This window comes from Pseudoruegeria sp. HB172150 (assembly GCF_013184805.1).
Classification (GTDB): Bacteria; Pseudomonadota; Alphaproteobacteria; order Rhodobacterales; family Rhodobacteraceae; genus Psychromarinibacter.
In genome coordinates this window covers 2,206,416-2,263,234 of the sequence record NZ_JAATNG010000001.1, presented here as the reverse complement: position 1 = coordinate 2,263,234, position 56,819 = coordinate 2,206,416, and the positions used below count along the sequence as shown (strand labels likewise).

The window sequence follows — 56,819 nt, the reverse complement described above, 5'->3', positions numbered from 1 at the left end:
CGGTGATTATTTCCGCTGGCGAAATCCATGTCGGCAGACTGACGCCGAACCCTTTGGAACTCGCGGATAAGTTTTGCCCACACCCTCAGCACAACTATTATCCTCCCTCATGCATATGGTTATTGCGATTCTGGTTATTCTGATTGTTGGTGCGGCCCTTTGGGTTCGAATTGCCCCGAGCGATCCCGATGATTGGCATGTCGACCCGCTGACAGCCGAGGATCCAGGCATCGGCGGTGTCCTGCGGCTGCCGGGATCCGACGCAAAGACCTACCCTGCGTCCCCCACAGCGCTGTTGACGGCCTTCGACCGTGTCGTCCTGTCTCAACCACGGACCGAGCGGTTGTCCGGCAGCGTACGGGAGGGAATGATCACATATGTCACACGGACCAAATGGATGGGTTTTCCGGATTACGTGACCATCAAGGCGGTCCCGAATGAAGACGGCACGCAGCTTGCGGCATATTCCCGCCTTCGCTTCGGACGCGGCGACATGGGCGTGAACGAAAAGCGCTTAGACAGGTGGATGAAGCTGCTTCAGGCGCAGATAGAGTGACGCCCCGGGACAGCCGTCCTGCATCTTGCGCCACATTGCCAGGTTGTTGTTCGCGGCCATCTCGCATCGCGCCATCCAAGTCTGGCAGCTTGCGGTGACGCAGATCACTTCGCCCAGTTCGACACGCTCGCCGTGGCCGTCGGTGCAATAGTACTCGATGCCCTTGTCCGGATAGAGGCCCACGGCCTGTTTCGGCGCAACGGACTCCAGGCCCTGAGCCAAAGCCCCGGCAGGACAGACAACCGCGAGAAGCAGCAAGTACCTCATTCGAAGCATTATAGGCGTGCTCCCGCCCTCTGTCAGCCTTGACCGCGTCGCGCGCATTGGGCAATTGGGCCGGCATGGTTCCGCTAGAGAAACTCGCACAGATCACGGAACGCTTCGAATACGTCGAAGCGAGGATGTCCGCCGGCTCCGGGGACATCGCCGCTTTGGGGCGCGAATATGCCGAGCTGAAGCCGATCGTTGATGAGATCGCCGAGTACCGCCAGCTGCTGGATGACATCTCCGAAGCCGAGGAAATGCTGGCCGACCCAGAAATGCGCGCGCTGGCCGAAGATGAACTGCCGACCCTCAAGGCCCGGTTGCCCGAAGTCGAGCAGTCGCTGCGTGTCGCACTTCTGCCAAAGGACTCCGCCGACGAACGTCCGGCAATACTGGAAATCCGCCCGGGCACCGGTGGCGAGGAGGCTGCGCTTTTCGCCGGCGACCTTCTGCGTATGTACCAGCGCTATGCCGAAGAAAAGGGCTGGCGCTTCGAGATCATCGAGGAGCAGGCGACCGAGCTCGGCGGCATCAAGGAAGTTGTTGCGAACATCCAGGGGCAGGGGGTCTTTGCCCGCCTGAAGTATGAATCCGGAGTCCACCGGGTGCAGCGCGTACCCACCACTGAATCCGGTGGCCGCATCCACACATCCGCCGCGACCGTGGCCGTGCTGCCCGAAGCCCAGGACGTTGACATCAAGATCGATCCGAACGAGCTGCGCGTTGACACCATGCGGTCCTCCGGCGCAGGGGGACAGCATGTCAACACGACTGATTCCGCGGTACGGATCACCCACATCCCCAGCGGCATAGTCGTTACCAGCTCGGAAAAATCCCAGCACCGTAATCGGGAGATCGCGATGAACGTGTTGCGTGCCCGTCTCTATGACCTCGAACGTCAACGCATCGATAGCGAACGCGCGTCCGACCGCAAATCCCAGGTCGGCTCCGGCGACCGCTCCGAGCGCATCCGGACCTACAATTTTCCGCAGGGCCGCATGACGGACCATCGCATCGGTCTGACGCTCTACAAGCTGGATCAGGTGATGCAGGGCGATCTCGATGAAACCATCGATGCGCTGATCGCCGATGACCAGGCGGCCAAGCTCGCCGAAATGGAGGCATGACCGGCGCAGAGGCACTGGCCCGCGTGATCCCGGCCCTGCGCGCAGCCGGCGTGGTCGGACCGGAGCGAGACGCCCGGACGCTGCTGGCACATGCAATTGGAGTGGACCGGTCCCGTCTGATGCTTCATCTGCAGGAGCTTCTCTCGAAAGACACGGAGATGGCGTTTCTTCGTATGATCGCAGACCGCGAAGCGCGGCATCCAGTTTCTCACATCGTCGGCGGTCGCCTGTTTCACGATCGCTGGTTTCATGTCACACCCGACGTTCTCGATCCGCGCCCGGAAACGGAAACCCTCGTCCAATTGGCCCTCGAAAGACCGTTCGCCAGTCTGCTCGACCTTGGTACGGGGAGCGGTGCCATAGCCGTGACCCTGCTGGCCGAGCGTCCCGAAACGACAGGGGCCGCCACCGACCTGTCGGCCGTCGCACTGGAAGTTGCATCGCAAAATGCCCGCCGCCATGGCGTCGCCGACCGTTTGCAGCTTGCGCAATCGGACTGGTACGACGCAATTACCAGCCGCTTCGACCTGATCGTCTCCAACCCGCCGTACATCGCAGTTGATGAGATGCCGGCTCTTGCGCCCGAGGTTCGTGACCACGAACCGAGGATTGCGCTGACCGACGAGGCCGACGGCCTGACCGCATATCGCGCCATCGCCGCCGGCGCAAAGGAACATCTTGCTCCGGGAGGGCGCCTCCTTGTTGAGATCGGGCCAATGCAGGGATCCGCCGTTTCCGAGATTTTCTCGGCCGCGGGTCTTGACGCAATTGTTGTTCATCCCGATCTAGATGGCAGGGACCGGGTCGTCTCCGCTTCACGCAGAAGGGACGCGGTCACATAATCGCTGAAATCCGCGCACATTTACCGGATTTTTCGACTTTTAGCTTGTCATAAGAGAAATCCCGTGCTTACTCGGGTGGCAAGCGGGCGTTGGGAACATAAATGCTCCCCCTCGCCGAATAGCCCAAAATCGTCCGGCTCAAGGATTAACTCGATCCGCGCAAGACGCGGGATACGTCGGACAAAGCCAGAAAACAGGCTGGAAAAAAAGATAACATGAGATCGTCCAAGTCACGTTCGCGCAACAAGCAGCGCAACCGGTCCGTCGGCAATATCGTCAACCGGGTCTTCGACTCGTCAGGCCCCGAGGGAAAGGTTCGCGGCACGCCGCAGCAAATCATTGACAAGTACAATCAACTCGCCCGCGATGCACAACTTTCCGGCGACCGCGTAGCGACGGAAAACTTCCAGCAACATGCCGAACATTACACGCGCATGTTGGCCGAGGCGCAGAAAGAACAAGATCAGCGCCGCGAGCAGCAGGAACAGCAGCAACGCGACCGTCAGCAGCAGAAATCCGATCAGCGTCCCGACCAGTCCGGCAAGGACCGGGACGATCCGCAGGCCGCCGAACAGCCGCAGCCCCAACAGCATGAAGAGGCGAAACAGCAGAACGGCAACGGTCAGAAGACGCGGAACGATCGAAACGAAGCGCCCGGCGACGTCATCGATTTCGGGTCCGAGGACGACGATAGCGGTCTCGTCGAAACGCCGGAAAGCAAGCCTCAGCGCAAGCCCCGTAGCCGCAAGCCCAAGGCGAAGACAGAGAACGGTGGCGACGCACCGGACGAAAAGGCATCCGATGCGGCTGCGGCCGAGTGACGGCTAGAGCGGCGCGATATCGCGCCACCCGTGCAGCAGGTACTTGTCGGGCCAGGTAAACCGGAACGCATTGCCACCCCCGCCGCCTGGCTGGTCCATCTCACGCGAGATCGGGACAGCCATCAAATGGCAGAGCAGCAACGCGCCGACCCCGCCGTGGGAAACGATAGCGAGATTACCCGTCGCATTGTCGCAGATATCGCTCACGGCGGTGACGATCCGCGTCTGCGCGTCTCGAGCTGTCTCCCACCCGTGAAAACTGAGGTCCGGTTCGGCAAAGAACGCGTCCGCCGCGCGTTCGAATTCGACCTTCGGCATGTAGCCCGTTGCCGACCGGTCGTTTTCGCCCAGCCGCGCATCTTCAGTCACAGGCACGCCTAGCGCGTCGGACAGGATGGCGGCCCCGTCGCGCGCTTTCCTCTCTCTGCTGCACCAGATGGCAGAGAACGCCGTGCCCCGCAGCTCTGCCGCATGGGCCCGATGCCTCGCTTTTCCGCGCTCGTTCAGGCCCCAATCCGGTACCGGCACGGCTGCGTCTATCGCCACGTCGGCATGCGTGATGAACAGGATCTCCGTGCTCACGTCTCCATCTCCCGCGCCAGGGCGCAGAACCGTTCCAGGTCGATCTGCTCGGCCCGATCTGTCGGCGCGATGTTGGCGGCGATCAGTCGGTCCTCGATATCCGGCGCCAACCCTTTCAGAGATGCGCGCAGCATCTTGCGCCGCTGATTGAACGCCGCTGCTGTGATCCGCTGCAGAACATCGGGATCTGCAGGATATCGCGGTGTGGGCAGGGCAGTAAGGTGTACGACGGCAGAGCGGATCTTCGGCGGAGGTGTGAATGCCTCCGGCGGCAGTTCCATCGCGATCCGTGTATCGCAGCGCCATTGTGCCAGCACCGCAAGCCGGCCGTAGGCCTTCGATCCGGGCTGCGCCACGATACGTTGCGCCACCTCCTTCTGGAACATCAGCGTCAGGCTCTCCCAGAACGGCGGCCATTCGGGCGGCGTCAGCCATCGCACCAGCAATTCGGTTCCGACATTGTAGGGCAGGTTCGCGGCCACCCGGATCGGCGGTGTCAAATGGGCGAGCGGGTCGACCTTCAGTGCGTCACCCTCGATTACTTCCAACCGACCGGGGTAAGCCTCCGAGATTTCCGCCAGCGCCGGAAGACAGCGCGCGTCCTTCTCCAACGCCAGCACCTTGCGCGCGCCTTCGGCCAGCAACCCGCGGGTCAGTCCACCGGGCCCGGGCCCGACCTCAAGCACGTCGCAGTTCGAAAGGTCTCCGGCGACCCGGGCAATCTTCGCCGTCAGATTCAGATCCAGAAGGAAGTTCTGTCCCAGAGATTTCTTGGCCCGCAGATCGTGATCCGCGATCACCTGGCGCAGCGGCGGCAGGCTGTCGATGGCGCTCATCTGAACCGGTCCCGGCGCCCAGCATCGCGGCACAGAATTCCGGCAGATGTATATCCGTCAGGAACCAGCCTGGATCCGGCTCTCCCTTCTTCTGGCCGGAAACAACCCCGCCGGAGGCACAAATCTTTCATGGCGAAACGCCGCGCGCCCGCGCCATCCGGTGGGCAAGCCGCAGCGCTTCGATAAGGCTTGATGGGTTCGCCAGCCCCTTGCCTGCGATGTCGAAAGCGGTGCCGTGATCCGGGGATGTGCGGATGAATGGCAACCCCAGCGTCACGTTGACGCCGCGGTCGAAATCCAGCGTCTTGATCGGGATCAGCGCCTGATCGTGATACATGCAGACCGCCGCATCATATCGGGCGCGGGCGGCGGCATGGAACATCGTGTCGGCGGGCAGGGGGCCGAATACCAGCATCTGCTCGTCGTGAAGCTTCTGGACGACCGGCTCGATCAGGTCCGCATCCTCGTGCCCCATCGCACCGCCTTCGCCCGCGTGGGGATTCAGCCCTGCCACCGCAATGCGAGGCTCGGGAATTCCGAAGTCGCGAACCAGACCGGCATGGGTGATCCGCAGCGTCTCTTCCAGCAGGTTCGCCGTCAGCACGGCAGGTACATCTGAAAGCGGGATGTGGATTGTCGTCGGTACGACCCTAAGCGCATCCGAGGCAAGCATCATCACCACCCGGTCCACACCCGCCAGCGCCGCAAGATACTCGGTATGACCCGGATAGGCGAACCCCGCGCCGTCGATCAGGGCCTTCTTGTGTATCGGACAGGTACAGACGGCAGAGGCCGCGCCCGAACGCGCCAGGTCGACGGCCCGGGCAATCACATCGATCACGGCTTGCGCATGCGCCGGCTGCGCTTGTCCTGGCTCGGCGGGGCCCGCGAAATCATGCCGCAAAACGGGTAGGGCTTGGCCGAAGACCGCAGCTGCATCGTCCGGCGCATCGATCTCAACAGCCGGAGATCCGGCCGGAAGATGCGATGGATCACCTATCCAGAAAAATGCACCGTCTTCACCGCGCAACGTTTCCCAGGCCGCCACCGCAATTTCGGGGCCAATACCGCCCGGTTCGCCCACCGTCAGGGCGACGGGCGCGGTCATGGGTAGACGATGTAGGCGTCCGCCTTCAGCTCGGACAGATAGCCTTCGGCATAGGATGCCAGGCGCTGGTTCAGCAATTGCTGGCGGGTTTGATTGCGGTCGAGATCCAGGTTCAGTTCCGCAGTCCGCCCGCACAACATCAGGAATACCAGTGTCTGGTCCTGCGCGGTTGTAAGAGCCGTCGACACCTCGTTCTCGTCGAGCTTGGCCAGCTCAAGGGCGATGTCGCCCGGGATCTGCTCCACCGGCAGAGTCTCACGCAGAAGCCGTTCCTCGGGGAGTCCCTTGGCAATTCCGTAGAGATCGTCGCAGGTGTCGATTTCGTTCCGGATCCGGCGCGCCTCGGAAAGTGCTTTTCCGGTCCGACCGCCGGGAATGAAGAAACGTGCGAACTCGATCGCCGCAGTTTCCTCTTGCGGCGCGCCTGTTTCCTCAAGCGCGCGGAGCTGGAAGAAAGCGATCGCGTTGGGCACCTGGATCGGTCCGAGGACCTGACCGGGCGCCAGCGCAAGGATCTGCGGCCGCAGTTCCGGCGGCAGCCGCGACAAGGGTATCCAGTTCTGGCGCCCGCCACTGTCGCGGGACGGGGCGGCGGAGTAGCGGCGCGCAGCCTCGGCGAATGCGGGCAGCGTTTCGATCCGGCTGATCTCGGCGGCCCGCTGCTGTGCTGCGGCGGCTGCCTCTGGCGTGTTGGTGGGCAGGAAGATCTCCGAGAGCAGGACTCTGACGCCCCCGGTGCGGCCGCCCGAGCTTGAGGCGATGGCAATTGCGCGGTCGACTTCTGCATCGGTCACCTGCGCCTGCGGGCCAAATTTCGCCCGCACGACCTGGCGCCACAGAACACCGGCTTCGACAAAGGCACGAACGGTTTCCGGCGAGATGCCTTCGCTGCTGATCGCCTGCAGGAATTGTTCCGGTTCCAGGTTGGCCCGGCTGGCGAATTCCACCAAACCTTCCTCAATTGCCTCTTCCGGAGCCTGGATTCCCAGCGCTGCGGCGGCATCCTGCTGCAAACGTTCCTCAATCAGCTTTTCGATCGCCAGTTCGGTGGAGTCGCCAGGTGCGCTCAACACCTCGTAGAACCGCGCCCGCTGATTGACCTCGTATTGTGTCACCACCCGGTCGTTGACCTTCACCACCGGCGCAAACATGTTGCCCTGGGCGGCAGCAGGTGTCAGCCCGACGGCAGCCACCATGGCTGCGAGACATATCGCGGTCAGTAGGCGGGTGATCGGCATGGGCTGTTCTTCCGTCTGCTCTGTCTGTCGGTGGACCTTGTACGCGCACCGTTCGGCGGTGCCTAGCCCCTCACATTGTGCAACTTCGTGCGTAGGCCCGGCCGTCGCTTCCGAAACCGTTCAGCGCAACCGTCAGTCCCACATCCGTCGTCGGCTCTACATTAGTCGAGGACGTGAAGCTTCGCGAGAGGGAAAGATCGATACTGACGCACTCGTTGTTGTATTCAAGGCCCAGTCCCGCCTCCGCTGCGCTGCCGGAGATCAAGTCGTAGCGCCAACTCGCCTTGCCCGTCCAGTGCCGGTCGAACCGGTAAGCCATGTCCAGCTCCCACTCCGAGATATCTTCGGTCCGGCCAACGCTCGGTGCTGCGACGGACCAGATATAGCTGGCGCCCGCAGTCAGCCTTTGACCGAGGTAGCTCAAACGTGTCTCGGACTTGGTGAAGTCAAAGCCGTTGTCGAAGAGTGACCGGTTGCTCAGGCTCAGCCGCTCGGCAATTTCGACACGTCCGGCGACCAGCCAGTCAGAGACGGTTCCGTCCAGCCCGGAGGACGTCGAGAACAGGTCCGGGTCGGTTGCGCGGAATATCTTGCCGACGGACACGGCATATTCCTGGCCCGACGGGGTGTAATGCGTCCAGGCTAGGCCAACGGCGGTGCGCAGCCCGGTCTCCCGCACGTCCCGGCCGGGAAACCGGCTCAGTGCCAGTAAGTTGCCCTCGTCGAACTCCACCAGCGTGCTGTCTTCGTTGGGGACCGTGTCGTCGCCGTAGCTTTCGGACCAGGCGACCTGCACCATGGGTTCCAGCACATCGCGTCCGCCATTTGCTGCAGTTCGTGCCAATGGCCAGCGCAGCTCCATCGCCGCCGTCGGTGTGACGCGGACCAGCTCCGTGTCGAGGTTCGGGTCCTGCCCGACAATGTAAAAATCGCCGGCGATTTCGCCTTCGACCCGCGCTATCATGCCGTTGCGCAGCAGCCAGTTGCGGTACCAGCCAAGCTCGGCCGTGCTTCTGAATACGTCCCGGGCAAGGCATTCCGCAGCCTCGACCGTCACACAGCTCGCCGCCAGTGCGGCGTCAACCTCGTCGGCTTCGCGCTCATACCCCATGATGTCGAACAGCACGCGCGCCTCGCCCCCCCAAACATCCGGCATGCGCAGGTCATAGCTGCCGCGAACCAGGTTGGTGGCCAGCGTGTCTTCAATCGGAATCTCGTTGTCGCGAAGGGTTCGCAACGATGACAGCCGCAGGCTGACATACTCGTTTCGCCGTGTCCGTGTCAGTTCGAGTTCGTTCGTCAGCCGGTCATCGTCTGAGAAGTCATAGGTATCCAGGTAGCCGGGATCCGAGACCAGCTGAACGCCCAGGTTCAGCGTGAAATCACCAGGCAGGTAGAACTCACCTCGTCCGAACAAATAGGCGCGAGTCTCGTCCGGCACGATATCGTCGCGCGACAGTGCGCCCTCGAACTCCACGCGGCCAAAGCGAAACGCCTGCCGGTAGCGCCCTTCGAGCGTAGTCGTATTCTGTGCGAGATACGGGGTCAAAAGAATGTCGGCGTGGTCGCCGATGGTTTTGAAGTAGGGCAGGCGTACACCAAAACCGAGCGCTGAGTTTTGCCGAAGCGTCGGATACAGGAAACCCGAGGCGCGGCGCAGCGTCGGATCGGGAAGACGCAACCGCGGCGTCCACAGGATCGGCAGGCCCGCCACCTCGAACCGCGCATTCTCGAAATAAAGCTGGCGCTCCTGCTGATCGTGGATCACCCGCTCCGCACGGATCTGCCACAGGGGCGTCGGACTGCCGGCACAGACCTTGCAGGAAGACGCGACGGTTTTGTGCAATTGCGTGTAGCGCCCGCCGACCCGCTGGATCTCTGCCGCCGCCACCTGCATCTGTTCTTCGATCACCACCCGCGCGCTTTGCATGATGCCATTGCGCAGATCACCCGACAGCTCGCCGTAACGAGCCGTAAAGATCTGCCCGGTGGCATCAATCAGAGTGATCGGCCCGAAAAGCTGCAGCTCGTCTCTCGCCTGATCGTAGATCAGCTCTTCCGCCAGCAGCCGCTGACCGTCGTAGAAGATCTCCACATGCCCGCTGGCGCGCACCTTGTCGCGCCCGTCGAAACTGACGCTGTCGGCGACCAGCGTTGCAAGCCGGTCTTCCTGTGCAAGCGCAGGGCCGGCCAGCAGAAACAAGCCAGCCAGACAACAGCGAAGCAGGTGCCCCCACCCATTTCGCATCAGCCGTCCTCCAGGTTCAGGAGGATGCCCAGCGACAGGATCACCGCCGCAACCGGCACGGTCCAGGCAGCCAGTGCCACTGGCAATTGCCCGTTGTCGCCGAGGATCTGCGCGAAGTTCCGAAGAAAATAGACCGCAAACCCCAGCCCGAGCGCCAGCATCACCATCAGGCCCGTTCGCCCGAACCGGGTGTGCCGCATGGTAAAGCCCGCCGCCACCAGCACCATCGCCGCCATCGTCACCGGCAGTGCCAGTTCGGTCTGCAGCCATACGCGATGACTGCGTGCGGAAAAGCCGGCCTGTTCCAGCTGTTGGATGAAGCCCGGCAGGTCCCAGATCGGCACCGAAGCGGGTGTCCCAAAGCTGTCCTGGATCTGCTGTTCCGTCAGGGTAGAGGGGATTTCGAGCTCGGCATGCGTGGTCGCGTCGCGTTCGGGGTTATCGCTGTCACTCAGGTCCCAGACCTTCGCATCGCGGATCTGCCAAGATCCGCTGGTCAGTTCTGCCGAAGCCGCTTCTATCCGCTGGCGCGGTGCGCCGTCCGGTTCGAAGGCGATGAATGTAACGTCATATAGCTCGGTACCTTCCAGGTTGGCGCCGGCAGCATGGATCACAGTCTGCCCCTCCGGTCCGCCCTGTCGCAACCACAACCCTTCGCGGCTGACCGACAACACCGAAGCGCCATTGCCTTTCAGTCGGCCGGCCAGGATCTCATATTGCTTCGAGGTGGCCGCTACGATCGGGTTCAGGACGGCCACGGACACCACGCCGATCAGCATCGCCACCAGCACTGGCGAGATCAGGCTTTGCATCGCGGACCGGCCAGAGGCGCGGGTGATCACCATTTCCGAGGTGCGCGCCAGCGTCAGAAACAGAGTCAGTGTCGCCAGCACCATGATCAGCGGCAATATCGCGTACAGGCCCTGCGGTACGTTCAGCAGTGTCAGCTTCAGTATCTGCAGGAACCCGACCTCTCCCGTTTCGAACTTGCGAATCTGCTCCACCATGTCGAGCAGAACGAACAGCGCAAAGAATATCCCGAAGACACCGAGGAACGCTGTTAGAAACCGGCGCGCGAAATACATGTGCAGGATCATGCGCCCGCCTCCTGTCCGCGTCGGCGGCGGAACAGGTTCGGCCGGTCTGCGACCCACAACAGCGCCAGCACCACCACAAGGCCAAGCACACAGGCGCCATAGGCAGCGAACCACATCGACGGATCGTTGCGCGCCACGTCAGCGAAAGCGTTATCAAAGCTCTTTACGACCGCAATCGCCACCAGCGCCCCGAAGATCTGCCGCCAGCGTCCGAAGCGCGAGAAATTACCGATCAGCATCGCGGAAAAGCCGACCAGCGGCGCAAGCACCGCCAGCAGCGCCTGCGTGATCCGTCCGTGCCCTTCATACATCATCCGCGCCGCAGATTCCCCGGTTTCCTCCATCCCGGCCGCGGTCGGCCAAAGCAGTTCCGGAGTCGTCATCTCCTTCACGCTGCGGCCGCCAGGCTCAAACGCATCGATCAGGCCAGAGATGTCATAGGCGAAGTCATCGAAACTCGTGGTCGAAAGCCGCTGGCTTTCGATCTGCAGCCTCTGCGCCATGCCATCGAACATCACCAGCTGCGGCCCGCCGTCGCTGCGGACCAGCAAAGCCTGCCGCGCCGTGTAGGTCACCCGCTCGTCCGGATTGCGCGCGTCCGACAGGAACACGTCGCGCAGGTCACCCTGCGGCGTGATCTCACGGATATAGAAGGTCACACCACTCGCCGGATGCAGGAACTGGCCCTCGGTCAGCAGCCGGGCAGAGATGTTCTCGGCAATCTCTCCCTGTCTCTGGTTCAGCCGGATGATCGACTGCGGCACCAGGTAATGTGTCAGCACCGACATCATCGCGCCGACGATCAGCCCGAAGATCAGCACGGGCCGCACCATCCGGTAAGGCGAAAACCCGGTGGCCTGAACCACGACAAGCTCGCTTTCGGCGGTCAGGCGGTTGGCGACATAGACCGAAGCGGCAAAGCCCGCGATCGGCAAGACCAGCCGGATCACGTTGGGCAGGGAAAGGGCCGTGAATTCGAAGAACACGCTGGCCGCCTGGCCGTTCGCGATCAGCTGATCGAACAGCACCACCGCCCGGTTGATCCAGTAGATCAGCACCAGAACAAGGGCGAAGAACCCGAACAGCATCATCAGCTGAGACAGGATATATCTGTCGAATCGTGCCACGTTCCGCCGGTCTGCCGCCCGTTTTGAGGCAGGTTATCGTATCGGGCAGGAGGGGCAAACTGATAACTGGCAAATCTGGTTGCCCGGCGATAGGTAGATACAAACACTGGATGGAGCGACCGCGCTATGACCTCACCCGTATCCCTTGAAATCGCCGAAATCGACCTCGACGCCATCGCCGGCTTCGAAGGCCGCGTCGTGCTGATCTGCGAGCCTGACGGCAAGCTTTCGCAGCCCGCGCGCCGCGTGAACCGGCTGACGAAAGGGGCACTCGAGCGGTTCCTGGGGTCCGAACGGTTCAGCAACATGAAGGAAGGCGATGTCATCGACATTGCCTATCCGACGGGGATGGCCGCGCTGTCATTGCAGGTGATCAAGCTATCGCGCCGCGCGCCAAAGAGCGTCGCGCGAAAGGCTGGCGGAACGATTGGAAAGTGGAAGTACAACAAGGACCTTCTGGTCATTGCCGGTGCCCTGAAGGAGGTCGAGGACCTCCTCCTGGGTCTCGTCCTCCGCGTCTATGCCTTCACCGCCCACTTGACCGCCGAGGAGAAAACCGAGGGCGCCGTCACCGCCATGGTGTCGAAGCCTGACGATGTCTCGCCCGACGCGATTCTCGCGCTGGCCGAAGGTGTGTTCTTCACCCGCGACCTCGTGAACGAGCCGTCCAATATCCTGACGACCACCGAATTCGCCAATCGCCTGCAGGGCCTGAGCGACCTTGGTGTCGAGGTCGAGGTGCTGGAGGAAGCCGACCTTGAAAAGCTCGGCATGCGCACACTTCTGGCCGTGGGGCAGGGCAGCGCAAGCCCGTCCAAGGTCGTCGTGATGCAGTGGAAGGGTGGCGGTAAAGAGGCGCCCTTCGCTCTGGTCGGCAAGGGCGTTGTCTTCGACACCGGCGGCATCAGCCTGAAACCCGCCGCCGGCATGGAAGACATGACCATGGACATGGGCGGCGCCGGAACGGTTTCCGGCGTGATGAAGACGCTGGCCCTGCGAAAGGCAAAGGCAAATGTCGTCGGGCTCGTCGGCCTGGTCGAGAACATGCCCGACGGCAAGGCGCAGCGCCCCGGCGATGTGGTGAAATCCATGAAGGGCGACACGGTTGAAGTGATCAACACCGACGCCGAAGGCCGCCTCGTCCTCTGCGACGTGCTCTGGTACGCGCAGGAGCGGTTCAAGCCCGTCGGCATGATCAACCTCGCCACCCTGACGGGCGCGATCATCATCGGCCTCGGCCACGAGATGGCGGGCGTCTTCTCCAACAACGACGAGCTGGCCGATGCCTTTTTGACGGCCGCGAAGACCGAGGGCGAGGGCGCCTGGCGCATGCCCTTGGGCGAAGGCTACGACAAGCTTCTCAAGTCCAGCGTCGCCGACATGAAGAACGTCGGCGGCCGCCCCGCCGGCTCGATCACCGCCGCGCAGTTCCTCAAGCGCTTCGTCAAGGACGACGTTCCCTGGATCCATCTCGACATCGCCGGCGTCGCCAGCCTCAAATCACCCACCGATCTTGCGCCCAAAGGCGCCACCGGCTGGGGTGTGCTGGCGCTGAACCGGCTGATAGTGGATGGCTATGAAGCATAAACGTTGTCGCGTAATCGCTTAATCCAAAGGAAAAAATGGGCGCCGCGTATTTCTACCACCTGACTCGCGCACCGCTTGAGGCGACCTTGCCGATGCTTCTTGGCAAGGCACGCCAGGCGGGCTGGCGCGTGGCGGTCCGCGGCACCTCCAAAGACCGCATGACGTGGCTCGACGATAAGTTGTGGCTCGGACCGGAAGAGCAGTTCCTGCCCCACGGCCTTGCCGGCGGAGAGTTCGACGCCGATCAGCCGGTTTTGCTGACAACGGCACCGGAAAACCCGAACAACGCTCAATGCCTGATGACGATCGACGGCGCCGGAGTTGCCCCCGAGGAAGTCAACTCGGCCGAAAGAGTTTGCATCCTCTTCGACGGTAACGACCCGAGCGCGGTGGAAACGGCCCGTGGCCAATGGCGTGAACTCACCCAGGCAGGCTGCGCCGCGCAATACTGGAGCCAGGAAAGCGGTAACTGGGCAAAAATGGCGGAGAGCAACTAGCATGTTCGTGCAAAAGTTGGCCAGCGTTTGCACCATTGAAACGATTCGACAGTGTGAATGGTCGCCGGGTTGAAGCAGAGGCCGGCGTCGCGCCAAGATCGTCTTCGGTGCGCTAGATTACGGTGTTTGGGGTGCCTTCACGACTTTGTGGGTAAAAGATTTTGATTTGCCTCCTTGTGCGCTCGTATTGATGATTTCGATACTAAGGTCGCCTTCCGTTTTGATATCTTCGGCGGCAAGAGTGGTGGTTATCACATTCGTTTCCTTGTCAAAACTGGAAGGACGGATCTTTTCGTTAACCCTGACTTCACTGGATTCCGTGAAGCCAGTTCCCATTATTCTAATTGTCGGGTCATTGGTGCCGGCCAAAGTTTCAGGCGGTTCAATTGATCTTATTTCCGGTGCCTCTTCTTTGAGCTTGTCGGCGCGTTTGGCATTCTCGTCCGACCGGAACAGCGTTTCGAACAGGTCATTGAGTTTGTCAGCAGCTTGTTTTGAGAACATGCCCGCCATTGCCGCGATAGCGGCAAGCCCGAATGGACCGGTCGGCATATCCGCAGTATTCTCGACTTCTGTGAGCGGATTGTCCAAGCCGCTGCGAACAAGAAGATAGAATATCAAGGCCAAGCCCATGCCGATCGGTAGGCGAAGGAAGTACCACCAGCCCCAACTTGATTGAAACGTCCGGTTGCCGACAAACGATGAGAATGAAGTCGCCACGTAAACCGCACTGCCGATTCCGCCCGCGAGTAAAATTATTAGCATTGTCCGCGGTTCTGTTGGCAACTCATCGCAGATCTTGCAGGGCCAAAACGTTCCCCAATTCATTGCGAGTCGAACAACCTGGTGTTCTGCGTTGCCTGACTCTTCACCCGCCGCGCCGTTCGTTGTTGGTGTAGGAGCGGCGGCATTAGTAGGCCCGATCGAATTGTTCGTTGAACCGGTCCTATCATCGACGACATCGGAGTCTTCGAGAGTAGACACGCCTTGAGCCACTTGGTGTACTGCAATTTCCGGGGCAGCGCCGCTTGTCAGTGTGGCTAACTCGTAGACCGGCCAGAGTCTGATTAACAATGCAAACGCCAGAAAAGAGAGAATCAAAAGAAGAGCGCCAATGAAAAACCTTAACATGAACAGATCCTCAATGATTTCTTGAAATCAAAATCCTTTTTTATTCACGTCGATAATAAAGTATTTTCCTGCAGATACTACAAAAACATTCGCTGCAATGCTTTGCGCGACCACTGATAAATCGGCGGCATTTAATTTCAGTAGGTTAGAATATTATTTTCAGCCAGCCCGCCGCCGACCGCCACGACGTCCGCCACGCCCGCCGGAGGCAGCAGCCGCTTCCCGGCTCGCGTCGGCGAACGGCGTCCCGGCCTCCACCGCGTCCAGCACCCGGGAAAACTTGATCCACTCACCGCCGTTCGGGTCGTTGTTCATCAGGAAATTCGCCGCGCGGATCGCTTCCATCTCGACCGACCGCACCGGGTTCATGATGGCAGAAGTCATGCCGGCGCAGATCGCCATCGGCAGGAAGGCCGCGTTGATCCCGTGCCGGTGCGGCAGCCCGAAGGAGATGTTCGACGCCCCGCAGGTCGTGTTGACCCCCAACTCGTCGCGCAGCTTCCGCACCAGCGTGAACACCTGGTGCCCCGCCGTGGCCATCGCGCCGATCGGCATTACCAGCGGATCCACCACGATATCATGCGCCGGAATGCCATAATCCGCGGCCCGCTCAACGATCTTCTTCGCCACGGCGAAGCGCACCTCGGGATCTTCCGAGATCCCGGTATCGTCGTTCGAGATCGCCACCACCGGCACGTTGTATTTCTTGACCAGCGGCAGAACCAGTTCCAGCCGCTCTTCCTCACCGGTCACCGAGTTCAGCAGGGGCCGGCCTTCGGCCATCGCCAGCCCGTTCTCCAGAGCTCCCGGCACCGACGAGTCGATGCACAGCGGCACATCCACCAGCGACTGTACCTTCTCGACAAGCTGCTTCATCAGCATCGGCTCGACGAAGTTGTTGTCGGCGTAGCGGGGATCCTCCGCCATCTTGTTGGTGAAGACGGCGCCGGAGTTCACGTCCAGCACCATCGCGCCACAGGCCACCTGCTCCAGCGCGTCCCGTTCCACGGTCGAAAAGTCGCCCGCCTCCAGTTCGGCGGCCAGCTTCTTGCGGCCAGTGGGGTTGATGCGCTCGCCGATCACGCAGAAGGGCTCGTCGAACCCGATGGTAACGGTCTTGGACTTGGACTCGACGGTGGTGCGGGTCATGCAAGGGCTCCTGTTGGGGCGTCGAGCAATGGCTCGAGGGCCGGATCGTTGAAATCTTTGATCGTCATCCGCGCGCCGGCAGCACGCAGCGCCTCGTCTGTCAGGGCGGACCTAACGCCGACCGTGTAGGCACCCGCCGCCGCGGCGGACCGTACCCCGGACGGGCTGTCTTCGAAGGCGATGCACTGCTCGGACATCACACCAAGCTGCCGCATCGCTTCCGCGTAAGGGTAGGGGTCCGGCTTGCCCCTCGGGCATTCCTCTCCGATCACCAGAACCTCGAAGTGCCGGCGAAGCCCGATAGCTTCCAGCATCGCCTCGGCATTCGGGCGCATCGCATTCGTGACCACGGCCTTCTTCCAGCCCTCGGCCTCTGCGCGTTCCAGCAGCGACGCCACGCCGGGCGTCGCCGGGTAGGGGCGGGGCAGGCGGCGGCGAAACTCGGCTTCCTTCTCATCTGAAAGGCTCTGAGGATCCGTCACCTCCGGCAGAAACTCCCGGAAAACGTCCGCGTTCAGCCGTCCATGCACATGCGCATGGTAAAAACCCTCCTCCATGACCCGGCCATGACCTTCCCAAAGTTCACGGAAGACCACCTCGTGGATCGGGTCGCTGTCCAGCATCGTCCCGTCCAGATCGAAGAGGAGGGCTGGCGCCATCAGTTGACGGCCCGCAGCGGCGCGTCCGCGCCCAGCAGCACGTTGGCGTAGTCGGCGCAGGTCTTGATTCCGCCCAGCGGAAAGAAATGCACCTGCTCGATGCCAAACTCCGGATTGGCCGCCTTATGCGCCGCCAGTTCCGCCAGCACATCGTTCGGCTCGTAGGGTAGCACCAGCTTGGTCACATCCGCCGCCCGCTTCTGCAGCACCTTCAGCGACGGGCCGACACCGCATGCAATGGCGAACTTGATCATCGTCTGCAGCTTCGCCGGTCCGGCGATGCCGATGTGGACCGGCAGCGAAATTCCCTCCGCCTGCAGCCGTTCCACCCACGCGATGATCGGCTGCGCCTCAAAGGCGAACTGGGTCGCCAGCGCCATCTTCGCGTCTGTGCGCTCGGAAAACGCCTGCTTCCAGCGCAGGGCATCCAGAACGTTCCGGTCCGACCCATCCGGATCGATGTCCTTGTTCCCTTCGGGGTGCCCGGCCACGTGCAACCGCTCGAACCCGGCCTTGTCGAACAGCCCCGTTTCCAGCAGCTGCATCGAAGAGTGGAAATCGCCCACCGGCTGCGCCACGCCACCGGCCAGCATCAGCGCCTGCTTCACGCCGGCCTCGCCCTGGTAGCGTGCGATCCAGTCGGCGAGCGTCGCCTCGTCCTTGATGATCCGCGCCGGGAAATGCGGCATCACCGGGAAACCGTCCTCGGCCAGCCGTTTCGCCGTCGCGACCATGTCCTCGATGGGCGTCCCCTCGATATGCGCGATGTAGACGCGGGTGCCTTTCGGCAGCAGCGACTTGAAATCCTCGACCTTGGATGCCGTGCGCGGCATCACCTCGATGGAATAGCCGGACAGAAACGCCTGCAGGTCCGCCGATCCTGCCTGACCGCCCTTTGCGGGCTTACGGAAATTCAGCAAAGCCATTGCGGCCCTCCATAGCTCCTGCGGGCTCATGCCCATCCGTCGTTGTCGATCAGCGCCTTCAGCCGCGCCGCATCGTATTCCGCATCGAGCCGCGCGATCTCGGAAGCCGCGACATCCGCGTCGGCCCCCTCCACCTCATACGGCTCGCCCTTGCGCCATTCTGCCAGATAAGCGTCGGTATCCCGCGCCCCGGCCTTCATGGCAGCCCGGTCGATCGCCTGTTCGAACCGCTCCGGCAGCACCGCCTTTGCTCCGCGCCGACCCTTGCCGGCGATGACCTGGGCAGGGATATCCCGCCAGTAGACGATGGTGATCTGCGCCATGTGCGATTCCCACGAACTTTCGCCGCTTCTACGCGCGGCGGCGCGCGAAACGGTGCTGTTTTTCGACAACCTATGTGCGTCTTGCGACGGATGCTCCTGAGGTAGCATTTTAACCGTTTCGCGGCAAAGCCCGGCAACACGTCTTGGTTTTCATGATTAACATGAGCAGGAGATATGCCTTCCCCTTGCGCGGTGGAACGACGCACCCTAAGCTTGTCGGTAACCTTGAGTTGGAGGGCGGAGTTATGACGCCCAAGCGTCCCGGAGGCGGGGGCGCGCTCCCGGGACCGATCCCGGTCGAGCCCATAGGCCCCGCACGTCCGGACCCGGCAGAGCTGTATGCCGCGCTGGATCTGGGCACGAATAGTTGTCGTATGTTGATTGCCCAGCCAAAGGGCAACCAGTTTCACGTTGTCGACAGCTTTTCGAAATCGGTGCAGCTCGGTGCCGGGCTGGAACGGTCCGGCAGGCTGGGCCGTGCTTCGATGGCGCGTACCGTGCAGGCGCTGCGCATCTGTAAACGAAAGCTCATGAAGCACGAGGTCCGGCGCATGCGCCTCGTCGCGACAGAAGCCTGCCGGCGCGCCACCAATGCCGGCGAGTTCATGCAATACATCCGGCAGGAAACCGGCCTTACGCTCGAAATCATCGAACCCGAGGAAGAGGCGCGCCTCGCAGTCGTCTCCTGCGCGCCGCTGGTCTCGACCAAGACGGATCAGTTGCTTGTTGTCGACATCGGCGGCGGCTCGACGGAACTGGTCTGGATCGACCTCACGTCTGTTCGGCAGATCGACCGTCCCAAGGCGATCATGCGCCTTCATACCGGCTTCAAGCCAACGGATAGCCCATTTCCCCACGCGAAGGTGGTCGACTGGATCTCTGTGCCTCTGGGCGTCGCCACCCTGCGCGACCAGTTCCACGACGTCGATGACGATGCGGCCCGCTACGCATTGATGAGCTGGTACTTCGAAGAGAATCTCGTCGAGTTCACGCCCTATGAACTGAACCAGCAGAAAGAGGGTTTCCAGATCGTCGGCACCTCCGGCACCGTCACCACGGTGGCGGCGTCGCACCTCGGGCTGAAGCGGTACGACCGCAACAAGGTCGACGGTCTGCGTATGACCTCCGAACAAATCGACAAGGTCATCCGTGAATACCTTGCGCTCGGCCCCGTCGGTCGCCGCAACGACCCGCGCATCGGCCGCGACCGCCACACGCTGATCATGTCCGGCGCAGCCATCCTGCAGGCATTGCTTCGCGTCTGGCCGACCGACCGCCTGTCGGTCGCCGATCGTGGCCTGCGCGAAGGGCTGCTCTACGCCCAGATGTCGGCAGACGGCGTGCTGGAAAGCGGTCCGTACTGAGCAGTCAGACGCGGTTTCCCTCCGCGTCGAGCACGATCTCCCCGTCCTCTTTCGTCAGCGGCCCCTCGGGCATCGCTTCCAGCAGATCGAACACCGCTTCGCTCGGTCGGCACAACCGTACCCCTTTGGGTGTGCAGACGATGGGCCGGTTCACCAGAATCGGATGTGCCACCATCGCTTCCAGCAGCGTTTCGTCCGAAACCGACGGATCGGTCAGCCCCATTTCCTCGGCCGGTGTCTTGCTGACCCGCAACGCATCGCGTGGTGTCAGATCTGCCGCCGCGAACAGCCCCAGCAATTGCGGCCGGGTCCATCCCGTCTTCAGATACTCTATCACGACCGGGTCCGCCCCGGCGGCCTCCAGGAAAGCCAGCACGTTGCGCGAAGTGCCGCAATCCGGGTTATGGTGGATCACACAGGCCATCGGGTCCTCCTGGGGCAGATTCGGCGCGTGCCGGCAAGCTGCCAGAGCGCCGCGTGCAGGGCAAAACCTTTCCGGTGTGCTTGACCCCGCGCGCTGCAAAGACGATCTGTGCCGGCAGGAGAAAGCGCATGACAAAGAAAACGAGCGGACGCGGACAGCGGGACCTGCGGGTAAAGGTCAAGACGGCAAGGGGGCGCAAACTGTCTTCTACCCGCTGGCTGGAACGCCAGCTCAACGACCCGTATGTCAAACGTGCGCAGGCCGAGGGCTATCGCGGACGCGCCGCCTTCAAGATCCTCGAACTGGACGACAGGTATCGCTTCCTCGTTCCCGGCGCCCGCGTCGTCGACCTTGGCTGCGCGCCCGGCGGCTGGTGCCAGGTGGCCGTGAAACGCGTCAACGCACTGGGCGAGAAGCAGGGCAAGGCGGTGGGCACCGTCCTCGGCATCGACCTGCAGGAGGTCGAACCGATTTCCGGCGCAGAACTTTACCAGCTCGACTTTCTTGACGATGGAGCCGACGAAAAGGTCAAGGACTGGCTTGGCGGCAACGCCGACGTGGTCATGTCCGACATGGCCGCGGCGTCCTCGGGTCACAAACAAACCGACCACCTGCGCATCATTGCACTCTGCGAAGCGGCGGCGGAGTTCGCCTTCGATGTGCTGGACGAGGGCGGCACCTTTGTCGCCAAGGTCCTGGCAGGCGGGGCGGAGGGCAGTCTTCAGACCCTTCTGAAACAGCGTTTCGACAAGGTCGCGAACGTCAAGCCACCAGCCAGCCGATCCGACTCTTCGGAAAAATTCGTCGTCGCCACCGGATTCCGGGGGTGACGGATCGTTTTCTTTGACGGAAAACGAAGCGGATTATTTTGAAGGGTCGGGGCGGTGGCCGCATTGCCCCCGGACCAGGCACGAGGGGAGTTTCCATGACCGAACTGACTTGCTTCAAGACATATGACATTCGCGGCCAGGTGGGCGAGAACCTGGACGAAGATATCGCCTATCGTATTGGCCGCGCATTTGCGCGGGTCATGAAACCCGGCAAGGCGGTGACCGGCCGGGACATCCGGGACAGCTCGCCCCGATTGCAGGCGGCCCTTTCGCGCGGGCTGGCCGATGAGGGCGTCGATGTGCTGGACATCGGCCTCTGCGGCACGGAAGAGGTCTATTTCGCCACCGATCATTACGGGGCTGGTGGCGGCCTGATGGTGACGGCCAGCCACAATCCCATCGGTGACAACGGCGTGAAACTGATCGGTCCGGGCGCCACGCCGATTTCCCGCGAAAGCGGATTGCAGGCGATGCACGACATGGCCGCCGCCAATGAGTTCGGCGACCCCGTGGCCCGGCCCGGCACCATCACGCCGTCCGATCCCCGCGCCGCCTATGTCCAACGTGTCCTGTCCTTCGTCGAAACCGACAAGCTCGGCACCTTCAACATCCTCGTCAACGCCGGCAACGGCGCGGCCGGCCCGACCTTTGACGCCATCGAACAGGCGCTCACGGAAAAATGCGGCTCCCTCACCTTCATGAAGCTGCACCACACGCCCGACGGCACCTTCCCGAACGGCATCCCCAACCCGCTCCTCCCGGAAAACCGCCCCATGACCGGTGATGCGGTCAAGGCCGCCAGGGCCGGCCTCGGTGTCGCCTGGGACGGCGATTTCGACCGCTGCTTCCTGTTCGACGAGAACGGCGATTTCATCGACGGCGAATACATCGTCGGCCTCCTTGCCGCCGCCATTCTCGCCCAGTCGCCCGGTGAGAAGATCGTCCACGACCCCCGGGTCATGTGGAACACGCAGCGCGTCGTGAAGGAAGCGGGCGGCGAGGCCGTGGTCTCGAAAACCGGCCACGCCCTGATCAAGGCGACCATGCGCGAGGTCGACGCGGCCTATGGCGGCGAGATGTCGGCGCATCACTATTTCCGCGACTTCATGTACTGCGACAGCGGCATGATCCCTTGGCTTCTGGTGCTGGCGCATATGTCGGACACCGGCAAGAAGCTCTCGGAACTGGTGGAAGAGATGCGCGCGCGTCACCCGTCCTCGGGCGAGATCAACTTTCGCCTCTCCGATCCGGAATCCGCCGTTGCGACAGTGGAAGACACCTTCGCGCAAGGCGGCGAGATTGACCGCCTCGACGGGCTGTCCGTTGCATACAAGGACTGGCGGTTTAACCTCCGGAAGTCGAATACCGAACCCGTCGTCCGGCTCAATGTCGAAACGCTCGGAGATGCGGCGCTTTTGCGCGAAAAGACCGACGCGATAAGCAAAAAACTCTCAAAATATAACTGATTAGCAAGAATTTCGTGACAATTCCTTCGTAGCCGGAGTTTCCGGTTGCGGGGATTGGCACTCTCATTATCGTGAGCATGCATGCTATTAAGCATGCATGCTTGCAAGTGCTCATGCAGCTTTGTTCATACCGGCGAGCCGTTCGTGGTCCCCGCGCGCGCCGGTTTTTGTCGTGTCGCTGGGGGCGGCGCACCGGGGACCGGGCAGAGGGAAACGGAGAATTAGATGACTTACCTCAAGACATTGGTCGCGGCGTTCATGTTGACGGTGACGCTGCCCGCACTGGCCGGCGCGGACACGCTGCTCTGGACCATCGGCAGCAACTACGACCGGACAATCAGCCTGGAATTCTACAGCCAGGACCGCAACCATGTGTGGCCGGGCAACGATCAGGTCTACGTCATGGACGCCTATCAGGGCCGGTCCACGTTCAACCTGTCGTGCAATTACGACGAACTGATCTGCTACGGCGCGTGGGAGCGGAACAATTCCAGCACCTATTGGGGCGTCGGGCCGAATGATGGCTACAACTGCGAAAACTGCTGCGCGCGATGCGGCCGCGGCAATGTCGAGGCGTTCGATCTGGTAAGATAGCCGGATCCCGGTCTGCAGGATGTAACGCCCGGCCAGTCGGCCGGGCGTTTTGCGTTGAGCCTAACCCAGCACGGAAAAACTGGATTCCTCGTTGATCGGGCGCTTGCGCGAATAGAACCCGGCGTCGATCTCGTGACCGATATAGGGCAGGGTGAACGTCATCGGTGCCGTGTCGTGGTCGTTGCCGTCCTCACAGTAAGCGACCAGCGCCGCCATCAGCTTGCCCGCGATCGGGGCGTTCTTGTACTGGTTCCCGCTGGTCCCGCAGGCCATGTAATATCCGCCCAGCGAGGACTTGTCGTAGATCGGAATCCAGTCGGTCGAGGCGTCGTAAAGGTCCACCACACCTCGCATCCGGCTAGGAATCCCCAGCGACGGCACCCGCTGCGCATACCGCATCGCCTGCGTGGTCCACTGATCCGTGAAGTTATGGTCGTACTCGGTGTCGCTCTCGGTCCAGTAATGCGGGTCGCATTCCGGATCTTCCGAGCCGATCAGGATGTGGTTGCCGTGCTCCGGCCGGCAATAGCAGGCGATATCGCTGTCCGACACGATGGTGCCGTCATGCTCGAAGTCGAAGCCTTCCGGCGACGGCACATGCACGACCTCCTGCCGCAATGGCCGCGTCGCAATGGTCATCTCGCCGGTCACCCCGGCCATCTCGTTGACAAAGCAGGATCCCGGCCCGGCAACGTTGATCACCACCGGCGCGTGGATCTCCTCGCCATCCGCCAGCTTCACGCCCTTCACTCGGCCGCCATCCTTCAGGATTTCGACCACCTCGACACCCATCCGCGTCTCCGCCCCGTGCAGCTTTGCCGCCGCCATCAGGTTCTGCGCCGACAGCGCCGGATCGGTCACGTAACCGGCGTTCGGCCAGTACACCCCACCGCGCAGCTGCTTGCCGTTCGGCTGCCCGAAGTCCGGGTCATCCTTGGCCTTGGGCGGCGCGTAACTGTCCAAGGAATAGACCGGCAGCCGCTTGTTCACTTCTTCCGGTCCCCATTCCTCGAACGGGATGTTCAGCGCCGCGGAATTCTTGATGTGCTTCGACAGGTAATCGTTGCCCTCGGTCTTCATCACCAGACACCCGGTCTCCCGGAACGGCGCCAGATTGTCGCCGTCGGGCAGTCCCAGATACTCTGCCCAGTCGCGCCAGTAGTGATAGCCTTCCCAGGCGAACGCGGTTCCGTCGAACGTCGAATAGTGCATCCGGATAATCGCGCAGGAACCCGCGGTCGAACCGTGCCCCGCCTGCTGGTTCCGGTCCAGCGAAAGGGTCTTCCATCCGGCCTTGGCCAGTTCGAATGCAGTGGCCGCGCCGATGACTCCGGTGCCGATGATGATTGCGTCGGGAGTGCTCATTCATGTCCTCTTTGGCATTTGAACGGGACGGTGTCCCAGCTTCTTTAGGGGGTCAAGCGGATGATCTGGCGGACACGGCGCCGAAGGCGGCCCGCTGGCAGCGGCGGGGTGGGATGGAAATTCAGCTGTTTCCCGACTGCGCGGCAGGAACGGCCAAAAAAACCAACGCCCGGCCACGGCTGCAGGTTCCGGCCCGTGGGTTGCGTTCGGTGCCAATCCGCCCAAATCCGCGTGGATCCGGCGATATCCTGCGGCATTCGACGTTTTCTTGGTGCGCAGCGGAACCGGACGTGGCCCCCGCGCGTCTGCTTTTCCAAGCGGCCGCCTGAGGCTGCAACCTTCTGAATGGGAGACAAGATATGCTGCGTATTCTGACCGTTACCGCCTTGACCGCTTCGCTGGCCGCTGTGCCTGTCGCGACCTTTGCGATGCCCGATGTCGAAGCCGTCAAGGTCGAGGTCGATCTCGACGAGATCGGCAATGCCGAAGCCGGCGCTCACTGGACCAACATCGCCGAAGACCTGGAGAACGCGATCGTCGCCAAGCTGGTCGGCAACTTCGTTTCCGAGGACGAAGAGGCGCTCCGCATCTCGGTCGACATCGACGAAGTCGTTCTGGCCAGCACTCTCGAGTCGCTCACCGGCATCGCCGACAGCCAGCTCGCCGGCCGCGTGAAGATCAGCCACGAGTCCAACAACTCGGCCTACGAGGCGTACGATCTGACCGTTAACTACGACAACGCTCAACAGTACTTCGTCGTCGGGACGGACGTCGCGGTTATCACCGTGGCCGACCGCGACTTCTACGATGCGCTGATCGAAGCCTTTGCGGATCGAGTCGTCGCCAATCTGGAAGACTGACACGATCCCAAACCCCGGCGCCCATGCGAAGCCGACATCGCGATGGGCGTCGGGGTACTTTATCGGCGATTCCGTCTGCCGGTGGGCCATTGCAAAAGCGTTTGCGGTCAACCCCGCATCGCCTTTCCGTCCGGATCGTAGGGCGACGCTGAAAGCACCCGCGCCGGACGTTCGCGGCCAACGACGTGGACTGACAATTCCGTTCCCGCGGCCCCGCTGTCCACATCCAGCAGCGCCAGCGCGATGGATTTCCCGATATAGTGGCCATACCCGCCCGATGTGACGAACCCCACGACGGTCCCATCGCGCCAGACGGGTTCATAGCCGCTGGCATCCGCGTCCTCCGCATCGATCTCAAGCGTCACGATCTTCCGCGCCGGCCCGTTGCCGTCGCGCTCGGCAACAGCCCCGTCACGGCCGATGAAATCGGCCTTGTCCCAGTCGATCCAGCGGTCCATCCCGGTCATCCCCGGGGTCCGGTCCTGCGTGAACTCCCGGCTCCAGATGCCAAAGCTCTTTTCCAGCCGCAGAGAGCCCAGGGCATTGTACCCGATCTCCTTCAGCCCGCTTTGCGCACCCGCCTCCAGCAGGGCCCGCCGCAGCCCGATATGCTCCGACGCGCGGCAGTTGATCTCGTAGCCCAGCTCCCCCGTCACCGACAGCCGCCCGACCTTCGCCCGCACCAGCCCGACATCCAGCGACGCGCAGCCCATGAAGGGCAGGGTGACATCGCCGTTGGTCAGCCGGTTCAGCACCTCGGTCGATTTCGGCCCGTTGAGAGAGAACCCGACCCAGTCGTCCGAGATGTCCCGCACCATCACGCCGTCGCCATAACGCGCGTTGAACCAGCGCATGTGCCACGCCCGCAGATAGTAGGACCCCATGATCCACCAGGTGCCGTCGCCCCAGTTGAACACGGTCAGGTCGCCCATCAGCCGCCCCGAATGCGACAGCATCGGCGCCAGCCGGGCGCGGCCCGGCTTCGGCAGCTTGCCCGCCATCACCCGGTCCAGCCACGCTTCGGCGTTCGGACCGGTGACCTCGTAGCGTGAGAAGCCCGAGATATCGAGCAGCCCCACCGCCTCGCGCACCGCGCGGCACTCGGCGCCGACGATGTCATGCGCGTTCGACCGGCGCAGCGACGGCGTTTCCTCGAACCCTTCCGGCGCGAAGTACAGCGGCGTCTCCAGCCCCCAGCTGATACCCCAGCGCGCCCCGGCCGCCTTCATCTCGGAATGCGCAGGCGCCATCTTCAGCGGCCGCCCCGCGGGCAGCTGCTCGTTCGGATAGGTCATCACGAAACGGCGGGAATAGAACTGCCCCGTGGTCTGCCGGATGTATTCCTTGTTCGACGCGAACGCGCCGTAGCGTGCGATATCCATCGACCAGGCGTCCGCCTCGGTCTCGCCGTGGATCATCCATTCGGCCAGCGTCTTGCCGACGCCGCCGCCCTGCAGGAAGCCCGCCATCACGCCGCAGGCCAGCCAGTAGTTCGGCACGCCGTCCACTGGCCCGACCAGCGGGTTGCCGTCGGGCGAGAAGGTGAAGGCGCCGTGCACCCAGTCCTTCACGCCGACGGTCTGCAGGGCAGGGAACCGCTCGAACGCGCAGGTCAGCTCGTGCTCGATCCGGTCCGGATCCTCCTGCAACAGCTCGATGCCGTAATTCCACGGCGCCCCGTCCATCATCCAGTGGGCGTGGTTGACCTCGTAGATGCCGATCAGCATCCCCTTCTGGTACTGCCGCGAATAAAAGAACCCTTCCGGGTCCACGCACATCGGGATCTCGCCCGCGCGGTCCGCCAGTTCCGGGATCGTGTCGGTATGCAGGTAGTGGTGCGACAGCGGCGATACCGGCAGCTCCAGCCCCGCCATGCGCCCGCACTGCTTCGCCCACAGACCGCCCGCATTCACCACATGCTCGGCCCGCACAGTACCCTTCTCGGTCACCACGTCCCAGCCGTCGCCTTTCCAGTGCAGCTCCAGCACGCGGTTGTGCTCGATCACCTCGGCGCCGCGCATCCGGCCGCATTTGGCATAGGCATGCACCACGCCCGTCGTGTCGACATAACCCTCGCGCTCCGCCCACATGCCGCCCAGCACGCCGTCCATGTTCATCAGCGGATGGATCTTGGTGATCTCGTCCGGCGTCATCAGATGCGTGTCGTCGATGCCGATGGACTGGTACACCCGATGCGCCGACTGCAGCCATTCCCAGCGCACCGGAGACGATGCGATGGTCACGCCGCCGGTCATGTGCAGCCCGATATCCTGCCCCGACTCCTTTTCGATCTCGGACAGCAGGTCGATCGTATAGGCCTGCAGCGCCGCCATGTTCGGGTCGGCGTTCAGCGCGTGGATGCCGCCCGCGGCATGCCACGAGGACCCCGCCGTCAGCACCGACCGCTCGATCAGCGCGATGTCGGTCCAGCCGAATTTCGCCAGGTGATAGAGCACCGAGGCCCCGACGACCCCGCCGCCAATGACCACGACCCGGTATTGCGATTTCATGAAGAGGCTCCCCGTTGCGGCGCGTTTTGCGCAGACGCTACCCGAGGATTTGCGAACCCGAGTGCCCGGAAACGACATCCCTTGTCTGGAATGAACAAGCCCGGCGCCACGTCAGGCGCCGGAACGCCGGTCAGTAATCGCGCTCGAAATAGATCCCGATCCCGGTATCGCCTTCCGAATTGGCCATGCCGCGCGCCGTGACGCTGTTGGTGATGTTCAGGTTCAGGTTGATCTCGGTCTCGCCGTCCGAATTCACCTCGACGCTGGTATAGAGGTTGTCCGAAAGGTACTTCCCGGCGCGGACACCGGCCGATCCGTCCTCCGACGTCACGATTTCCAGATCGTCCAGCCCCGAATTCTGCCGCAGCCGCTCGACGATACCAGTGCCGCCCGCGCCCGACAGTGTGCGCACCGCCGAAGCCAGCTGCAGCGCCTGCAGGGCCGAGATATCGGTGACACTCTGCCCGAACAGCAGATGCGCAAGGATCTCTTCCTCGGGAAGTTCGGGTGAAGAGGTCACCGTCAGTTCCGGATTGTCCGCAAAGCCCTCGATGACGATTTCCACTGTGATATCGCCAGAGGTCGTCGTGGCCACCATGCGGATATACGGGTTGAAGTCACCCTGCAGCCGGATCGAGCCTTCGGTCAGGTCGATCCGCTCGCTCAGAACGTCCAGCCGCCCGCGGATCAGCTCGAACCCGCCCTGCGTGACCGGCGCCGTCGTCGTACCGGTGACGCGCAGAGAACCGCCCATTTCCGCATCCAGCCCGCGCCCGCGAATGAAGATCCGCGACGGCGCGTCGATGCGCACGTCCAGCCCGTAGCCGACGGTCCCCTTGCGGCTGGAATCCGTCTCAAGCATGCCGGCGCGTTTCCGTGTCAGGCGCACATCGGCGGGCTCATAAAGGTGCACCAGCGATGGCAGCGACCCGCCCGAGCTTCCGAACCCGTCGGGGATGCGAACCTCCACGGGCCCAAGCGTCAGGTTCCCCGCGATCATCGCGCCGCCCGTCAGAGGCCCGGTCACGGTCAGCCCGCCGCTGACCGTGGTTTCGTAAAGCCCCGGATCGACGAGACCCAGGTTGAACAGGTCGACGCTCAGATCGCCGTTGAACGGCGCCGTCATTCCGACCGAACCGGTCACCCGCAGCCTCCCGCCTTCCGCGCTGCTCGCGTCGACGGACAGCTGCACCTGTCCGCTGTTCAGGTTCGCCGTGGCATTGATCCCGGTCAGCCGCACATTGGCCACCGGCACCGTCAGGCTTGCATTCGACGTGCTCGCCGTGCCGGACACCGAATTCAGCGCCAGCGGTCCGTTCAGCGACAGATTGTAATCCAGACGCCCGCTCACAAGGTTCGGAGAGATGAAACGGTTCACCAGTTCTAGCGGCCCGGCGCCCACGGCGTTCAGGTTGGCGCTCTGGAAGTCCGGCGCGGCGGTGCCCGTCACGCGAGAGGTGATACCGCCCGGTCCGGTGGCGGATACGTCCACTGTCCAGTCGCCGCCCGTGGACCTGGCGCTGCCCTGAGCGGTCACAGGTCCGCTGATACCCGGCGCGAACAGCCCCAGGTCGTTCAGGCGCGCTTCGAACGTCAGCGTCCCGCCGCGGCTGCCGTAGTTTCCGTCAAAGCTCGCGCTCAACTGCGGCGTCTGAACCCGCGCACGCTGGACATTGACGGTACCGTCCTCGCTCCGGCTTACAGCGATGTCCACCGTGCTGTCGCCGCGCAACAGGGCGTCCACATCCGGGATGCCGATGCTCAAGCTGCGTGCGGTGCCGCTGACCTCGGCGCTTCCGGTCAGGGTAGAGGCGTTGCCGCTTGCGGTGATCGACAGGTCCGCCCCGCCACCCAGCGTCCGGCCCGCAAGGCCGGAATAGGGGTCAAGCGACGCGACTGCGAAATCCAGATCCGCCGAAAAGTCTGTCGGCTTCCAGTCCGGCAGCGACACCGTGCCCGACAGCGTCGCATCCAGCTCTCCCGGTCCGGTCAGCGATGTGTCGACGGTCCAGTCGTCTCCCGTCGCCTGCGCGGTCCCGCGTGCCGTGACCGGCCCGTTGAGATTGGGTGCCACCAGCCCAAGATCCGACATTGCCACGTCAAATGTCAGATCGCTGGCCTCTGGCGTATAGCTGCCGCTGACATCGGCGCGCAGCTGTGGCGTCTCAGCCCGCCCGCGATCGACAGTTATCGACCCGTCCGCCGCGCGCGCGACTGAGATGTCCAAAGTTCCGTCCCCCGCCAACAGGGCATCGGCAATCTCGACATCGACGATCAGATCGCTGGTCGTTCCGCTCACTTCCGCGCGCCCAGTGAGATCTGGCACGTTGCCGCTGGCACGAATCGACAGATCCGCGCCGCCACCCAGCGTGCGGCCCGCCAGCTCGGAATAGGGGGCCAGAGACGCGACGGCGATATCCAGATCGCCGGAAAAATCAGTGGGCTTCCAATCGGGTAGCGACACGTTGCCCGACAAGGTCGCATCAAGTTCGCCGGGACCGGTCAGAACGGTATCGACGGTCCAGTCGTCGCCGGTCGCCTGGGCCGTCCCCCGTGCCGACACCGGTCCGGTAAGGCTGGGCAGAACCAGCCCCATATTCGACATCGCCACGTCGAACCGCAGATCGCTCGATTCGGGCGTGTAGCTTCCGCTGACATCTGCGCGCAGTTGCGGCGTCTGCGCCCGTCCGCGCTCGATGATGATTGATCCGTCCGCTTCGCGCGTGACGGCAACATCCAAAGTCCCGTCACCGGCCAGGATTGCATCGGCGATCTCGACATCGACGATCAGATCGCTGGTCGTTCCGCTGACCTCCGTGCGACCGGTCAGCTGTTCCAGATCGCCGCTCCCCCGGATCGACAGGTCGGCGGCGCCGCCCAGCCTGCGCCCGGCAAGCTCCGAATAGGGCTCAAGCGCATCCACAGCCAGATCCAGCACCCCGGTGAACGCCCTTGGCGTGCCATCCGTTAGCGTGACCGTTCCGTCCATGTCGGCGTTCAGCCCGCCCGGTCCCTCGACGGCGATATCGAGATCCCAGTCATCTCCCTCCAGCGCGAACGCGCCGTTAAGCGATGCGGGCCCGTCCAGCCCCGGCACGGCCAGAGCAGCGTCGGCTACGGTCAGCGAAATGCGCCCGCTGCCCGCACCCGTCGCCAGCGTGCCGCTGGCGCTCAGGTTCGTCGCGTCGGTCACGATCGCCAGATTGTCGAGCTGCACGCCTTCCGCGCCCCGCGCCACGTTGGCCGACAGTGTGCCTTCGCCGGTGATCAGCGGGTCAAGCTGTTCGACATCCAGCGCCAGGTCCTGCGTCGTACCATCGAAGCTCAGGTCGAACGCTCCGCCCAGCGGTTCGACCCAGCCGCTCACCGACAGTTCCGCCGAGCCGCCCAGATCGCGCCCCGCAAGTGTCGAGAACCGGGCGATGTCGCTCGCCGTCACCGAGACATCGGCATCGACGCGCACGTTGCCGCCGTCGCTCAGGCCGCCGACCTCGGCACGACCGGCCAGCCGCGCATCGCCGATTGTCAGGTCGAAGCCCGGGAAGGTCAGTGCCTCGCCTTCGGCATACGAAAACTCCAGCCCGCCGGTTATTCCCTCGGCAAGCGCCTCGGCCAGTCCCGGATCCGTGTGCTGGACCGGCGTCACTTCCAGGTCAAAGGCGCCGCCCACCTGACCGATGGCAACGCCGTCGCCATGGCTCAGCGTGCCGTTTCCGGTCAGCGCCACGCGCTCCGTCGCCATGTCCAGCCGACGAAGACCCAGCACCTCGAAACTTGCCGTCCAGTTGTCGCCCGCCGCCTGATCGTATTGCACCGACAGATCCGCCTCGCGCATCCATGTCTGCGCGCCGGGCAGACCCAGCAGGACCTCACCGCCTTCGGGGGAAACGACGCGTCCGGTGATGTCGACCTGCTCCGGCCAGCCTTCCGCCGACACGGATACGGTGCCGTCCAGCGCAATCGACCGGGCCTGCAGCGCAAGCCGGTCCAGATCTATGCTGCCGTCCGTCTGGCGCACCCCGGAGATGTTCAGCGAAATGTCGTCGCCGAAGAACGCGATGTAATCGGACTCCATTAGCGGCGTGATGTCGCCGGACAGCTGCGCGCTGAACCGTTTCGCCGTCGGGGCAGGGGGCTCGCCCTCGGCCGGCGCCTGTTCCGGTTCGACCGAAGCAAAGCTCACGGTCCCGCCCAGACGCTCGACGCCATCGGTCGCCAGCTCGATCTCAGCGGCGAAATCGTCCAGCGTGCCGTCACCCGAGACGATCAGCTGCACCGCCGGATCGCCCGGCATACCGATCAGCCCGGCAGCGATACCGCCCGGTCCTTCGTTGAAGTTCAGGTCCAGCACCAGCTCGCCGGTGGTATTGGAATAGCTGGCGGATATCCCGATCTCGCCCTCGGGCCCGTCCAGCCGCGTGATCGACAGGTCGGCCACGCCCTCGCCGGAGGTCAGGTTGGCGGACCCGGTCACGTTCAGCGCCAGTTCCTCGCCCAGGATCGGCGCACCCAGCTCGACCCGGTCGATGTTGAACTGGTCGATGTTCACCGCGACCGGCAGGTCGGGCAAGGCAAAGCTGAACCCCGGTGCTTCCGCGGTGGGCGCTTCTTCCTCTGTCACCGGCGCCCGCGCGATCACCAGACGCTCGGCGGAAAGCTCCTGAACCTGCAGCCGCCCGCGCAGCAGTGCCGTCCGCTGCCAGTTCAGCGTCGCATTCTCCAGCGTCAGCCAGACGCCCTCGCTGTCTGCGATGGTCATCCGGTCCAGCGAAGCCGAAGAAGAAAGCGCTCCGCGGAACCCCTCGATCTGAACCTCGCGGCCAGCACTGGAAAGATTGTCCTCGATCAGTCTCTGAAGCAGGCCACGGTCGCGCTCCTCCTCTTCCGAGGACTGCGCGAGTGCGGCGAAGGGCAGGGTGACGATCAGCAACAGAAAAGTGAGAAACCGCATCAGAACGCCTGCCCGATCCCGACATAGACCTGTACGCCCTCGCCGGTGTCGCCGTCGACCGGAAACGCGACGTCCAGGCGTATCGGTCCGAACCCGGCCAGGTAGCGCACGCCAAGCCCGGCACCGGAATGCCATTCGCCCGACCCGTCATAGAAATCCTCTGCCCCGATATAACCGGCATCCGCAAACACCACCGCGCCGATATTGTCGGTGATCCGCGTCCGCACTTCCGCGGACAGGCCCAGAAAGCTCCGTCCGCCCGACTCGACACCGTTCGTGGTGACGGTCAGCGACTGGTAAGGCTGGCCACGTACCGTTCCGGAGCCGCCGGAAAAGAACAGGTAATCGGGATGGATCTCGCTGATTTCGGCGCCTGTGATCGAACCGAACTGCAGCCGCCCGGCCAGCACGACACGGTTGTCTTCGCCAAAACCGTAATAGGCCCGCGCGTCGGCATAGGTCTTCAGCCCCGATCCGCTGTCGTCGGACAGGCCGAAGAACGGAGTCGGCTCGATCTGCACATAGAAGCCCTCGGTTGCGTCCAGAGCGTTGTCTCGTGTGTCGTAGGACGCCTTCATCGGCAGACTGAGGTACGAGAAGGTGCGATCGCCCAGATCGTCCTCTGTCTCCGAATAAGTATAGGCCAGAGCAATCTCTGTCTCGATCCGGTCGCCGAAGCGCCGTGCGAGGCCCACGCCGAACTCGACACGGTTCGAGAGATAGGTGGGCTCGTCCAGGTGCTCGATCTCGCCATAGACGAAGGCATTGGTTTCGGCGCCGATCACGGCTGGCACATCCAGCCGCCCGCCCAGGAAATAGTCGGTCCCGTACGAGCCGCCGAGATTCGAGATCTCTGCGTCAAACCGCAGACGCTCCGCACCGCCGAATATGTTCCGGTGCAGCCAGAAACTGGTAAGCGTCAGACCTTCGAGTGAGGAGAATTCAGCCCCCACGCCCAGCCGCCGCCGCTTGGCGTCCACCACGTTCAGGTACATGTCCATGCTGTTGCCGGGGCCCAGTTCTTCGGCCTCGCGCAGAGTGACCGAGGCAAACGCCCCGGTCCGCCGCAACCGCTCGGCCACCCGCTCCGCAACTTCCGGCGAAAACTTCTCGCCCTCGGGCAGTCCGGCGATTCGCTTGATCGCCGACGCCCGCACCCGGCTTTCCGTCCGCTGTACCAGCTTGCCGAAATAGACCACCGGTCCAGGTTCCAGTCCGACCACCGCGTCCAGCGTCGAGGTCCTGTGGTCCGCCGTGATCCTTTCGCCCGCGACGTCCACCTTGGCATAGCCGGCCGAGCGCCACGCATCTCCCGCTGTCTGTGTTGAGCTCTGAACCAGCGGCGCCAGTGCCGGCTCGCCACTACGGAACCCTTCCGGCAGTTCCGTTCCCTGCGCCAATGGCCCCACGCGCGCATCGCCGAACCGGAAACGCGGCCCGGGATCTACGACGATACGGACGGTGGAAATGCTCGCCGGGGTTCGCAGAAGAGGGATATCCGCCGCTTCCCGACCGTCGACCTTGATGCTGATGACACCGCCGTAATAGCCCTCGGCATAAAGCGCATCCAGCAGCCGCGCGTAATCCGACAAAGCGGCAGCAAAAATCTCGGAGGTCGCGGTCTGCCCGCTTCGGCGCGCATCGACCACCAGAGACGCGTCGCTCAGCGTGCTGCGCAGGTCCTTGTTATTGCCGACCAGACCGAACTGCACCTCATCAAGTGCACTGGCGACACCGGAGGTCATCAACAGAGCCGCTGCAAAAGGGAGAACCCGCTGACCGAAAACCGCGGCTAGCCCGAAACGCAAACCATCCCCCTTTCCCCGCACATACCCACTGCGGACTTTGTTCAAACGGTAATCGTACTGGCTGCCATAGGCCACCACTGATAGGCCGGTTCCCGCTTTTTTTGACTAGATAGGCGGGGTTGCGCCGAAATCACGTTCTTAGTGATCAGCGGTTGCAAGCCGCTCCGCTTCCAGCTCCTCGATCAGCTCTTCCTCCGTCGCGGCCAGCGCCGCTGTCTCCGGCGTCGCATTCCGTGCCATGGGCGAGGCGGTGAAGCTGCCCTTGTCTTCCGTCGCCACCGCCGCCCGCCGCGAGATCCGCAGGATCGCGAAGGAGATCAGCAGGATATGCGCTATGATCGAGGTGATGAAGAGACCCGAAATCCCGATCTTCGTCATTCCGATACCTGCCGCCAGCGGCCCAAGGATCGACCCCATCCCGAACACCATCAGCAGCCCGCCAGACACCTGAATCGCCGTACCCTCGGCTGCGTGATCGTTCGCATGCGCCAGGATGACAGGGTACATCGAAAAGATCGCAGCCCCGAAACTCGCCGCCAGTGCGATGTTGATCCATTGCGCCTCCGGCTGAAGCAGGATGAACGCGAGGTCCGCCAGCGTTGCCACCGCGGCGATCCCCACCAGCACCTTGCGCCGGTCCATCCGGTCCGACAGGAACCCCACCGGCACCTGCGCCACCGCCCCCGCCAGCACCGGCAGCGACGCGAACAGCGCGACCGCCGTCAGCGGCAGCCCGATCCGTTCCGCATAGACCGGACCCAGCGTTCCGAAGGCGCTGTTCGAGATCCCGGTCAGGAACACGCCACCCACAGCGATGGGAGAGTTCCGCCACAGGCTCGGAATATCGATCTTCACGTTGACCAGCGGCTTCGGCGTCGCGCTCGACGAGATCGCCGTGGGCACCAGCGCCAGGCAATAAAACATCGCGCCGGCGACGAAATAGAGATACCCCGTCGTGTCGCCCAGCGTCAGCACCAGCTGCCCGGCGGTGGAACTGACCAGGTTCACCATCGTGTAAAGCCCGAACACCTTGCCCCGGTCCTTCGGCGCCGCGCGTTCGCTCAGCCAGCTTTCCACGATCATCGCGGCGCCGGCAAAGCAGAACCCGGACAGCGCCCGCAATGGCACCCAGGCGACGGGCGTCAGCAGCAGCAGCGAGGCCAGGATCGCAATCGCCGCCAGCGAGGACATCACGCCAAAGGACCGGATATGCCCGACACGGCTCACCAGCCGCGGCGTCACAAGGCAGCCCGAGACATAGCCGATGGCCCATCCGGTCCCCAGCAGACCCAGCGCAAAACTCGAGAACCCTTCCGCCGAGCCGCGCACCGGCAGAATCAGTCCGTTGATCCCGCCCGCGAAAAGCAGAAAGGCCGAGCCCAGCAATAGGGCGGAGATCGGCAGAATCTGACGCATGATGACTGTCCCGGGTGTCTTCCGTTTTCCCGATCAATAGCGCAGCACGCGGCGGATGCCAGTGCCGGAACCGCCCGTTTCACGCCGCAGTGCGGAAATTTTCCTGCATCATCATAAGGGTGTTCCCAATCGTTGCGCCGCGTGATTAGGATTGCACCAAACCGAATATCCTAGGGAGGTACGCAATGCCGACAGTGTCCATGACGGTAAACGGAAAACCGGTTTCGGGAGAGGCTGAAGGCCGCACGCTCCTAGTTCAGTTCCTGCGAGAGACGCTTGGTCTGACCGGCACCCATGTCGGCTGTGACACCTCGCAATGCGGCGCTTGCGTGGTTCACGTCGACGGCGAGGCCGTCAAATCCTGCACCATGTTCGCGGCCGAAGCCGATGGCGCCGAGGTCAAGACGATCGAGGGCATGGCCAATGCCGACGGTTCGCTCTCGGTGATCCAGCAGGCGTTCCAGGACCATCACGGCCTGCAGTGCGGCTTTTGCACGCCCGGCATGGTGATGTCCGCCGCGGCCCTGCTGAAGGACAACCCCAAGCCCAGCGAAGCCGAGATCCGCGACTACCTCGAAGGCAACATCTGCCGCTGCACCGGCTACCACAATATCGTCAAGGCGATCCTTGCCGCATCGGGACAGGAGGTTACGCCAATCGCGGCGGAGTAGTCCGCCACGAACACAGACCGAATCCGTCCAGTAGGCAAGCATTGTAGGTGCGCTCCGGCGTGCCGTTAGGGAGGAAAACAATGCCCAAAGACCACGGTATCGGCGCCAGCACCAAGCGGCGCGAAGACGTGCGGTTCCTGACCGGCAAGGGCCGCTACACTGACGACATCAACATTCGCGGACAGGCCTATGTCCATTTCCTGCGCTCCGACGTCGCGCACGGAAAGATCAACGCCGTCGGCACCAGCGAGGCAGAGACCGCGCCCGGCGTGCTCCGCGTCTTCACCGGCAAGGATTTCGAGGGCGTCGGCGGCATCCCCTGCGGCTGGCAGATCACCGACCGCCAGGGCAACCCGATGCAGGAACCGGCCCACCCGGTGCTCGCCCAGGGCAAGGTCCGCCATGTCGGCGACCCCATCGCCGCGGTCGTGGCCGAAACCTACGAACAGGCCCGCGATGCAGCAGAAAAGATCAATCTGGACATCACGGAACTGCCCGCCGTCATGAACATGAAGGCCGCGCTGGAAGACGGCGCGCCCAAGGTCCACGACGATCTGACCTCGAACCTCTGCTATGACTGGGGCTTCATCGAGGACAACCGCGAGGCTGTGGATCAGGCGATCAAGTCTGCACACCACGTCACCACGCTGGAACTGGTGAACCAGCGCCTCGTCGCCAACCCGATGGAACCGCGCGTCGCCATCGGCGACTATGCATCCTACAGCGACGAATCCACGCTCTACACCACCTCGCAGAACCCGCACGTGATCCGCCTGCTGATGGGCGCTTTCGTGCTCGGCATCCCGGAACACAAGCTGCGCGTGGTGGCGCCGGATGTCGGCGGCGGCTTCGGCTCCAAGATCTTCCACTACGCCGAAGAAGCGTTCTGCACCTTCGCCGCCAAACAGCTCAAATGTCCGGTGAAATGGACCTCGTCCCGCTCCGAGGCGTTCATGACCGACGCGCATGGCCGCGATCACGTGACCAGGATCGAACTGGCGCTCGATGCAGAGGGCAACTTCCAGGCCATCCGCACAGAGACCTACGCCAACATGGGCGCGTATCTCTCGACCTTCTCGACCAGCGTTCCGACCTACCTCCACGGCACCCTGATGGCGGGGAACTACAAGACCCCGAACATCTACGTGAACGTCAAGGCGGTCTTCTCCAACACCGTGCCGGTGGACGCGTATCGCGGGGCAGGGCGGCCGGAGGCCACCTTCCAGCTCGAACGCGTCATCGACAAGGCCGCGCGCGAGATGGGCATCGACCCGGTCGAGATCCGGCGCAAGAACTTCGTCACCGAGTTTCCCTATGCCACCCCGGTGGCCGTCGAATACGACACCGGCGACTATAACGCGACGATGGACAAGGCGCTCGAGATCGCCGACTGGGACGGCTTTGACGCCCGCGCCGCGGAAAGCGCGAAAAAGGGTCTGTGGCGCGGCCGTGGCATCAACACCTATATCGAGGCCTGCGGTATCGCGCCCTCGGCCCTCGTCGGCCAGCTCGGCGCCCGCGCCGGCCTCTACGAATCCGCCACCGTCCGCGTCAACGCCACCGGCGGCCTCGTCGTGATGACCGGCTCGCACAGCCACGGGCAGGGGCATGAAACCGCCTTCCCGCAGGTCATCGCCGAGATGATCGGCATCGACGAGTCGATGGTCGAGATCGTTCACGGCGACACCGCCAACACCCCGATGGGCATGGGCACTTACGGCTCACGCTCGCTGGCGGTCGGCGGGTCCGCGATGGTCCGGGCCACCGAAAAGATCATCGCCAAGGCCAAGAAGATCGCCGCCCACCTGATGGAGGCGGCGCCGGAAGACGTGGAACTCAAGGACGGCCAGTTCTCCATCGCCGGCACCGACAAGTCGGTCGCCTGGGGCGATGTCTGCCTCGCCGCCTACGTCCCGCACAACTACCCGCTGGAAGAGCTGGAACCGGGGCTGGAGGAAACCGCCTTCTACGACCCGGCCAACTTCACCTACCCGGCGGGTGCCTATATCTGCGAGGTCGAGGTCGACCCGGACACCGGCAAGGTGCGCATCGACCGCTTCGCTGCGGCGGATGACTTCGGCAACGTCGTCAATCCGATGATCGTCGAGGGTCAGGTCCATGGCGGTCTGGCCCAGGGCATCGGCCAGGCGCTGCTCGAAGGCTGCGCCTATGACGACAGCGGCCAGCTCATCTCGGGCAGCTACATGGACTATGCCATGCCGCGCGCCGACGATGTGCCCAGCTATAGCGTCGATCATTCCTGCCAGACCCCCTGCACCCACAATCCCTTGGGCGTGAAGGGCTGCGGCGAGGCCGGCGCGATCGGGTCGCCGCCGGCGGTGGTCAACGCGGTGGTGGACGCGCTGCAGCGGAACGGTAAGGATGTCACCCATATCGACATGCCGCTGTCGCCGTCGCGGGTCTGGGCTGCGATGAACGGCTGATCGTACCGGCGGTGCCCTTGCGGTCGCCGCCGGACATGCGAAATTCGAACGAAAGGAAGACCCGGGGTCTTCGCAAGGAGAGAACGAGATGTACGACTTCGAACTGGTGAAACCCTCCACGGTCGAAGAGGCGGTCAAGGCGCTGTCCGGCGACGAAGCGCAACCCCTCGGCGGCGGCCAGACTCTGATCCCGACCATGAAACAGCGCCTGGCGATGCCCGGCACTCTGGTCTCGACCACCGGTATTGCCTCGATGAAGGGCGTCAGCGCCTCGGGCGGCGTCCTCACCATCGGCGGCGCAACCACCCACGGCACCGTCGCGAAAGAGGCCGCCTCGTCCTATCCGGGCCTCGCGGCGATGGCCGCGAATATCGGCGATCCGGCGGTCCGCAACCGGGGCACCATCGGCGGCTCGCTGGCCAACAACGATCCCGCCGCCTGCTACCCGGCGGGCCTGCTGGGCTCCGGCGGCACCGTGGTCACGAATTCACGCGAGATCGACGCCGACGATTACTTTCAGGGCCTGTTCACCACCGCGCTGGAAGAAGGCGAACTGATCACCGCGGTCAGGTTCAACATCCCCGAGGCGTCCAATTACCAGAAATTCGAACAGCCCGCCTCGCGCTTCGCCCTCGTCGGCGTCTTCGTCGCGAAACACTCCGACGGTGTCCGCGTCGCCGTCACCGGCGCTTCGGAAGAAGGCGTGTTCCGCTGGACCGAAGCGGAAGAGGCGCTGTCGTCGAACTTCTCCCCCGACGCCATCTCCGGCCTCTCGGTCGATGCCTCGGGCATGATGGGCGACATCCACGGCACCCCCGAATACCGCGCGCATCTGGTCAATGTGATGACCGGCCGGGCGGTGAAAGCGGCGGGCTGACTCCCGCCATAATCTGAAGATTTCAAGCGCGCGTCCGAAAGGGCGCGCGTTTTCCGTTGGAACCCCGCACCAATGCGCGAAATAGCGGCGAAGCCGCCGCGCATCGCCGGGCCGCCCCCGGGCCCGGCGATCTGGTCGGGCTGGGTGCTCCGGCCGGACCGAAGAGGGGTATTGCACCATAAAGCGCCCCCGAACGCGGTCGGATCGCCGCGCCGCGGCCCGCCGATGCGCTCGATGAAAATAGCTAAGATAGTGCTCGCAAGGGCGGGACCCGCAAAGCCGAAGGAGCAGCTTAACCGCCCGCTACTTCCGGAACACCACCAGCCGGTTATTCGCCGGCATCGTCACCAGCGCCGCAAGGCTCAGTCCCGCCGCCTCCGCCAGCGCGCCGATCTCGTCGGTGTCCCGCACGCCCCATTCGGGGTCCTCGGCCTGCAGGTTCGCGTCGAACCGCACGTTGCCTTCGCCGATATGCCGGCCGGCCACCCGGAACGGCCCGTAGAACACCAGCACCCCGCCGGGCACCAGCGCCTTCCCGGCGCCCGCCACGATCCCCTCCGCCACAGCGAAGGGCGCGATATGGATCACGTTCGCGGACAACACCCCGCTAAGAGGTCCGACCTCACCGGCCCAGTCCGCCACGGCGTCGATATCTAGAACCTCCCGCTCCGGCAGCCGCAGATGCGCCGCCCAGGCCGCGGCCGAGGCGCGGTGCCCCGCATCCGGATCCGACGCCAGCCATTCGAGGTGCGGAAACGCCAGCCGGAAAGCCGCCGCATGCTGCCCGGTGCCGCAGCCGATCTCCAGCACACGGCCAACCCGGCCCGACATCCACGGCGTCAGCGCCGCGATCAGGGGCGGCAGGTTCCGCTCTGCCGCAGACGCAAACAGGCGCCCGTCGGGCGCCTGCGTTACATTCCCGGCATGGAACCGGGCGGTATGGGAAGAGGTGGGCGTCAACGGCCCTACTTCGCCGGGCCGATCATCATGACCATCTGGCGGCCTTCCATCTTCGGCATGTTCTCGACCTTGCCGAGTTCCTTGACGTCCTCGGCAACCCGTTCCAGCAACTCGCGGCCAAGGTTCTGGTGCGCCATCTCGCGACCGCGGAACCGCAGGGTGACCTTCACCTTGTCGCCGGCCTCAAGGAACCGGAAAACGTTGCGCATCTTGACGTCATAGTCGTGCACGTCGGTGTTCGGGCGGAACTTCACTTCCTTGACCTCGATGGTCTTCTGCTTCTTCCGCGCCTCGGATTCCCGCTTCTGCTGTTCGTACTTGAACTTGCCGAAGTCCATGATCTTGCAGACCGGCGGCGTCGCGTTCGGCGAGATTTCCACCAGGTCAAGCCCGGCCGCTTCGGCCAGTGCCATGCCGCGCTCCGGGGTCACGACCCCGACATTTTCGCCTTCGGCTCCGATCAATCTAATCTCGGCTGCCCTGATCCGCTCATTTACACGTGGTCCGGTTTCGCGGGTCGGCGGGGCATTGTGAGGTCTGCGAGCGATGGTCGTTAGTCCTTTTTCTGTGTCGAACGTAGGCAAGGAAGATACGGGCCACGGCGCGGTGTTTCAACTCCGATTCGTCAGCCGGACCGGGTGCAAGCCGCAGTTTCTCCCTTGAAAGCGCGCGCGGCCGCGTCAAATCACATCGGACAGAGCGGATCGTCTTTGCGGGAAACGAATGGGGAGATCTTTCCATGGATAAAATTTGGATCGCAGTGGCCCTCGTGGTCGCCGTCGTCATCGGGATCTTTGCCTTCGTCAGAGTGCAGGATGACGTGGACCCGGCCACTGAAATGGCCGGCGCAGAGACCGAGTCGGTGGAACAGCCGGAAGAACTCGCCGTCGACACCGCGGACGAGACCAGCACGGCCGCGGAAGAGCCGGCAGAGACCGAAGCAGCCGAAGCCGAGACCACCGAGACCGAGGGCGAAACGCCTGCCGGGGAAGACACCGCCGACGCATCCGCAGAGGACACCGGCGACAGTAATGCCGGCGTGATCGCAGGCACCGCAGCGGGCGTCGCGACCGGGATGATGGCGGGGTCTGACACCGGTGACGAGGCATCCGGTGAAGACGCCGCAGAAGGTGAGGCAACGGAAGAGACCGGCGCCACGGATGAAACCGAAGAGGCTGAAGGCTCCGATGACGCCGCCGCAACCGAGGACACCGCCGAGGGCGAACCTGCCGAAGAACCTGCCGCGACAGAAGACACCGCCGAAAGCGAGCCCGCCGAGGAGCCTGCCGCGACAGAAGACACCGCCGAAAGCGAGCCCGCCGAGGAGCCTGCCGCGACCGAGGAGACCGCCGAGGCCGAACCTGCCGAAGAGACGGCAACAACCGAGGATACCGCGGAAAGCGAACCGGCCGAAGAACCTGCGGCTACCGAAGAGGCTGCGGAATCCGAGCCAACGGAAGAACCGTCCGCAACCGAGGACACGGCAGAAGCGGATACGGCCACAGAACCTGCTGCCGAAGAAAGCGCCGACGCGAGCGGTACTGAAGAAGCTGCCGACACGTCAGAAGAACCGTCGGTAACGCCCTCCGAACTCGCTGCCGAAGCCATCCAGGCCGAAGCGGATGAACTGTCGCAAACGGCCGAAGAAATGGCGGCCGAGGCCGAGGAACTGGCGGCCAGCGCCGAAGCCATGGCCTCCGCGGCAGAGGACATGCAGGCCACGGCCGACGAAATGGAAGCAAAGGCCGAAGAGATGGCAGCCGGGGAGCAGACCGAAGCCACCACAGACGGCAGTGCCGAAGCGTCAGAGGAAGCGGACGCAGAGTCCGCGGGCGACGACACGGCCGGGGGGACTGACGTCGGTCCCGGAAACGCGGAAACGCCTGAACCGGCAATCCTATTCACGGTAGAAGGCTTCGATCGCGACGAAGCACTGGCCTATATCGCCAGATCAGATCTTGAGGCCGAGGAAAAGGAAACCCTGACCTCCGCCATCGAAGAAGCGGGCGACGACGAGGAAGCCCTCACCGATGCCCTGGAACAGGCCCGCGAGGCGCTCGACCTCTGACCGTCTCAGTTTGAAACTGCAGACAAAGGCCCCGCCCGCATGCCGGACGGGGCCTTTCTGTTTCAACCCCTCAGCCAGTCCTCGGCAAAGACGATTTCGTCGGTACCGGCAAGATTTCCGACGCGCTCCAGCTCCGACACCAGCCCGGCCAGACGCGCCTTGCCCATCCGCACGCCCGCCTCGGGCCAGAAGGCTCGCACCGCCAGCACCTTGCCATCCCGCTTCGCATCGATCCGCCCGATCACACGGTCGCCCTGCATCACGGGGAAAACGTAATAGCCGTAGCGCCGCTTCGCCTCCGGCACGAAGATCTCGATGCGGTAGTGGAACCCGAACAGCCGCTCCGCCCGGTTCCTGTCCCGCAGCACCGGATCGAAGGGCGACAGCAGGCGCACCCGGTTCGACGGCTCGGGCAGCGAATCCGCTGCCTCCAGTTCACCCAGCGTCGAAAAACACCGCCGTCGCGCGCCATCCGCCAGTTCGATGTCGACCTCCACGATCCGCCCGGCCGCCAGCGCCTCCGCGCACCAGGCCTTCGCCTCCTCCCGGGTCGCGATCTCGAAGAAGGCGGCAAGCTCGCCGCTGGTTCCGAACCCCAGCCGCCGCATCGCCTCGGACAACGCCCAGTCCACGACCTCCTCCCTCTCAGGACGTAGCCCCCGGTACGCCTCCGGGATCACCCGCTCGCTCAGGTCGTAGAACTTGCGGAACCCCTCCCGGTGGCAGATCGCCAATTGCCCCGACCGCCACAGGAACTCGAGCGCCGTCTTCGACGGATGCCAGTCCCACCAGCCCGACGAGCCCCGCACTTCTTCCGGCCCGACATCGAGCGAGCAGGTCGCCCCCCGGTCCGACACATGCCGCAGCACCGTGTCGATCTCGGCATCCCAGCCCTCGCGCCGCCATGCTGGCCAGCGTTCCCGCATCCGCGCCTCGTCGCGCTCGAATTTCAGCCGCCACATCGGGTAGAACTGCATCGGGATCACCGCGGCATCGTGCGTCCAGTGCTCGAACGCCGTCCTGTGCCGCGCCACCAGATGCTCCAGCGCCCGGGGCCGGTACTGCCCGCGCCGCGCCCAGAGGATCAGGTCATGCGCCCGCGCCAGCGTGTTGACGCTGTCCACCTGCACGAAACCCAGCCCGGCCAGCACCCCGTCCAGATCGCCACCCTTGCCGGTTCCGGCCGTCGGGCGCAGTAGAAGATGCCTGTCCAGGAACAGGCGCCGGGCGGTCTGATTGTCGAGTGTGGGGCGAGTCATCGGGCCACCTTACAGCCGGGGCGGGGAGGGGAAAGGGCGATGTTGGGTGGTGTGATTACTGCTCGGCGGACTGTCGGACGATGCTGCGGGGGGAAGCTGCAAAAACCATCCGCAGCGCGCATCGCCAAACAGATCTATTGCGTCGAATGGCGGAATCTGGCCAACCGCCGCTCTGGCCTGACCCGGCACCACAGGGCGATGGCTGACCGGCCTGAATGCTTCGGCTTGCGGCTCTTTCATCTTTTCAGATCAATTGTTTCCTGCGCCGGACGTCTTGAGTTTCATCGCTCAGCTCAGGAGGCATCTTGCCGGGACCGGTCAATGGCCAGCGTTCCGTGGCTGAGCGGCAGTTGGCAGAAACCATTTTCGCGCTACAACCATGAGTGATGTCGGTTGACGATGTCTCGTGTGTTAAATGTGTGTGTGACGACTTTTGTAACCGGGGGATAAGTTATGAACTCAAGAAATATAATCCTGGCCGTACTGGCAGTGATACTTGTGGGCGTCGCGATCTTCTACTTCATGGATGATAGCGGCGTCGATGACGCGGCCATGCCCGAGACAACGGGTGAAACTGCGGCGCCGGAAACTGCCGGCGAAACGACCGAGCCTGAAGCGGTCGACGACACGACCGAGCCTGAAACAGACAGCGAAGAAGCCGACACCGAGAACGCGACAGACAACTGAGTCGAGCGATCGCGTCGGATACCTGCTGCCGGATTCGCCGCAATCGGCGACCCGGCCGCTACCGCGCGACTCTCCTGTTCTCGAAAACCTTGTTGTTTTCGCCCCAGTCCAGAACGGTATCCCCCGAGGCACCGACAAACGTATTCTGCGAGACCGTATTCTGCCGCGCAAAGTTGCGGTCGTCCGTCCCGCTGCCATAGGGGATGCCGGCATCCTGCGGGCAAAGGAACAGCACCCTCTGAATGCTCTTGAACGAGAGCCACACGCCCGGCCGCGCATTTCTCCCCCCGTCGTAGTAGAACGTATTCCCGGTGACAGAGTTGTACCGCGGCTTCTGGTGGCGCGCGGTCCCGCCTTCGCCGCAGTTCCGGTAAATGAAGACGCCCCCAAGATCGGCATGGTAGAACTTGTTGTTCTTCACGACGTTGTGGGCAGAGCCGTCGATCGAAAGGATCTCCCGGGCGGTTCTGACTTCGAACACGTTCCCGCTGATCACGTTATGCGCGGACTCGGCGTCGAGATAGATGCCCGAACTTACGGAGTTTCCGATGATCCTGCTGTTGACCAGACGCGAGTTGGTGACGCCGGGAGAAAAGTAGACCGGGATCCTGCCATCCCCGCGGATCACCAGGTTCCGCAGCACGATGCCCCGGGGTGCAACTGACTGGGCGTATTCGGTGTGGTTCCCGTTGCGCGACGACGCTTTCACGAACTTCGCCTGACCGTGCGGGCCAAGCCCAGACACGCGAATGGCCCCGTTCACCGTGCAGCCGTCTATGATCACGTCCTCGGGGCGGCTCCAGCGATTGTCCTTACCCCGGACCGAACTGATCTGAATGATGTCCTTGCGGTACAGCAGAGACCGCTTCCCCGGAAGGCCGATCCTGCCGCCCCGACAGATCAGCCGCACACCGCTCGATTTCGCGCCGCGGATGCGGACCTGCTTCGTGATGGTTTCGCCTTCCAGAAGCGTCAGATCGCAATCCAGAAAGGCCACCTTGTGTTTCTGTGTCGCAGGCTCGAGCACCCGGGCCTTTTTCGCAGGGCTGCACTCCTTTGCAGCAACGTTCGTGGCGCCCAGGGCGCCGAGCAGTGAGAGGAGAAGGAGAGGTACAATCTTCATCGTTTTCTTACGCGAACCAGTTGTCGCAAGGGAGCTAATCCGAGTCCCCGCACCGTCAAGCTGCCGGCAAGGTTCACCATTGTCTTCCAGACTCTCGTGCCACCGGAGCAGGGCGCGGCCGAACGGCTCGGTAGCATCCGGTTTAATGCATGGTTGAACCTGCGCTGAAATAGCGGCCCGTCCCCGATGCATCGCACATAGATCCTTGTAAGCTCTCGACCGCATCCCGATTTTCGGGCACCAAGCTTCACGGGTCGCGCCCTTTCGCATGTGATCTCGGGGGAGCCGGGAAAAACATTGACTTCTCAGTGCTCCAGGCTGACTCTTTCAACATACGAAAATGATCGGGTATGCTGTGCCGAACACACTTGCGACAACGTTTACAGGGCTAGAGTTTGTCAATCCATTCGTCCTGGCATCTGCGCCTCCGACGGAAAGCAAACGCAAGATTCTGAAAGCCTTCGAATCCGGCTGGGGCGGTGTCGTCACCAAGACGATCGGCCTGCATCCGGTAGAAAACGTTGCCGGCCCCAAAACCATCTTCCAGCGTGCAAGCGAGGCGAAGCCCTACGTGTCGCGCGCAAAGCGGCCAGAAACCGTTTCGCATTCCTCCTGGAACTGGGAGCTGATTTCCGATCAGCCGCTTGAGCTTTGGCTTCCTGATCTGGAAGAAATCAAGACCACCTATCCCGACCGCATGCTCATTGCCTCGATCATGGCCGGCGCCGGCAATGTCGAAGAAATGAACAACTGGCGCAAGCTTGCGACCGCGTGCGTGAATGCCGGATGCGACGCGATCGAGTTGAACATGTCCTGCCCGCACATGGACCGCAAGGATATGGGGGCACACATCGCCAACGATGAAGATATCATCAGGTCCATTCTGCAGGCGGTCACCAGCGCGGTCAGCGTTCCGATCTGGGTGAAGCTGACACCGTCGACGTCTTCACTCGTCGATGCAGCCGGTGTCGCATATGCGTCGGGCGCAGCGGCGATTTCACTCTGCAACACGTTTCCGTCCATGCCCCTGATGGACCCGGAAACGTTGAAGTTCGAGGTCGAGGTAGACGGCCTCGTCACGTCTGGCGGGCAGGGCGGGCTGGCCATCCTGAACCAGGCTCTGCAGCGCGTGTCGGACATTTCGCGCGCCTATCCGGACAAGGCGATTTCCGGCATTGGCGGAATTAAAGGCTTTCACGAAGCCTTCAACTTCATTGTCCATGGCGCCGGCAACCTGCAGGTCTGCACCGCCGCGATGGAAGAGAAGGGCAGCGGTGGCGTCGGGGTCAAGCTCATTCAGGAGCTGACACAGGATCTCGGCGACTATCTGAAGCGCAAAGGCTTTTCATCGATTGAAGAGTTCCGGGGCATAGCACGCGAACGGATTGTCGAGCATTCTCAGATCCGTAGAAAGAGCGAGGCCTACAATGGCGGCTACGAGAAATCGGCGTAGTTAAGCCAGATCCCCTGGCCGCCTGCACCAACATCCAATCCATCGTTCGAAATCTGCGACGGGTACCGCCCCGGCGAAGCACTCGCCGGACCGTCCTCGTGGGCGACTGAACTGTGGACGGTGTGACCAGTGCGGACGGCCGCAGGGGGCCAACCATCGGTCCATAGCCGCCGCCAGACCGCCATTAAACGGGTAGCCGCGTTTCTGCGGGCCAGCCATTCACAGGACATCACGGGTTGTGGCAGACGGTCCGGATGTCCGCTTCAGGCTCCGGAAGCTTGTCCGGACTCGGACTGCGTTAGCACCCTTACCTTGGTCCCGTTTGTCACATGACTGGCCAGATGCATCGCATCCTGGTTGAACATCCGGATACATCCCGACGAGGCCTGGTGACCGATGGTCCAGGGACTCGGGGTTCCGTGAATGCGATAGTAGGTATCCTTGCCGTTCCGGTAGAGATAGAGCGCGCGCGCGCCCAGAGGATTTTCCAGCCCGCCCTCCACACCGGCGGCATATTGCAGGAACTTCTCGGGTTTCTGCTCGATCATGTTCTGCGTGGGCGTCCAGCCCGGCCAGTCGCGGGTATAGGCGACGGTTGCGTTCCCCGAAAATCCGTATCCCGCTTCCCCGACAGCGATCGAGTACCGCATTGCCTGGCCGCCTTCCTTGACGTGGTAAAGGTAGCGGGAAAACGGATCCACGATGATCGTTCCCGGCGCTTCGGCCGTCGGATAGTCGACGATCTGGCGCTTCTTCGTCTCCGAGAGATACTCGGGCGAAATCGCGGGAACCAGGATGTCGCCATCCTGGACTTCGCTGTACATGGCACGGGTTTCCGCGCTCACCGGGTTCCCGCCGGGAAACACCCCCATGGTCACGTCGCCCGTTCCGCCGCATCCGGCCAGGGCCAGCAGGGAAAATAAGCCCAGAATGGATCCATTAATGTTCATCACTCGCTCCACTGGTCCGGCAATTTGGGAAGGCTGAAACGTATTTGGTCTGGACCGGCTCCTGCACCCACGGGACCGGCATTCAGGTCAGGATGACCGTTTCAACCCGACGATGCAACGCGAAGACGACCGATATGTGCACTGGCATCCGGGGCTTAGGGCGGAATGTGAGTGTGTTCGGAAATGCGCTGGTGGACGTGTAAATCGCAATTCGGCGGCAACAAAATCCACATTGGCCTGGCTCTGGCGCCGGTAACGGCCTTGCGTCCCGCACTCGATGAACGTGGTTTTTCGTTATTCGGTCGACCCAGGCCATCCGTGGCTCACGGTAAGATGATCGCGGGGCCAGGCATGCGAACCGCCGTGAACTGGCTCACGATCCCGCGCTTCCCCGGTATCTCTTCGAACATCTGGCCCCGGCAATCCCGTTCAAGGCGTTTAGCTCTCTTTTCGAGGATCATCTGCCCAATTGCTGCGCGGCCGCTGAATGCAACCACGGGACAACCGACGCCATGTGCTCGGCGTCGCATTCACCGGACGGACCGCCGCCTCAAGACCGGAGACCCATCTAATTCGCCCGCGAATCCAAACCGCCGCGGTGTCTGTCCCGTCCGGCCGTCCCCGGGTCTACGTTAGCGCAAACATGCCTGAAATCAGTGGGTTAACCCCTCGTCCCCATGGGGACGCTCGGGAAATCAGCCCACAAAGGCCTTTTCGACCACGTATTCCGCCGGCTCCGAGTTCGCCCCCTCGCGCAGCCCGAACCCCTCCAGGATCTCCTTCAGATCCTTGTTCAGCCCGATCGACCCGCAGACCATCGCCCGGTCCGTCTCGGGCGAGATCCCTTCGATCCCGAGCTCCCGGAAAATCTCGCCGCTTTTCAGCAGGTCCGTGACCCGCCCCATCTTCGGGCTCTCCTCCCGGGTCGTCGTCGGATAATAGACCAGCTTGTCGGCAAAGCCCTCGCCGATCACCTCGGCCAGCATCTCGTCGGACCGCACCGACTCCACCAGCTCGCGGCCATAGGTCAGCTCCGCCACCTCGCGGCAGGTATGGGTCAGGATGATCTTGTCGAACCGCTCATAGGTCTCCGGCTCCCGGATCAGCGAGGCGAAGGGCGCGATGCCGGTGCCGGTGGCGAAGAACCACAGCCGCTTGCCCGGCAGCAGCGCGTCATGCACCAGCGTCCCCACCGGCTTCGGCCGCAGGATCACCTGGTCGCCCGCCTTGATGTGCTGCAGCTTCGACGTCAGCGGCCCGTCCTGCACCTTGATCGAGTAGAACTCCAGCTCGTCGTCCCACGCCGGCGAGGCGATGGAATAGGCACGCAGCAGCGGCTTTTGCTTGCCGGTCTTCGGGTCCGGATCGCCCATCAGCCCGATCATCACGAACTCCCCCGACCGGAACCGCAAACTCGCCGGACGGGTGCAGCGGAACCGGAACAGCCGGTCGGTATAGTGCTGGACCTCGGTCACGGTCTGGGCGTCGGGCAGGGTGGGCACGGCCTTGGAAGGCTGGTTCGCAATATTCATCTCGGCAGTCATCTCTTTTCTCCCGGACCCGGTGGTCCGGCCTCTAGCGTGGCTGTTTAAGCGGATTTTAGGATCTGCGAAAGGTCACACGGCCGCGCGCAGCCGCGACTGATAGTCGTGGGCCTGCCAGTTCGCACGGGCCAGCCATTGCGCTTCCGGCTGACGCTCGGCCAGAACGGAATCGATCTCGACCTCGTCGAACCCGGCCCGCCGCGCCATGGCGTACTGGTCCGCGATCACGTGGCCACGGGCGCGCAGCCGCCCGTCATAACCCATCAGCCGCAGCCGCCGCGCGATGGTAAACCCGCGTCCGTCGGCAAAGCTCGGGAACTCCACTGCGATCATGGACAGCGACCCGACCCGTTCGCGCAGCACCTCGGGGTCGGCATCGGAGGCCAGCAGAACGGCCTCGGCAGCGTCCTCTTCCGGCCCGGCGAAATTCCCGTTCCAGTCATCCACGGCAAAGCCGTTGTCGGTCACGATCACGCTCATGGTTTCTTCTCCTGCGGCGCTCTCCGCCGCCTCATTGCCTTCGGCGCCGATCCGCACCGGTTTTCCATTGATGAAGTGGATCCCGCACTCATCCTTGTTCTGACCGCGCCAGCGTCCGGCGCGCTCGTCTTCTCCCTCGGCGACCCTGCTGGTGCAGGGCTTGCAGCCGATCGAGGGATAGCCCTGCGCCACCAGCGGATGACGTGGCAGGCGGTTGTTGATCATGTACTCCTGCACGTCGTCCTTGGCCCAGTGGGCCAGCGGGTTCACCTTGATCCGCAGATCCGCCTCGTTCTCGAAGAATTCCAGCGCCGCCCGTTTCCCGCCCTGGAACCGCTTGCGGCCCGTGATCCAGGCGTCGAACGGCTTAAGCGCCGTCTGCAGCGTCTGGGTCTTGCGGAAATCGCAGCAGGCATCCGGGTCGCTCAGGTGCAGCGCCCCGAACCGGTCGAGCCGCTTCACCTGTTCCGGATCGGGCCGGATGATCCGCACGTCGGTCAGTCCCAGCTTCTCGGACACGTCGACCTGATACTGCAGCGTCTCCTCGAACAGCATCTGCGTGTCGATGAAGACCACCGGCGTGGTCCGGTCGATCACCGACACCATGTGCAACAGCACCACCGATTCCGCCCCGAAGGACGACACCAGCGCGATCTGCCCGACCTGCGCGTCGGACAGCGCCCGCTCAAGTACGGCCGTGGCGCCGTGGTGACGATAGCGGTCGTTCAGCTGAACGACCCGCTCCGCCACCGGGGCAAGCGGGCCCTCAAGCGGCACGCTGTTTCTCCTCGGCGTCGTAGAGCGCCGCCTTGAACGGATCCATGCCGACGCGCTTGTAGAACTGCAGGAAGGTTTCCTCCGGCGCGTCGCGCTGATCCAGGTAGGCGCCGATGATCTTCTCGATCGCCGGCACGATCTGGTCATAGGCAAAGCCGGGCCCTGTCCGCGTACCGATGGCCGCGTCCTCGGTCCCGTCGCCGCCCAGAGTGATCTGATAGTTCTCCACGCCCGCGCGATCGAGCCCCAGGATGCCGATATGGCCGACATGGTGATGCCCGCAGGCATTGATGCAGCCGGATATCTTGATCTTCAGCGGCCCGATATCGTGTTCCAGCTTCAGTTCGTCGAACCGCGTGGCGATCTGCTGCGCCACCGGGATCGACCGCGCCGTCGCCAGCGCGCAGTAGTCCATGCCGGGGCAGGCGATGATGTCGGAAATCAGGCCGACATTCGCCGTGCCCAGCCCGGCCGCCTTCAGCCGCGCATGCACTTCCGGCAGGTCCGACTTGTGGACATGCGGCAGGATCACGTTCTGCTCGTGGCTGATGCGCAGCTCGCCGTGCGAGAATGCCTCGCCCAGATCCGCCATCACCCGCATCTGGTCGCCCGTGGCGTCACCGGGCGTCTGACCGTGCGCCTTCAGCGAGATCGTCACCAGCCCGTAGCCCGGTGCGGCATGCTCGGTCACGTTGGTGTCGGCCCAGGCACGGAACACCGGGTCGCTGTTATAGGCGCGCTCGAACGCATCCAGCGGCCGTGCCGGCAGATCCGGCGCCGCGAAGGCTGCCCTGATCTCGGTCAGCAGTTCCTGATCGGCCCCGCCAAACTGCTCCCGCAGCAGCGCAAAGCGTTCCTCGACCTGCCGGCGGACCTCGTCGATGCCATTCTCGTGGACGGTGATCTTGATCCGTGCCTTGTACTTGTTGTCGCGGCGGCCCAGCAGGTTGTAGACGCTGACGACGGCCTCGCAGTAAGGCAGCAGGTCTTCCTTCGGCAGGAAGTCCCGGATCACCTTGCCGATCATCGGCGTGCGGCCAAGCCCGCCGCCGACCAGCACGCGGAAGCCCACTTCGCCGGCATCGTTCTTCACGATCTCCAGCCCGATATCATGGGCGCGCACCACGGCCCGGTCGGCCTTGGCGCCGGAAACGGCGATCTTGAACTTGCGCGGCAGGAACTGGAATTCCGGGTGGTCGGTCGACCATTGCCGCAGCAGTTCCGCATAAGGCCGCGGATCCTCGATTTCGTCGGCGGCTGCGCCAGCGAAATGGTCCGCGGTCACGTTACGGATCGTGTTGCCGCTCGTCTGGATCGCGTGCATGCCGACATCGGCCAGCGCATCCAGCATGTCCGGCACGTCCTTCAGGGCGGGCCAGTTGTACTGGATGTTCTGCCGCGTCGTGAAATGGCCATAGCCCTTGTCCCAGCGCTCGGCGATCATCGCCAGCTGCCGCATCTGGTCGGGGTTCAGCGTGCCATAGGGGATCGCCACCCGCAGCATGTAGGCATGAAGCTGCAGGTACAGTCCGTTCATCAGGCGCAGAGGCTTGAACTCGTCCTCGGTCAGAGATCCGTCGATGCGGCGCTCGACCTGCGCACGGAACTGGGCCACGCGTTCACGGACAAAGGCTTCGTCGAATTCGTTGTAGCTGTACATTGGCTAGTCCGCTTGTTTTCCGTGGGCGTAATTGGACGGGCCGCGGGTGCGGAACACCTCGCGGAAATGGACGGGCTCGGGGCCATTCGGTCCCGGGATGGCATCGGCCAGGTAAGCGCCGACAACCTCGTCGGCGCGGGCGCTGGCATCCACCAGCCGGATCTGGGCGTGGGCCTCGTCCTCGATCAGTTCGGCCTCGCGATGCTCGCGGGTCCAGCGGTCATCCTCGGTAAGATAGACGACATCGCCTTCCAGCAGGGCGTTCGCGGTAACGACCTTGGGGGTGAATTGACGGCTCATAACGCAATCTCCTGCTCGCACGCATCGGCCATGGCCGCCGCGGCGCGCGGGGCGAGGCCGTAAAAGGTCAGCACCGGGCCATGCATGTCGGCCCCTGCCAGTACATCGGTCATCGTGGCCAGAGTCGCCTCGGCTACCCGCTGATCGGGGCGAGAGGCGTTCTCTACAAAGCTCACGGGTGTCGAGGGATCGGCGCCATGCATCAGCATCCGCCCCTGCACGAAACGCGCGGCGCGCTTGCCCATGTAGATCGCGGCGACCTCACCCTGACGGGCCAGCGCGCGCCAGTCGTGATCGGCGAAGCCTTCGACGTCATGGCCGGTCAGGAACCGCACGGAAGAATTGCGCTCGCGTTTGGTCAGGCTCTGCCCGATAGAAGCGACGGCAGCCGACGCGGCGGTGATACCCGGCACGATGCGCCAGCTGATCCCGGCCTCCGTCACCGCGTCGAGTTCCTCGTCGAGCCGCCCGAACACTGTCGGGTCGCCGGATTTCAGCCGCACCACCTGAGCCCCGCCCTGGGCATGCTCCACGATCATCGCATTGATGTCGGCCTGCTTCGTCGCCGGGCCGAACCCGGTCTTCCCGGCTTCGATCATCACCGCCTCACGGCGCGCCAGTTCCAGGATCTCGGGCGCGACCAGCCGGTCGTAGATCACGACATCGGCCTTATCGAGGGCGGCCCGCGCCTTCAGCGTCAGCAGTTCCGGGTCACCCGGACCGGCGCCGACGAAATCGACATGGCCGTCGCGCGCCGCACGCTTCAGATGCGTTTCCAGCAGCGCGTCCAGCGCCTGTTCGGCGCCTTCCGCGCCCTCGGCTTCGAATGCCCGCGGCCCGGCGCCGAAATAGTAATCCGCCCAGAAATCCCGCCGCGCGCGTCCGAAGGGCAGTTTCTCCGCCATCGGGCGAAACGCCTTGCCGACCTTCGCCAGCAGACCCAGCACCGGCGGCAACCGCTCTTCCAGATCCCGCTTGATGGCGCGCGCCAGCACCGGCGCCGCACCCTCGGTGCCGATGGCAACCGTCACCGGATCGCGATCCACGATGGCAGGCGTGATGAACCCGCTGTCTTCGAGGTTGTCGACGATGTTGACCAGCGCGCCTTCGGCCCGGGCAATCGCAGCTGTCCTTGCATCCTCGTCCGAATCCTCGTCCGCCGCGTAGAACAGCTTCGCGCCGTCCACGTCTCCGGTGGCCAAAGAACGCCGCACCAGCGTTATCCGGCCCTCAGCGGCCAGATCGACAAGATCCTGCGTGGGGGCAGGGGCGTAAACCTCCAGCGCCGCCTCGGTTTTCATCAGAAGCCGCAGCTTGGCCAGCGCGGCCTCGCCGCCGCCCGACAGGACGACACGGGCCCCGGCCATATCCAGGAAGATCGGAAAATGCTGCATCTGCACGACTCCGCGTTTCTTGACTCTGAATATAGGAAATTTTCCCTTGCAGGCGCTACGCGTCGGTGGGAATAAGGACACCCGTTCCTCCTGCCGGGGAAAAGGGAACACCTGTCACCAAGCGAGGGTGAAAACGAAATGGCTGTCCGTCTGGATGCGCTCGACCGGAAAATCCTTTCGGCCCTGCAGTTGGATGCAGGTCAATCGCTGGATGAAATCGCCAGGGAAGTCGGCTCTTCCAAGACCCCGGTCTGGAACCGCATCCGCAAGATGCGCGAGGCTGGTATCATCGGCCAGCAGACCGTCCTGCTGGACGCCGAAGCGCTCGGCCTCGAGGCCTGTTTCTTCGTCCTGATCCGCACATCCGAGCACGAGGCCGACTGGCAGGAGAAATTTCTCCGCGTTCTCCGCGCCCGCCCCGAAGTCATGGAAGCGCACCGCCTCGCCGGCGACATCGACTACATCCTCAAGGTCCGCGTCGCCAACGCGCGCGCCTACGACTCGTTCTACCAGGCGCTCATTTCCGAAGTGAAGATCCACAACGTCACGGCGCTGCTGTCGATGGAGGAAATCAAGTCGACCACAATGCTGCCGATCTGACCCGGCTCATTCTCCGCCGCAGATCGCCTCGATATCCGCCGGTATGATCGTTTCCACCACCGTTACGCCGGGCCCCGATGCTGACGTGACACCCAGGAACACACCTGCGGCGTTCACGACCGGCCCGCCTGAGGTGCCAGAAGTGACCCGGCAATCCAGCAACATGCGCGTCGCCTCGGCTCCCATCACCGCGCAGTCCGTCTCTTGCAGGATTTCCGACCTTGGATGCCCGTAGCCCAGCACTGTGACCGGCGTCCCGACGGGCGGAATCCCGTCCGTCCCGGCCAGTCCCTCGGTCCCAGGCTCCGCACCGCACAGCACCGCCACATCCCGGCCCGGCATCACTTCGTAATCCGCTGAAACCGCCGTCAGATCGCGCGAAAACTCCATCCGGTCATAGCCCAGCAGCAGATGCATCTCCGCGTCCCCGACATCCGGCACGCAATGCGCCGCCGTCACCACGTGCCCGTCCCCCACCAGCGCACCCGTGCAATTCGTCCGCGACCGGTACCCGGCATAGTTCAGCCGCCCGGTCAGATCCGCCGGTTCCGCGCAAACCGCCCCGGCCGCCAGCGCCAGCAATGCCGCTCCAACCCAGCGCAAGATCACCCGCGCACCATCAGCCGTTCCAGCCCGTGGAAGTGGTACAGATCCGCATAGCGCGGCTGCTCCGCCAACCGCAGGTCCGGCAGCCGCGAGAACAGCACCGGCAAGGCAATCTGCAGCTCCAGCCGCGCCAGCGGCGCCCCGACGCAGAAATGAATACCCGCGCCGAAAGACGCATTCGGCTTCACCGGCCGCAAAGGATCGAACCGCCCCGGATCCTCAAAAAAAGCCGGATCCCGGTTCGCCGCCCCCAGCAGACACGCCACCTGATCCCCGCGCATCAGCGCATGCCCGAAAAGCTCAACATCCTCATAGACATACCGCGTGAACATGTGCAGCGGCGCGTCGAACCGCAGCACCTCTTCCACCGTCCCCTCGATACCCCTGGACGACAGCCATTCCGGCCGCACCCCGGCCTCCAGCAGTGCCTTCACGCCGTTGCCCATCGTGTGCACCGTCGCTTCGTGCCCGGCATTCAGTAGCAGGATGCAGGTGGTGATCAGCTCATCCGTCGACAGCCGCTCGCCTGCTTCCTCCGCCGCGATCAGCTCGGTGATCAGGTCGTCGCGCGGGTCCGCCCGCCGACGCTCGACATAGTCCCGCATGAAGGCCGAGAATTCGGCCGAAGCCGCCATCGCACGATCCTCCACAGCCCGGTCGCGCCGCGCCTGGTACATCGCCACCATGTCGTTCGACCAGCGCAGCAGGTCCGGCGCCATCGCCTCCGGCACGCCCAGAAGCCGCGCGATCACGATCACCGGGATCTGCGTGCAATAGGCCGGCAGCAAGTCGAAATCGCCCTCCGGAAACGCATCCACCAGATCATGGCACAGCGCCTCGATCTCGGGCCCCATCGACGCGATCCGCCGCGAGGTGAACGCCCGCAGCACCAGCGACCGCAGGCGCTTGTGCCGCGGCGGCTCCAGCTCCAGCATCGAGTGCGCTTCGATGTCGTAAAACGGCGCCAGCCGCGCCGGGATCTCGGGGGCCATCTCCGGCGGCACTTCGCGCCCCAGCCGCCGGTCGCGCAGCAGGGCATTCACCTCCGCCGCGCCCGCCGCTACCGGCATCTTGTATTCTTCCCAGAACACCAGCGGTCCAAGTGCGCGCACGCGGTCGTAAAACGGATAGGGATCCTGAACGAAACCGGGATCGGTGGGCGACTGGGAAACACGGGGCAGGGCGCTCATGTGCAAGAGCCATGGCCAAATCATCTGGCCTTTGCAAGCGCCCCTTTCTACTCTCACGCGCATGACATCG

50 protein-coding genes and 1 pseudogene (1 of these 51 only partly in view) are annotated in these 56,819 nt (G+C 63.7%); 19 read left to right on the top strand and 32 right to left on the bottom strand.

Features of this window, described 5'->3' with window-relative positions:
• The first annotated feature begins 109 nt into the window (after window positions 1–109).
• Complete coding sequence (locus HCO70_RS10805) at window positions 110–556, top strand: DUF1499 domain-containing protein (RefSeq protein WP_172296258.1); 447 nt, start codon at window positions 110–112, stop codon at window positions 554–556.
• Here HCO70_RS10805 and HCO70_RS10800 read toward each other — a convergent pair.
• The gene (locus HCO70_RS10800; RefSeq protein WP_216665326.1) at window positions 515–823 is read right to left on the bottom strand and encodes a hypothetical protein; all 309 of its coding nucleotides are present in this window, start codon (window positions 821–823) and stop codon (window positions 515–517) included. The genes HCO70_RS10805 and HCO70_RS10800 overlap by 42 nt on opposite strands.
• A gap of 74 nt (window positions 824–897) precedes the next feature.
• Here HCO70_RS10800 and prfA point away from each other — a divergent pair, with 74 nt between their 5' ends.
• The 3 genes from prfA (at window position 898) to HCO70_RS10785 (ending at window position 3,610) form a co-directional block, all read left to right on the top strand.
• A complete protein-coding gene (gene prfA, locus HCO70_RS10795) occupies window positions 898–1,947 on the top strand; it encodes a peptide chain release factor 1 (protein ID WP_172295743.1) in 1,050 nt (349 codons plus the stop codon).
• Entirely contained in the window at window positions 1,944–2,789 is an 846-nt protein-coding gene (gene prmC, locus HCO70_RS10790; RefSeq protein ID WP_172295741.1) for a peptide chain release factor N(5)-glutamine methyltransferase, read from the top strand. Before prfA ends, prmC begins: the two co-directional genes overlap by 4 nt.
• Before the next feature lie 215 nt (window positions 2,790–3,004).
• Complete coding sequence (locus HCO70_RS10785) at window positions 3,005–3,610, top strand: DUF4167 domain-containing protein (protein WP_172295739.1); 606 nt, start codon at window positions 3,005–3,007, stop codon at window positions 3,608–3,610.
• 3 nt (window positions 3,611–3,613) lie between these two features.
• Here the strand turns inward: HCO70_RS10785 and HCO70_RS10780 are convergent, their stop codons facing one another.
• The 7 genes from HCO70_RS10780 to lptF all read right to left on the bottom strand — a co-directional run bounded on the left by HCO70_RS10780 (window position 3,614) and on the right by lptF (window position 11,846).
• The gene (locus HCO70_RS10780) at window positions 3,614–4,192 is read right to left on the bottom strand and encodes a histidine phosphatase family protein (protein WP_172295737.1); all 579 of its coding nucleotides are present in this window, start codon (window positions 4,190–4,192) and stop codon (window positions 3,614–3,616) included.
• Complete coding sequence (gene rsmA / locus HCO70_RS10775) at window positions 4,189–5,028, bottom strand: 16S rRNA (adenine(1518)-N(6)/adenine(1519)-N(6))-dimethyltransferase RsmA (RefSeq protein WP_172295735.1); 840 nt, start codon at window positions 5,026–5,028, stop codon at window positions 4,189–4,191. Before rsmA ends, HCO70_RS10780 begins: the two co-directional genes overlap by 4 nt.
• A gap of 127 nt (window positions 5,029–5,155) precedes the next feature.
• The gene (gene pdxA / locus HCO70_RS10770) at window positions 5,156–6,136 is read right to left on the bottom strand and encodes a 4-hydroxythreonine-4-phosphate dehydrogenase PdxA (protein ID WP_172295733.1); all 981 of its coding nucleotides are present in this window, start codon (window positions 6,134–6,136) and stop codon (window positions 5,156–5,158) included.
• Window positions 6,133–7,374, bottom strand: a complete 1,242-nt coding sequence (locus HCO70_RS10765) for a peptidylprolyl isomerase (RefSeq protein ID WP_172295731.1) — start codon at window positions 7,372–7,374, stop codon at window positions 6,133–6,135. Before HCO70_RS10765 ends, pdxA begins: the two co-directional genes overlap by 4 nt.
• Before the next feature lie 70 nt (window positions 7,375–7,444).
• Window positions 7,445–9,622 (bottom strand): LPS-assembly protein LptD, encoded by a 2,178-nt coding sequence (locus tag HCO70_RS10760; RefSeq protein WP_172295729.1) that lies wholly within the window; start codon window positions 9,620–9,622, stop codon window positions 7,445–7,447.
• On the bottom strand, window positions 9,622–10,719 hold the full coding sequence (lptG, locus tag HCO70_RS10755; protein ID WP_172295727.1) for an LPS export ABC transporter permease LptG: 1,098 nt from the start codon (window positions 10,717–10,719) through the stop codon (window positions 9,622–9,624). Before lptG ends, HCO70_RS10760 begins: the two co-directional genes overlap by 1 nt.
• Entirely contained in the window at window positions 10,716–11,846 is a 1,131-nt protein-coding gene (gene lptF, locus HCO70_RS10750) for an LPS export ABC transporter permease LptF (protein WP_172295725.1), read from the bottom strand. Before lptF ends, lptG begins: the two co-directional genes overlap by 4 nt.
• A gap of 126 nt (window positions 11,847–11,972) precedes the next feature.
• Here lptF and HCO70_RS10745 point away from each other — a divergent pair, with 126 nt between their 5' ends.
• Both HCO70_RS10745 and HCO70_RS10740 read left to right on the top strand, forming a co-directional pair.
• Window positions 11,973–13,433, top strand: coding sequence for a leucyl aminopeptidase (locus tag HCO70_RS10745; protein ID WP_172295723.1), 1,461 nt, complete (start codon window positions 11,973–11,975; stop codon window positions 13,431–13,433).
• A gap of 35 nt (window positions 13,434–13,468) precedes the next feature.
• A complete protein-coding gene (locus HCO70_RS10740; protein ID WP_172295721.1) occupies window positions 13,469–13,930 on the top strand; it encodes a DNA polymerase III subunit chi in 462 nt (153 codons plus the stop codon).
• 117 nt (window positions 13,931–14,047) lie between these two features.
• Here HCO70_RS10740 and HCO70_RS10735 read toward each other — a convergent pair whose 3' ends face one another.
• The 5 genes from HCO70_RS10735 to HCO70_RS10715 all read right to left on the bottom strand — a co-directional run bounded on the left by HCO70_RS10735 (window position 14,048) and on the right by HCO70_RS10715 (window position 18,118).
• A complete protein-coding gene (locus tag HCO70_RS10735) occupies window positions 14,048–15,061 on the bottom strand; it encodes a hypothetical protein (protein ID WP_172295719.1) in 1,014 nt (337 codons plus the stop codon).
• A 159-nt stretch (window positions 15,062–15,220) separates the two neighbouring features.
• Entirely contained in the window at window positions 15,221–16,210 is a 990-nt protein-coding gene (locus tag HCO70_RS10730) for a methyltetrahydrofolate cobalamin methyltransferase (protein WP_172295717.1), read from the bottom strand.
• Entirely contained in the window at window positions 16,207–16,869 is a 663-nt protein-coding gene (locus tag HCO70_RS10725) for an HAD family phosphatase (RefSeq protein WP_172295715.1), read from the bottom strand. Before HCO70_RS10725 ends, HCO70_RS10730 begins: the two co-directional genes overlap by 4 nt.
• Window positions 16,869–17,795, bottom strand: a complete 927-nt coding sequence (locus tag HCO70_RS10720) for a methylenetetrahydrofolate reductase (RefSeq protein ID WP_172295713.1) — start codon at window positions 17,793–17,795, stop codon at window positions 16,869–16,871. Before HCO70_RS10720 ends, HCO70_RS10725 begins: the two co-directional genes overlap by 1 nt.
• A 26-nt stretch (window positions 17,796–17,821) precedes the next feature.
• Window positions 17,822–18,118: a virulence factor gene (locus HCO70_RS10715; RefSeq protein WP_172295711.1), complete on the bottom strand. Its 297-nt coding sequence runs from the start codon at window positions 18,116–18,118 to the stop codon at window positions 17,822–17,824.
• Window positions 18,119–18,363: 245 nt separating this feature from the next.
• On the opposite strand from HCO70_RS10715, the gene HCO70_RS10710 reads away from it, so the two are divergent.
• Complete coding sequence (locus HCO70_RS10710) at window positions 18,364–19,482, top strand: Ppx/GppA phosphatase family protein (protein ID WP_172295709.1); 1,119 nt, start codon at window positions 18,364–18,366, stop codon at window positions 19,480–19,482.
• A 4-nt stretch (window positions 19,483–19,486) separates the two neighbouring features.
• On the opposite strand, the gene arsC is transcribed toward HCO70_RS10710, so the two are convergent.
• On the bottom strand, window positions 19,487–19,906 hold the full coding sequence (gene arsC, locus HCO70_RS10705) for an arsenate reductase (glutaredoxin) (protein ID WP_172295707.1): 420 nt from the start codon (window positions 19,904–19,906) through the stop codon (window positions 19,487–19,489).
• Between the two features lie 128 nt (window positions 19,907–20,034).
• Between arsC and HCO70_RS10700 the strand changes: the two genes are divergently transcribed.
• The 3 genes from HCO70_RS10700 (at window position 20,035) to HCO70_RS10690 (ending at window position 22,796) form a co-directional block, all read left to right on the top strand.
• Entirely contained in the window at window positions 20,035–20,736 is a 702-nt protein-coding gene (locus tag HCO70_RS10700) for an RlmE family RNA methyltransferase (RefSeq protein ID WP_172295705.1), read from the top strand.
• Between the two features lie 95 nt (window positions 20,737–20,831).
• The gene (locus HCO70_RS10695; protein WP_172295703.1) at window positions 20,832–22,202 is read left to right on the top strand and encodes a phosphomannomutase; all 1,371 of its coding nucleotides are present in this window, start codon (window positions 20,832–20,834) and stop codon (window positions 22,200–22,202) included.
• A 225-nt stretch (window positions 22,203–22,427) separates the two neighbouring features.
• Window positions 22,428–22,796, top strand: a complete 369-nt coding sequence (locus HCO70_RS10690) for a hypothetical protein (protein ID WP_172295701.1) — start codon at window positions 22,428–22,430, stop codon at window positions 22,794–22,796.
• A gap of 60 nt (window positions 22,797–22,856) precedes the next feature.
• Here HCO70_RS10690 and HCO70_RS10685 read toward each other — a convergent pair whose 3' ends face one another.
• Complete coding sequence (locus HCO70_RS10685) at window positions 22,857–24,161, bottom strand: FAD-binding oxidoreductase (protein ID WP_172295700.1); 1,305 nt, start codon at window positions 24,159–24,161, stop codon at window positions 22,857–22,859.
• 359 nt (window positions 24,162–24,520) lie between these two features.
• Between HCO70_RS10685 and HCO70_RS10680 the strand changes: the two genes are divergently transcribed.
• Window positions 24,521–25,021 (top strand): hypothetical protein, encoded by a 501-nt coding sequence (locus HCO70_RS10680; protein ID WP_172295698.1) that lies wholly within the window; start codon window positions 24,521–24,523, stop codon window positions 25,019–25,021.
• 107 nt (window positions 25,022–25,128) lie between these two features.
• Here the strand turns inward: HCO70_RS10680 and HCO70_RS10675 are convergent, their stop codons facing one another.
• The 4 genes from HCO70_RS10675 to HCO70_RS10660 form a co-directional block, all read right to left on the bottom strand.
• Window positions 25,129–27,531, bottom strand: coding sequence for an FAD-dependent oxidoreductase (locus tag HCO70_RS10675; protein ID WP_172295696.1), 2,403 nt, complete (start codon window positions 27,529–27,531; stop codon window positions 25,129–25,131).
• Between the two features lie 130 nt (window positions 27,532–27,661).
• Window positions 27,662–32,482 carry a translocation/assembly module TamB domain-containing protein gene (locus HCO70_RS10670; protein ID WP_172295694.1) on the bottom strand — a complete coding sequence of 1,607 codons (4,821 nt, stop codon included), beginning with the start codon at window positions 32,480–32,482 and terminating at the stop codon, window positions 27,662–27,664.
• On the bottom strand, window positions 32,482–34,227 hold the full coding sequence (locus HCO70_RS10665; RefSeq protein ID WP_172295692.1) for an autotransporter assembly complex family protein: 1,746 nt from the start codon (window positions 34,225–34,227) through the stop codon (window positions 32,482–32,484). The genes HCO70_RS10670 and HCO70_RS10665 overlap by 1 nt, the downstream gene beginning before the upstream one ends.
• Window positions 34,228–34,428: 201 nt before the next feature.
• A complete protein-coding gene (locus HCO70_RS10660; protein ID WP_216665325.1) occupies window positions 34,429–35,706 on the bottom strand; it encodes an MFS transporter in 1,278 nt (425 codons plus the stop codon).
• Between the two features lie 185 nt (window positions 35,707–35,891).
• Here HCO70_RS10660 and HCO70_RS10655 point away from each other — a divergent pair, with 185 nt between their 5' ends.
• The 3 genes from HCO70_RS10655 to HCO70_RS10645 all read left to right on the top strand — a co-directional run bounded on the left by HCO70_RS10655 (window position 35,892) and on the right by HCO70_RS10645 (window position 39,698).
• The gene (locus tag HCO70_RS10655) at window positions 35,892–36,377 is read left to right on the top strand and encodes a (2Fe-2S)-binding protein (protein ID WP_172295690.1); all 486 of its coding nucleotides are present in this window, start codon (window positions 35,892–35,894) and stop codon (window positions 36,375–36,377) included.
• A gap of 80 nt (window positions 36,378–36,457) precedes the next feature.
• Window positions 36,458–38,821, top strand: coding sequence for a xanthine dehydrogenase family protein molybdopterin-binding subunit (locus tag HCO70_RS10650; RefSeq protein ID WP_172295688.1), 2,364 nt, complete (start codon window positions 36,458–36,460; stop codon window positions 38,819–38,821).
• An 88-nt stretch (window positions 38,822–38,909) separates the two neighbouring features.
• Window positions 38,910–39,698 (top strand): xanthine dehydrogenase family protein subunit M, encoded by a 789-nt coding sequence (locus HCO70_RS10645; protein ID WP_172295686.1) that lies wholly within the window; start codon window positions 38,910–38,912, stop codon window positions 39,696–39,698.
• A 303-nt stretch (window positions 39,699–40,001) separates the two neighbouring features.
• Here HCO70_RS10645 and HCO70_RS10640 read toward each other — a convergent pair whose 3' ends face one another.
• Both HCO70_RS10640 and infC read right to left on the bottom strand, forming a co-directional pair.
• The gene (locus HCO70_RS10640; protein WP_172295684.1) at window positions 40,002–40,658 is read right to left on the bottom strand and encodes a DUF938 domain-containing protein; all 657 of its coding nucleotides are present in this window, start codon (window positions 40,656–40,658) and stop codon (window positions 40,002–40,004) included.
• Between the two features lie 5 nt (window positions 40,659–40,663).
• Window positions 40,664–41,206 carry a translation initiation factor IF-3 gene (gene infC / locus HCO70_RS10635; RefSeq protein ID WP_172296256.1) on the bottom strand — a complete coding sequence of 181 codons (543 nt, stop codon included), beginning with the start codon at window positions 41,204–41,206 and terminating at the stop codon, window positions 40,664–40,666.
• 191 nt (window positions 41,207–41,397) lie between these two features.
• Between infC and HCO70_RS10630 the strand changes: the two genes are divergently transcribed.
• Window positions 41,398–42,726 (top strand): hypothetical protein, encoded by a 1,329-nt coding sequence (locus HCO70_RS10630; RefSeq protein ID WP_172295683.1) that lies wholly within the window; start codon window positions 41,398–41,400, stop codon window positions 42,724–42,726.
• A 62-nt stretch (window positions 42,727–42,788) separates the two neighbouring features.
• On the opposite strand, the gene HCO70_RS10625 is transcribed toward HCO70_RS10630, so the two are convergent.
• Entirely contained in the window at window positions 42,789–43,985 is a 1,197-nt protein-coding gene (locus tag HCO70_RS10625) for a winged helix-turn-helix domain-containing protein (RefSeq protein ID WP_172295681.1), read from the bottom strand.
• Window positions 43,986–44,438: 453 nt separating this feature from the next.
• On the opposite strand from HCO70_RS10625, the gene HCO70_RS10620 reads away from it, so the two are divergent.
• The gene (locus tag HCO70_RS10620) at window positions 44,439–44,672 is read left to right on the top strand and encodes a hypothetical protein (RefSeq protein ID WP_172295679.1); all 234 of its coding nucleotides are present in this window, start codon (window positions 44,439–44,441) and stop codon (window positions 44,670–44,672) included.
• Window positions 44,673–44,730: 58 nt separating this feature from the next.
• Here HCO70_RS10620 and HCO70_RS10615 read toward each other — a convergent pair whose 3' ends face one another.
• Window positions 44,731–45,795 (bottom strand): right-handed parallel beta-helix repeat-containing protein, encoded by a 1,065-nt coding sequence (locus HCO70_RS10615; protein WP_216665323.1) that lies wholly within the window; start codon window positions 45,793–45,795, stop codon window positions 44,731–44,733.
• Between the two features lie 340 nt (window positions 45,796–46,135).
• Between HCO70_RS10615 and HCO70_RS10610 the strand changes: the two genes are divergently transcribed.
• Window positions 46,136–47,248, top strand: a complete 1,113-nt coding sequence (locus tag HCO70_RS10610) for a tRNA-dihydrouridine synthase (RefSeq protein ID WP_172295676.1) — start codon at window positions 46,136–46,138, stop codon at window positions 47,246–47,248.
• Between the two features lie 263 nt (window positions 47,249–47,511).
• Here HCO70_RS10610 and HCO70_RS10605 read toward each other — a convergent pair whose 3' ends face one another.
• The 7 genes and pseudogenes from HCO70_RS10605 to cysG all read right to left on the bottom strand — a co-directional run bounded on the left by HCO70_RS10605 (window position 47,512) and on the right by cysG (window position 54,353).
• A complete protein-coding gene (locus HCO70_RS10605) occupies window positions 47,512–48,198 on the bottom strand; it encodes a L,D-transpeptidase (protein ID WP_172295674.1) in 687 nt (228 codons plus the stop codon).
• 695 nt (window positions 48,199–48,893) lie between these two features.
• Complete coding sequence (locus HCO70_RS10600) at window positions 48,894–49,742, bottom strand: ferredoxin--NADP reductase (RefSeq protein ID WP_253913157.1); 849 nt, start codon at window positions 49,740–49,742, stop codon at window positions 48,894–48,896.
• 72 nt (window positions 49,743–49,814) lie between these two features.
• The gene (locus tag HCO70_RS10595) at window positions 49,815–50,222 is read right to left on the bottom strand and encodes a DUF934 domain-containing protein (RefSeq protein WP_172296254.1); all 408 of its coding nucleotides are present in this window, start codon (window positions 50,220–50,222) and stop codon (window positions 49,815–49,817) included.
• 42 nt (window positions 50,223–50,264) lie between these two features.
• Window positions 50,265–50,999, bottom strand: a pseudogene (locus tag HCO70_RS24840) (phosphoadenylyl-sulfate reductase); the annotation flags it as partial.
• Window positions 50,989–52,659, bottom strand: coding sequence for a nitrite/sulfite reductase (locus HCO70_RS10585; RefSeq protein ID WP_172295672.1), 1,671 nt, complete (start codon window positions 52,657–52,659; stop codon window positions 50,989–50,991). The gene HCO70_RS10585 and the pseudogene HCO70_RS24840, both read right to left, overlap by 11 nt.
• Before the next feature lie 3 nt (window positions 52,660–52,662).
• A complete protein-coding gene (locus HCO70_RS10580) occupies window positions 52,663–52,959 on the bottom strand; it encodes a DUF2849 domain-containing protein (protein WP_172295670.1) in 297 nt (98 codons plus the stop codon).
• On the bottom strand, window positions 52,956–54,353 hold the full coding sequence (gene cysG, locus HCO70_RS10575; RefSeq protein ID WP_172295669.1) for a siroheme synthase CysG: 1,398 nt from the start codon (window positions 54,351–54,353) through the stop codon (window positions 52,956–52,958). The genes HCO70_RS10580 and cysG overlap by 4 nt, the downstream gene beginning before the upstream one ends.
• A gap of 138 nt (window positions 54,354–54,491) precedes the next feature.
• Between cysG and HCO70_RS10570 the strand changes: the two genes are divergently transcribed.
• Complete coding sequence (locus HCO70_RS10570) at window positions 54,492–54,953, top strand: Lrp/AsnC family transcriptional regulator (RefSeq protein WP_172295667.1); 462 nt, start codon at window positions 54,492–54,494, stop codon at window positions 54,951–54,953.
• Between the two features lie 6 nt (window positions 54,954–54,959).
• Here the strand turns inward: HCO70_RS10570 and HCO70_RS10565 are convergent, their stop codons facing one another.
• Together HCO70_RS10565 and HCO70_RS10560 are read right to left on the bottom strand one after the other, a co-directional pair.
• On the bottom strand, window positions 54,960–55,556 hold the full coding sequence (locus tag HCO70_RS10565; RefSeq protein ID WP_172295665.1) for a serine protease: 597 nt from the start codon (window positions 55,554–55,556) through the stop codon (window positions 54,960–54,962).
• 2 nt (window positions 55,557–55,558) lie between these two features.
• Window positions 55,559–56,749: a cytochrome P450 gene (locus tag HCO70_RS10560; RefSeq protein ID WP_371742182.1), complete on the bottom strand. Its 1,191-nt coding sequence runs from the start codon at window positions 56,747–56,749 to the stop codon at window positions 55,559–55,561.
• Window positions 56,750–56,810: 61 nt separating this feature from the next.
• Between HCO70_RS10560 and HCO70_RS10555 the strand changes: the two genes are divergently transcribed.
• Window positions 56,811–56,819, top strand: partial view of an ATP-binding protein gene (locus tag HCO70_RS10555; RefSeq protein ID WP_172295663.1) — the start only. 1,746 nt of this gene lie beyond the right edge of the window; 9 of the gene's 1,755 nt are visible here — the first part of the coding sequence; its start codon is at window positions 56,811–56,813; its stop codon lies beyond the right edge, outside the window.

Coding starts and splice junctions, on each gene's coding strand:
- HCO70_RS10585 (WP_172295672.1), bottom strand. CDS start 52,659: ATGTACAGCTACAACGAATTCGACGAAGCCTTTGTCCGTGAACGCGTG.
- HCO70_RS10740 (WP_172295721.1), top strand. CDS start 13,469: ATGGGCGCCGCGTATTTCTACCACCTGACTCGCGCACCGCTTGAGGCG.
- HCO70_RS10730 (WP_172295717.1), bottom strand. CDS start 16,210: ATGACCCGCACCACCGTCGAGTCCAAGTCCAAGACCGTTACCATCGGG.
- HCO70_RS10745 (WP_172295723.1), top strand. CDS start 11,973: ATGACCTCACCCGTATCCCTTGAAATCGCCGAAATCGACCTCGACGCC.
- HCO70_RS10800 (WP_216665326.1), bottom strand. CDS start 823: ATGAGGTACTTGCTGCTTCTCGCGGTTGTCTGTCCTGCCGGGGCTTTG.
- HCO70_RS10650 (WP_172295688.1), top strand. CDS start 36,458: ATGCCCAAAGACCACGGTATCGGCGCCAGCACCAAGCGGCGCGAAGAC.
- cysG (WP_172295669.1), bottom strand. CDS start 54,353: ATGCAGCATTTTCCGATCTTCCTGGATATGGCCGGGGCCCGTGTCGTC.
- prmC (WP_172295741.1), top strand. CDS start 1,944: ATGACCGGCGCAGAGGCACTGGCCCGCGTGATCCCGGCCCTGCGCGCA.
- HCO70_RS10560 (WP_371742182.1), bottom strand. CDS start 56,749: ATGAGCGCCCTGCCCCGTGTTTCCCAGTCGCCCACCGATCCCGGTTTC.
- HCO70_RS10685 (WP_172295700.1), bottom strand. CDS start 24,161: ATGAGCACTCCCGACGCAATCATCATCGGCACCGGAGTCATCGGCGCG.
- rsmA (WP_172295735.1), bottom strand. CDS start 5,028: ATGAGCGCCATCGACAGCCTGCCGCCGCTGCGCCAGGTGATCGCGGAT.
- HCO70_RS10690 (WP_172295701.1), top strand. CDS start 22,428: ATGACTTACCTCAAGACATTGGTCGCGGCGTTCATGTTGACGGTGACG.
- HCO70_RS10655 (WP_172295690.1), top strand. CDS start 35,892: ATGCCGACAGTGTCCATGACGGTAAACGGAAAACCGGTTTCGGGAGAG.
- HCO70_RS10630 (WP_172295683.1), top strand. CDS start 41,398: ATGGATAAAATTTGGATCGCAGTGGCCCTCGTGGTCGCCGTCGTCATC.
- HCO70_RS10735 (WP_172295719.1), bottom strand. CDS start 15,061: ATGTTAAGGTTTTTCATTGGCGCTCTTCTTTTGATTCTCTCTTTTCTG.
- HCO70_RS10805 (WP_172296258.1), top strand. CDS start 110: ATGCATATGGTTATTGCGATTCTGGTTATTCTGATTGTTGGTGCGGCC.
- HCO70_RS10615 (WP_216665323.1), bottom strand. CDS start 45,795: ATGAAGATTGTACCTCTCCTTCTCCTCTCACTGCTCGGCGCCCTGGGC.
- HCO70_RS10610 (WP_172295676.1), top strand. CDS start 46,136: ATGATCGGGTATGCTGTGCCGAACACACTTGCGACAACGTTTACAGGG.
- HCO70_RS10620 (WP_172295679.1), top strand. CDS start 44,439: ATGAACTCAAGAAATATAATCCTGGCCGTACTGGCAGTGATACTTGTG.
- HCO70_RS10580 (WP_172295670.1), bottom strand. CDS start 52,959: ATGAGCCGTCAATTCACCCCCAAGGTCGTTACCGCGAACGCCCTGCTG.
- HCO70_RS10660 (WP_216665325.1), bottom strand. CDS start 35,706: ATGCGTCAGATTCTGCCGATCTCCGCCCTATTGCTGGGCTCGGCCTTT.
- HCO70_RS10720 (WP_172295713.1), bottom strand. CDS start 17,795: ATGGCTTTGCTGAATTTCCGTAAGCCCGCAAAGGGCGGTCAGGCAGGA.
- HCO70_RS10625 (WP_172295681.1), bottom strand. CDS start 43,985: ATGACTCGCCCCACACTCGACAATCAGACCGCCCGGCGCCTGTTCCTG.
- HCO70_RS10570 (WP_172295667.1), top strand. CDS start 54,492: ATGGCTGTCCGTCTGGATGCGCTCGACCGGAAAATCCTTTCGGCCCTG.
- HCO70_RS10785 (WP_172295739.1), top strand. CDS start 3,005: ATGAGATCGTCCAAGTCACGTTCGCGCAACAAGCAGCGCAACCGGTCC.
- HCO70_RS10710 (WP_172295709.1), top strand. CDS start 18,364: ATGACGCCCAAGCGTCCCGGAGGCGGGGGCGCGCTCCCGGGACCGATC.
- HCO70_RS10600 (WP_253913157.1), bottom strand. CDS start 49,742: ATGACTGCCGAGATGAATATTGCGAACCAGCCTTCCAAGGCCGTGCCC.
- HCO70_RS10725 (WP_172295715.1), bottom strand. CDS start 16,869: ATGGCGCCAGCCCTCCTCTTCGATCTGGACGGGACGATGCTGGACAGC.
- HCO70_RS10680 (WP_172295698.1), top strand. CDS start 24,521: ATGCTGCGTATTCTGACCGTTACCGCCTTGACCGCTTCGCTGGCCGCT.
- HCO70_RS10700 (WP_172295705.1), top strand. CDS start 20,035: ATGACAAAGAAAACGAGCGGACGCGGACAGCGGGACCTGCGGGTAAAG.
- HCO70_RS10665 (WP_172295692.1), bottom strand. CDS start 34,227: ATGACCTCCGGTGTCGCCAGTGCACTTGATGAGGTGCAGTTCGGTCTG.
- prfA (WP_172295743.1), top strand. CDS start 898: ATGGTTCCGCTAGAGAAACTCGCACAGATCACGGAACGCTTCGAATAC.
- HCO70_RS10715 (WP_172295711.1), bottom strand. CDS start 18,118: ATGGCGCAGATCACCATCGTCTACTGGCGGGATATCCCTGCCCAGGTC.
- HCO70_RS10670 (WP_172295694.1), bottom strand. CDS start 32,482: ATGCGGTTTCTCACTTTTCTGTTGCTGATCGTCACCCTGCCCTTCGCC.
- HCO70_RS10595 (WP_172296254.1), bottom strand. CDS start 50,222: ATGAGCGTGATCGTGACCGACAACGGCTTTGCCGTGGATGACTGGAAC.
- HCO70_RS10645 (WP_172295686.1), top strand. CDS start 38,910: ATGTACGACTTCGAACTGGTGAAACCCTCCACGGTCGAAGAGGCGGTC.
- HCO70_RS10675 (WP_172295696.1), bottom strand. CDS start 27,531: ATGAAATCGCAATACCGGGTCGTGGTCATTGGCGGCGGGGTCGTCGGG.
- lptG (WP_172295727.1), bottom strand. CDS start 10,719: ATGATCCTGCACATGTATTTCGCGCGCCGGTTTCTAACAGCGTTCCTC.
- pdxA (WP_172295733.1), bottom strand. CDS start 6,136: ATGACCGCGCCCGTCGCCCTGACGGTGGGCGAACCGGGCGGTATTGGC.
- HCO70_RS10605 (WP_172295674.1), bottom strand. CDS start 48,198: ATGAACATTAATGGATCCATTCTGGGCTTATTTTCCCTGCTGGCCCTG.
- HCO70_RS10765 (WP_172295731.1), bottom strand. CDS start 7,374: ATGCCGATCACCCGCCTACTGACCGCGATATGTCTCGCAGCCATGGTG.
- HCO70_RS10760 (WP_172295729.1), bottom strand. CDS start 9,622: ATGCGAAATGGGTGGGGGCACCTGCTTCGCTGTTGTCTGGCTGGCTTG.
- arsC (WP_172295707.1), bottom strand. CDS start 19,906: ATGGCCTGTGTGATCCACCATAACCCGGATTGCGGCACTTCGCGCAAC.
- HCO70_RS10695 (WP_172295703.1), top strand. CDS start 20,832: ATGACCGAACTGACTTGCTTCAAGACATATGACATTCGCGGCCAGGTG.